Origin of the sequence: Herbaspirillum lusitanum, assembly GCF_026127345.1 — a bacterium.
GTDB classification, from domain to species: Bacteria; Pseudomonadota; Gammaproteobacteria; order Burkholderiales; family Burkholderiaceae_D; genus Herbaspirillum; species Herbaspirillum lusitanum.
The window spans coordinates 173015-213917 of sequence record NZ_QXFG01000002.1 but is presented as its reverse complement, the minus strand read 5'-3'; the positions used below and the strand labels follow the sequence as shown (position 1 = coordinate 213917).

The window sequence follows — 40903 nt, the reverse complement described above, 5'->3', positions numbered from 1 at the left end:
CGCGTCAAATCCGACGGTAGCGGTGTGGACATCGCCAACGTCAAGATGTCGATGAACCCCTTCGACGAGATTGCAGTGGAAGAAGCCACGCGTCTGAAGGAGGCCGGCAAGGTCACCGAAGTCATCGCCGTCTCCTGCGGCGTGACGCAATGCCAGGAAACCCTGCGCACTGCGATGGCCATCGGCGCCGACCGCGGCATCCTGGTGGAAACACCGGCCGACCTCGACCTGCAACCGCTGGCCGTGGCCAAGCTGCTCAAGGCGCTGGCAGACAAGGAGCAACCGCAACTGATCATCCTCGGCAAGCAAGCCATCGACGACGATTCCAACCAGACCGGCCAGATGCTGGCGGCGCTGCTGGGCTGGCCGCAGGCGACCTTTGCTTCCAAGGTTGTGGTCGAAGACGGCAAAGTTTCCGTGACGCGCGAAGTCGACGGCGGCCTCGAAACCCTGTCGCTGACCTTGCCCGCCATCGTCACCACCGACCTGCGCCTGAACGAACCGCGCTACGTCACGTTGCCCAATATCATGAAGGCCAAGAAGAAGACCCTGGACATCGTCAAGCCGGAAGACCTGGGCGTGGACGTCGCCCCGCGCGTCAAGACGCTCAAGGTCGCCGAGCCGGCCAAGCGCAGCGCAGGCGTGAAGGTGCCTGACGTCGCCACCTTGGTGGCCAAGCTCAGAAACGAAGCCAAAGTCATTTAAGGAAGAGACAACATGACCGCACTTGTCATTGCAGAACACGATAATGCCAGCCTGAAAGGCAGCACACTGAACACCATCACCGCCGCCGTACAAACGCAAAAAGCGGCCGGCGGCGACGTCCACGTCCTCGTGGCAGGTCATAACGCGAAAGCAGCTGCTGATGCCGCAGCCCAGATTACTGGCGTAACAAAGGTCCTGCTGGCCGACGCGCCGCAATTCGCCGACGGCCTCGCCGAGAACGTTGCCGAGCAAGCGCTGGCCATCGCCAGGGACTACACTCACATCCTGGCCCCGGCCACCGCCTACGGTAAGAACATCCTGCCGCGCGTGGCCGCCAAGCTGGACGTGGCGCAGATTTCCGAAATCACCAGGGTCGACAGCCCTGATACGTTCGAGCGTCCGATCTACGCCGGCAATGCGATCGCCACCGTGCAATCGACCGACGCCATCAAGGTCATCACGGTACGCACGACCGGCTTCGATGCAGCAGCAACAGGTGGCAGCGCCGCAGTCGAATCGCTGACGGCCGTCGCCGACTTCGGCAAGTCCAGCTTCGTCTCGCGCGAAGTGGCGAAGTCGGATCGCCCTGAACTGACCGCCGCCAAGATCATCGTCTCCGGCGGTCGCGGCATGGGTTCGTCGGAAAGCTTCAAGATCCTGGAACCGCTGGCCGACAAGCTCAATGCCGCCATGGGCGCATCGCGCGCCGCGGTCGACGCGGGCTATGTGCCGAACGACTGGCAAGTGGGTCAGACCGGCAAGATCGTGGCGCCGCAGCTGTATATCGCGGTCGGCATCTCCGGCGCGATCCAGCATCTGGCGGGCATGAAGGATTCCAAGGTGATCGTGGCGATCAACAAGGATGAAGAAGCGCCGATCTTCTCGGTGGCCGATTACGGCATCGTCGGCGACTTGTTCGAGGTCGTGCCTGAGCTGGTCCGGCAACTCGGTTGAATCCCCCCGTCTACTTCTCTTCCTTAGCCATGAATCACTCCACCACCCTGTCGCTGTTGTCGTCGGTCGCGATGGCGCCGCGCGATCCCATCCTCGGCGTCACCGAGGCCTATAACCAGAGCACGCATCCGGACAAGATCAATCTCGGCGTCGGCGTGTACTACGACGACCGCGGCAAGGTGCCGCTGCTGGATTGCGTGCGTGCGGCCGAAGCGGCTTTGCAGCTGGATCCAAAGCCGCACACCTACCTGCCCATCGACGGCCTGGCGGCGTACAACAAGGCGGTCGGGGCGTTGCTGTTCGACGGCTGCACTGCGCTGGCGGAACAACGCGTGGTCACGCTGCAGACCGCCGGCGGTACCGGCGCGCTGAAAGTCGGCGCGGATTTTTTCAGGCGATTCTTCCCTGAGGCCCAGGTCTGGATCAGCAATCCCAGCTGGGAAAACCACGCCGCGCTGTTCGAATCCGCCGGCTTTGTCGTCAATCACTATCCCTACTACGATGCGGCCGGCAACGGCATCGACTTTGCCGCCATGCTGGAGGCGCTGGAACATGTTCCGACCGGTAATATCGTGTTGCTGCACGCCTGCTGCCACAACCCGACCGGGCTCGACCTCGACGAAGGCCGATGGGAACAGGTGCTGGGCGTCATCGCCCGGCGCGGATTGATTCCCTTCCTCGACATGGCATACCAGGGCTTCGGCGCCGGTCTCGCCGCAGACGGCAAGGTAGTGCGCCGCTTTGCCGACGGCGGACTGACGGTTTTCGTGTCGAGTACCTTTTCCAAATCATTTTCGCTGTATGGCGAACGCATCGGCGCGCTGAGCGTGGTCGCGGCCGACGCCGACGCAGCGGCGCGGCTGCAGTCGCAACTGAAACGCACCATCCGCACCAACTACTCCAGCCCGCCGGAACACGGCGCCCGCCTGGTTGCGACGGTGCTTGGCTCGGCGCCGCTACGCGCCATGTGGGAGCAAGAGCTGGCGGCCATGCGGGAGCGCATCCGCACCACCCGGCGCGACTTGCGATTGCGACTGGAGGCGCTGGCGCCGGGTCGGGATTTCTCGTTCCTGACGCGCCAGTCTGGGCTGTTTTCCTATACCGGCCTGGACAAGGAGCAGGTGCGCAGGCTGCGCGAGGAGTACGCCATCTACACCCTCGACACCGGTCGCATCTGCGTGGCGGCGGTCAATTCGGGCAATATCGAACGGGTCGCCCAGGCTATCGCGACCGTCTCTGCATAAGAACAACCCGGGTCCCGGACGATCTTCGCCTCGGGTTCCGCCCTGCCCAATTGATGTTAGAATCCAGCTTCGTTTGCGTCACGGAACCGGGCTCGTACCCGTTGCCGGAGCAGGCGACTACATCAACTTCCCTTACGGTGACCCTTTGGATACCGTGCCCATATGGGTGCAAATTCTTGCACTGGCACTTCTGATTCTTTGCTCGGCATTCTTTTCCATGACCGAGACCGCCCTGATGGCTGCCAACCGGCATCGCCTCAGGCATCTAGCCAAGCATGGCAACAAGCGCGCCATCACGCTGCTGTGGCTGCTTGAACGCACCGACCGGCTGCTGTCGCTGATCCTGATCGCCAATACGCTGATCAATGCGCTGGCGACGGCGCTGGTCACGGCGCTGGCGATCACCGCATTCGGCAACCACGAAAAAGTCATCACCATCGCCACCGCCTGCGTGGCCGGCCTGCTGATCGTCTTTGCCGAAATCGTGCCGAAGATCATCGGCGCCACCTATCCGGAACGCATCTCGCTGTTTACCGGCTTCTTCCTCAAGCCGCTGATGGCGCTGGCCAAGCCGCTGCTGTGGGTGGTCAACATCATCGTGTCGACGATCCTGCGCATCATCCACATCAAGGCCAGCGGCCGCTCCCATGAGCAGCGCCTGTCGCCTGAAGAGCTGCGCTCGATCGTGCTCGAAGGCGGCAACTTCATTCCGCAGAAGCACAAGAGCATCCTGCTCAACCTGTTCGACCTCGAGAAGATTTCGGTGGAAGACGTCATGACGCCGCGCGCCCAGGTCGAGGCGCTCAACCTGTCGGTCTCCATCGATGAAATCCGCAACCAGCTGGCGACCTGCTATCACAACAAGCTGCCGGTCTACGAAGGCGAGATCAACCAGATCGTCGGCATCCTGCACGTGCGCAAGGCGATCATGCTGTTCAGCCAGGATGAGGAAATCACCAGTGAAGAAATTCGCGCGCTGCTGAGCGCGCCGTATTTCATCCCGCAGGACACCGACGTCTTCACGCAGCTGCAGTACTTCCAGGAAAACCACGAACGCCTCGGCATCATCGTCGACGAGTACGGCGAAGTGCAGGGCCTGGTGACGCTGGAAGACATCATCGAGGAAATGATCGGCGAGTTCACCACCTCGGTGCCGGGCGCCGCCCGTGCCGACAGTTTCGCCTGGAACAAGGACGGCGAATGCCTGCTGGAAGGCGCCACCACCTTGCGCGACATCAACAAGCGCCTGGGGCTGAGCCTGCCGCTGGACGGGCCCAAGACGCTCAACGGCCTGCTGCTGGAATGGTTGCGCGACATCCCCGAAGCCAACGTGTCGGTGCGCATCGCCGGCTGCATCATCGAAATCGTCCAGGTCCAGAACCAGGCCATCAAAGTGGTCAAGCTGTTCGCGCCGACCACTGCAAAAACGCCGAAAGCCGAATAGCTACGATTTACAAGGCGGTACGCAAGCCGCATCATCGGTCGCTTCAGGTTCACCCCCGATGCACTCCCGATACGATACGATACGACGATGCCAGCAAGACGCCGGTGCAACGCCGGTCGCTCTCTCGATTTTTTCGACTCTTGCCGGCACCGTCACCATGCTCCAGCGCGCTTCTGCTGCTTCTTCCGGACTTGCTTCCGCCTCCCCGTCCTTACCTGATTTCGACGACGCCTCCGCCGTCAATTACCTGCAGAAGATCCTGCTCGACGCCGTCAACCTCGGCGCTTCGGACCTGCATTTCGAACCGTTCGAAAAGCATTGCCGCATCCGCTTCCGCGTCGACGGCCAGTTGCGCGACATCGTCGAACCGCCGCTATCGATGAAGGACAAGCTGGCCTCGCACATCAAGATCATCTCCGGTCTCGACATCGCCGAAAAACGCATGCCGCAGGACGGCCGCATGAAACTGTCGTTGTCGTCGACGCGCGCCATCGATTTCCGCGTGTCGACGCTGCCGACACTGTTCGGTGAAAAGATCGTCATGCGCATCCTGGATGCCAGCCACTCGCAGCTGGGCATCGATGCGCTCGGCTACAACGACGCGCAAAAGGAATTGCTGCTGCAGGCGATCCGCCGCCCTTACGGGATGGTGCTGATGACGGGGCCGACCGGCTCGGGCAAGACGGTGTCGCTGTACAGTTGCCTCAGCCTCCTGAACCAGCCCGGCACCAATATTTCCACGGTCGAGGATCCGGCTGAAATCAGCCTGCCCGGCATCAACCAGGTCAACGTCAACCAGCGCGCCGGACTGACCTTCCCGATCGCGCTGCGCGCCTTCCTGCGCCAGGATCCGGACGTGATCATGGTGGGCGAGATCCGCGATCCCGAGACCGCCGACATCGCCGTCAAGGCGGCGCAGACCGGGCATCTGGTGTTTTCCACGCTGCACACCAACGATGCGCCGTCGACCCTGACGCGCCTGATGAACATGGGCGTGCCGGCGTTCAACGTGGCGTCATCGGTGATCATGATCACCGCGCAACGGCTGGCGCGCCGGCTGTGCGGCTGCAAACAGCCGACGGACATCCCCCTGGCGGCGCTGCGCGAAGCCGGCTTCTGCGCAGCAGACCTGAACGGCGGCTGGACTCCGTATCGCGCCGCAGGTTGCCGGCGCTGCGGCGACACGGGCTACAAGGGACGCGTCGGGATTTACCAGGTCATGCCGATCAGCGAAGCCATCGAAGGCCTGATCCTGGCCCATGCCACTGCGCCCGACATCGAAGCGCAGGCGGTGCGCGAAGGGGTGCTCACGCTGCGCCAGGCGGGCCTGCAAAAAGTGCGCGAGGGATTGACCAGCCTGGAGGAAATCCTCGCATGCACCAATCTGTGACAGTGTTGACGGACGCACCGGCATGACCGCCGTGCGCGACGATCTGTATGCGTGGGAAGGCCGCGACCGCCAGGGCAAGTCCGCACGCGGCGAAATGCGCGCCGGCGGCCCGGCGCTGGTCGGCGCGATGTTGCGGCGCCAGGGCATCCAGCCGACGTCGATCCGCAAGAAAAACGTTCAGCGCGACAAGCGCATCGGTGAAAAGGACATCGCGCTGTTCACACGCCAGCTCGCCACCATGCTCAAGGCCGGCGTGCCGCTGCTGCAGTCGTTCGATATCGTCGCACGCAGCCAGGCCAATCCGGCGCTGGCGCGGCTGGTCGCCGGACTGCGCGCCGACGTCGAAGGCGGCAGCAGCCTGCACCAGGCTTTCGGCCGCCACCCGCGCCAGTTCGACGCGCTGTATTGCAGCCTGGTCACGGCCGGCGAACAAGCCGGCCTGCTCGACGAGCTGCTGGCGCGACTGGCCCATTACAAGGAAAAGACGCTGGCCACGCGCAGCAAAGTGCGCGCCGCACTGGTCTATCCGGTCGCCATCGTGGCGTTCGCCGTGCTGGTGACGTCCATCATCATGATCTGGGTGGTGCCGTCGTTCAAGGAAGTATTCGGCAGCTTCGGCGCCGCGTTGCCGCTACCGACGCTGATCGTCATCGCGATTTCGGATTTCCTGACGAAGTACTGGTGGATGATGGCCGCTACGGTTGGCGGCGCCGGCGCCTGGCTGCTGCAGGCATGGCGCAGGTCGCCGGCCTTGCAAGCCCGGACCGACCGCTGGCTGCTGCGACTGCCGGTGTTGGGCAACGTCGTGCGCAAGGCGGCGCTGGCACGCTGGAGCCGCACGCTGGCGACCTTGTTTGCCGCCGGCGTGCCGCTGGTCGACGCCCTGCTGTCGGTACGCGGCGCTGCCGCCAACGCGGTCTATGCCGAAGCCACCGCCGCCATCGGCCGCGAGGTCGGAGACGGCGCCAGCCTGGCGGCGGCGATCGAAGGCACCCGGCTGTTTCCGGAGCTGGTCGGCCAGATGGTCGCCATCGGCGAGGAATCCGGCGCGCTCGACCAGATGCTGGCCAAAGTGGCCGATTTCTATGAAATCGAGGTCGACGAAGCGGTCGCTACCATCTCCACACTGATGGAACCCTTTATCATGCTGGTATTGGGCGTCGTCATCGGCGGCCTGGTGATTGCGATGTACCTGCCTATTTTCAAACTGGGATCCGTTATCTGATGTTCGAACTGCTGACCCTTGCCGACACGCACGGCGGCGGCAATGCCGTTGCCGCGGCGCTGGCCGCCTGCGCAGGACTGCTGATCGGCAGCTTCCTCAACGTCGTCATCCACCGGCTGCCGCAGATGATGCAACGCGAAGCCGAGAACTACCTGGCCCACGAAGCTGGGCACAGCCTGCCGCACGGCGAGCGCTACAATTTGTGGACGCCGCGTTCGGCCTGCCCGCATTGCGCAGCGCCGGTCGCTCCCCGGCACAATATTCCGCTGCTCGGTTATCTGCTGCTGCGTGGCCGCTGCGCCGCGTGCGGCACGGCCATTTCGCGTCGCTATCCGGCGGTGGAAATCCTCACGGCGCTGCTGTCGGCATTGACGGCGTGGCATTTCGGCCTCGGCCTGGAAGGCGTCGCCGCGCTGGCCTTCCTCTATTTCCTGATCGCGCTGGGCTTCATCGACGCCCATACCCAGTTGCTGCCCGACAGCCTGACGCTGCCGCTGCTGTGGCTGGGGCTACTGGTCAACCTGGGCGGCGTCTTCGTACCGCTGGCCGACGCCGTCATCGGCGCGGCCGCCGGTTATCTTGTACTCTGGAGCATTTACTGGATCTTCAGGCTAGCCACCGGCAAGGAAGGCATGGGCTACGGCGACTTCAAGCTGCTGGCGGCGCTCGGCGCCTGGCTGGGTTGGCAAGCGCTGCCGCTGATCCTGGTGTTGGCATCCTGCACCGGCGCCGTGGTGGGCATCGGCATGGTCATTCTGCGCAAGCACAGCAAAGACCAGAGCATTCCGTTCGGTCCCTATCTGGCGCTGGGCGGCGTACTGATGCTGCTGTACGGCAAATCCCTGCTTTCATTCGGATCGTATTGATGAACGACATTTCCTCCAGCGCCGGCGCAACGCCCTTTTCCATCGGCCTGACCGGCGGCATCGGCAGCGGCAAGACCACCGTCGCCGACCTGTTCGGCGAGCGCGGCGCCGCGCTGATCGATACCGACGCCATCGCCCATCAGCTGACCGCGCCGGGAGGGGCAGCGATTGACGCCATCCGCACAACATTCGGCGACCACTTCATCGGCGCCGACGGCGCCATGGACCGCACCCGCATGCGCGCCCATGTATTCGCCGACGCCGGCGCGCGCAAACGGCTGGAGGCCGTGCTGCATCCGCTGATCCGCAGCGAGACCGCGCGCGCGGCGCAAGAGGCGCGCGGCGATTACCTGATCTTCGTGGTGCCGCTGCTGGTCGAGTCCGGGCAATGGCGCACGCGCACCTCGCGCATCCTGGTTGTCGATTGCAGCGAAGACATCCAGATCGCCCGCGTCATGCAACGCAACGGCATGACGCGAGCGCAGGTCGAAGCCATCATGGCGGCCCAGGCGACGCGCGCCGAACGACTCGCCGCCGCCGACGACGTCATCGAAAACAATGGCGATACCGCTGCGTTGCTGCCGCAAATCGAGCGCCTGCACGCGCGCTATCTGGCCATGGCGAAAACAAATCGCGATGGACATTTGTAATTTTCCTCTGCATGGGTCAGAATCACGTAAATTGAACGCGCGCTTTATCAATATCCGCAATCTCTTCAATATTTTGCAATCATTGAGGACATATTCATAAAGCGCGTTGTCGAATCCGATTCAACTTTAAAGGGACGCAGCTTTGATCGTTTACGAATACCCTTTCAACGAGCGTATTCGCACGCTGTTGCGGTTGGAGGATTTGCACGAAAAGTTCGTGTTCTTCCTGCATCAGGAAAGCCCGCTGCAACATCATGTCGCCCTCTCCACCATTTTCGAGATGCTCGAAGTGGCTGGACGCGCCGACCTCAAATCCGATCTGCTGCAAGAACTGGAACGCCAGAAGCAAATCCTGCTGGCCTACCAATCCAATCCGAACGTCGAAGCCGAGATGCTCAACGCCATCCTGAGCGAAGTCGATCGCGCCAGCGCCGCCTTGGCGGCCTCGCAAGGCCGGACTGGCCAGAACATCCGCGAAAACGAATGGTTGATGAGCATCCGCGGCCGCACCATCATCCCCGGCGGCGCCTGCGAATTCGACTTGCCGTCTTACTACGCCTGGCAAAAGCGCACGGCGGAGCAGCGTTTCATCGACATTTCCAACTGGTTTGCACCGCTGGTGCCATTGTTCGACGCTGTCGGCATCGTCATGCGACTGCTGCGCGAATCGGGACAACCGGTCAAAATCAATGCAGAAGGCGGAAGTTACCAGCAGATGCTGCAAGGAAAGATCTACCAGATGCTGCGCCTGGTGATCGATGAAGAGATGGGCGCGATCCCCGAGATTTCGGCCAACAAGTACATGCTGTGGGTGAGATTCACCTCGCAGGACGGCGACATGAAACCCAAGCCTTTCGAAGGCGAAGTACCGTTCGAACTGGCGTTGTGCGGGTTTTAAGTAACAGATTCAGATAGAACTCAGGTAGACGTCATGGCAACAATCGTAGACTGCCCCACTTGCGGCGCCAAGGTGGAATGGACCGAAAAGAATAAATACCGGCCGTTTTGCTCGGAACGCTGCAAACAAATCGATCTCGGCGCATGGGCCGAAGAAAAATACGCGATCCCCGCCGTCAACCTGCCGCAGGAGCCGGACGAGGACAATTCCTCCGTCCAGTAGTCAGACTCTGATATCCAGACTCCGGTATTCAGGCCCCAGCCAAACCCGCGCCCGTCAGACCGGCAGCCGCAGTTTATCGATCCATTCGATCAAGGGAATCGTGGCCGGCAGCAAAGGTGCGACGTCCACGCTGCCCTGCCACGCGAACGCCTGCCCCTCAAGGCTTTGCGGCTCGCCGCGCCAGTCCCGGCTGATGTAAAAATGCAAACGCACGTGGGCGTGGGGATAGATGTGCTGCACGCCGCACCAGGCTTCGGCCGAGACTACTTCAATTCCGAGTTCTTCCAGAAACTCGCGTTTGAGCGCATCCAGCACCGACTCGCCGGCTTCCACCTTCCCGCCGGGAAACTCCCAGTAACCGGCGTACGGCTTGCCCTCGGGACGCTGCCCCAGCAGGACATCGCCGTTCGGCTTCATCAGGATGCCGACGGCAACGTCGATCGGCGGGGTCGCCTCCGTAGCAAGCGTCATCAGGCTTTCAGCTTTCCGGCGTAATCTCTGGAGAACTGCCACGCCACGCGACCCGAGCGCGAGCTGCGCTGCAAGGCCCAGCGCAAGGCGTCGCCGCGCGCGGACTCGATCTGGGCGGCGTCGCAGCCGAAATGACGCAGCCAGTGCGCCACGATCTCGAGATAATCGTCTTGCTTGAACGGATAGAAGGTCACCCACAGGCCGAAACGCTCGGACAGGGAGATCTTCTCTTCCACCGTTTCGCCCGGATGCAGGTCGCCGTCGTCGGTGTGGGTGTAGGTCGAGTTGTCCGACATGCGCTCGGGCATCAGGTGACGGCGATTGGAGGTCGCGTAGATCAGCACGTTGTCCGATTGCGCGGCGATGCTGCCGTCGAGCGCCACCTTGAGCGCCTTGTAGCCGCTCTCGCCTTCTTCGAAGGACAAATCGTCGCAGAAGATGATGAAGCGTTCCGGACGCGCCGACACCAGGTCGACGATGTCGGGCAAATCGTGCAGGTCGTCCTTGTCCACCTCGATCAGGCGCAGGCCGCGATCGGCATACTGGTTCAGGCAAGCCTTGATCAGCGATGACTTGCCGGTGCCGCGCGCGCCGGTCAGCAGCACGTTGTTGGCCGGACGCCCATCGACGAACTGTTTGGTGTTCTGGTCGATCTGTTCCTTCTGCGGCCCGATGTTATGCAGATCGGACAAGGCGATGTGGGAAATATGGCCCACCGGCTGCAGATAGCCGCCGCTGTTGGCGCCATTGCGACGGCGCCAGCGAAACGCCACGCCCTTGTCCCACTCCACCGACGTCGCCGACTGCGGCAGGATGGATTCGATACGGGCCAGCAAGGCCTCGGCGCGCTGAAGAAACTGATCTAATTGAGTCATGACAAGTGGGCAAGGTGGACCAATGAATTTCACATTGTGACGGAAACCCGGTCCGCCGCGCGTGAATAAAATTCGTGAAAACCGAAAGCCGTTCAACTAAAGCCTGGCCGCGCAGTAGCTTATGAACGAATTCAGGAGCGGTAGTCGGCGTTGATGGTGACGTACTCATGGGACAGGTCGCAGGTCCAGATCGACGCCCTGGCCGTGCCGCGCGCCAGTTTCACGCGCACCACGATCTCGCTCTTCTTCATGACGCGCTGACCGTCCTCTTCCTTGTAATCCGGATTGCGGCCGCCGTTCTTGGCGACCCAGACGTCGTCCAGATACAGATTCAGCTTCGACACGTCCAGATCGTCAACGCCGGCATAGCCGATCGCCGCCAGAATACGGCCCAGATTCGGATCGGAAGCGAAGAACGCCGTCTTGACCAGCGGCGAATGGCCGATCGAGTAGGCGATCTTGCGGCACTCTTCGACGCTGCTGCCGTCTTCCACGGTGACTTCGATGAACTTGGTGGCGCCTTCGCCGTCGCGCACGATCTGGTGCGCGAGGTTCTGCGACAACGCGCTGACGGCGGCGGCCAGTTCCTTGTATTCGGCGCTGTCGGCACTGGTGATTTCCAGTTCGCCGGCACCGGTGGCGATGAGCATGAAGGAGTCGTTGGTCGAGGTGTCGCCATCAATGGTGATGCAATTGAACGACTGATCAGCAGCATCCTTGACCAGTTGGTTAAGCAGCGTCTGCGGCACTTTCGCATCGAACGCCAAGTAGCCGAGCATGGTCGCCATATTCGGCTTGATCATGCCGGCGCCCTTGCTGATGCCGGTCATGACGACTTTCTTGCCGGCGATGGTCAGCGTACGCGAAGCCGCTTTCGGCTGGGTGTCGGTGGTCATGATGGATTCGGCGGCGGCGAACCAGTTGTCGGTCTTCAGGTTGGCGATTGCTGCTGGCAGACCGGCCTTGATGCGATCGACCGGCAAGGGTTCGAGGATGACGCCGGTGGAGAATGGCAGCACTTGTTCCGGCTTCACGCCGAGCAGGTTGGCCAGTTCGGCACAGGTGGCGTTGGCGCGCGCCAGGCCTTCTTCGCCGGTGCCGGCGTTGGCGTTGCCGGTGTTGATTACCAGCGCGCGGATGGGCGCTGCGTCGCTGGCTTGCGCCAGGTGCGTCTTGCACACTTGCACTGGCGCGGCGCAGAAGCGGTTGAGCGTGAATACACCGGCGATGGTGGCGCCGGGCGCCAGTTTCATGACCAGCACATCCTTGCGGTTGGCCTTGCGTACGCCGGCTTCGGCGTAGCCCAGCTCGATGCCGGCAACGGGTTTCAGATCGGCGGAAACGGGAAGAGGAGAATTGACGGCCATGGTTGTCTAGTCAGCGTTAAAGGTGAAAGGGAATGCGGGAGAGCGTTATTGTAATCGGATAGTGTTATGGCATCAGATTCTTGGCGACCACAAACCAGGGCCGGCGCGCCAGCGGCAGCAGCCGTGCATTGGCGTCGATGGGGATCAGCGACTCCGACACCGAATTGAAAACGTTGCCGCCGATCACGCCGGCCCAGCCGCGCCCGGGATGGATTTCGTAGACAAGATCGCAATGTCCCGGCAAGCCGGGCCGGATGTCGTCCAGCGTGGCAGCCTGGTTGCTGTCGCGCGGTGCGCAGATCAGGTCGCCGGGTGCAATCGGCTCGGTGGCCGCCGGGCGCAGCACGAACAGCGGCGCCGGCAGACTCTGGCGCGCCTTCAGATAAGTCAGGTAATTGAAGTGCACGTCGCTGGCCAGGAAGTCATCGGAAGAAATGCCCGCCGCCTGCATCAGGTAGGAAATGAAGGCGGCCGACCAAGCCTGTTGGGTATCGGCGCCGGTGAAGGACTTGCCCACCGATTGCCAGTACATGCCGATGCGCTGCACCGCTTCGCCTTCGTCTTCCAGCAAACCCAGGCGTGGCGCGCTGAGGACTTCGCCGCGCATGTCGATCTGCTGGCGATCAAAAAACGTCCACTCGGTTTCAGCCGCCGCCAGCAAGGCTGCGCGTGGCGGTGCATCCTGACGCAACGCCAACGCGGAAGCTGCCGGTGTCGACACCGGTGCGCTGCCGCACGCGGCCAGCGCCAGCAGCACGGCCGTGGCGGCGAGCAAGCGGAGCGAAGTCGTCGGAAAGCGCATTGCTGCTTTCTTTGTCATGTTGTCATTCCGGTGAGACCACTTTCAGACCGATGATGCCGACGATGATCAGCGCCAGACAGGCCAGCCGCGCCGGCGACGCCGATTCGTGGAACAGCACGATACCCAGGATGACCGCGCCGACCGCGCCGATGCCGGTCCAGATTGCATAAGCGGTGCTGAGCGGCAAAGTCTTCACCGCCAGCGCCAGCAGACCGACGCTGACGGCCATCGCAGCCAGCGTCGCCACGCTCGGCAACAAACGCGTGAAACCGTCGGTGTACTTCAGCCCGACCGCCCACGCCACTTCAAACAAACCCGCCAATACCAGAATGATCCAGGCCATCGCCAATCCTTTACGCTGCGGGGCCGTCCCCATCGATTGAATTCGCAGCGAGGTCGTCCACGCGCGGGACCGGCCGTTGTTGTGCTAACGGCGCGGCGAACAAAAGAAAAGCCGCTCCGAAATCGGGAGCGGCTCGGCGGCGGCTACAGCGAAATTATCCTGCTTAAGCCAGCTTGCCGTGGCACTGCTTGTACTTCTTGCCGCTGCCGCATGGGCATGGATCGTTGCGACCGACCTTCGGCAAACCGTTGACCAGGGGTTGCTGGCTCTGGTCGTCGGAGGCGGCATTTGCGGTCGGCGCCAACAGCTCTTCCGGCGCCGCATTGGCGTCGAAATCGGCGTGCTGGTAGTGCACGTTTTCGACGTGCGATTGCGCCAGATTTTCTTCCGCTTCTTCGATGGCCTCACGGCTTTCGATGCGCACCGTCATGACGATCTTGATCACTTCGTTCTTGATCAGGTCGAGCATCTGGGCGAACAGTTCGAACGCCTCGCGCTTGTATTCCTGTTTCGGATTCTTTTGCGCATAGCCGCGCAGATGGATACCCTGGCGCAGATGATCCAGCGCCGCCAGATGCTCGCGCCAGTGGCTGTCGATGCTCTGCAGCATGACGCTGCGTTCGAAACCGCTGAACGCTTCGGCGCCGACCACGTCGACCTTGGCCTTGTACGTCGTTGCCGCGGCGGACAGGACGCGCTCGAGCAACTCTTCGTCGGTCAGGTTCGGCTCGGCTTCCAGGATGGCCGTGAGCGGCACGGCCAGTTGCCATTCGTTGCTCAGGGCAGCTTCCAGCGCCGGGATGTCCCATTGCTCTTCGACCGACTCTTCCGGCACGTGGGTGCGGAACGCTTCGGTGAACACGCCTTCGCGCAGCGAAGTGATCATTTCTTCCATTTCGGCGGCTTCCAGCAACTCGTTACGCTGTTGGTAGATCACCTTGCGCTGGTCGTTGGCGACGTCATCGTATTCCAGCAATTGCTTGCGGATGTCGAAGTTGCGCGCTTCCACCTTGCGTTGCGCCGATTCGATCGAGCGCGAAACGATACCGGCTTCGATCGGTTCGCCTTCCGGCATCTTGAGGCGGTCCATGATCGCGCGCACGCGATCGCCGGCGAAGATGCGCAGCAGCGCGTCGTCCAGCGACAGATAGAAACGCGAAGAACCCGGATCGCCCTGACGACCGGAACGGCCGCGCAACTGATTGTCGACGCGACGCGATTCGTGACGTTCGGTGCCGATGATGTGCAAACCGCCCGCACTGACCACGTGGTCGTGCAGCGACTGCCATTCGTCGCGCAGTTTTTGCGCTTGCGCCGCCTTGTCGGCATCCGACAGGGATGCATCGGCGTCAATGATCTTGATCTGATTTTCGACGTTGCCGCCCAGCACGATGTCGGTACCGCGACCGGCCATGTTGGTAGCGATGGTGATCATCTTGGGACGTCCGGCCTGCGCAATGATTTCCGCTTCGCGCGCGTGTTGCTTGGCGTTGAGGACGTTATGCGGCAGCTTGGACTGGTTCAGGATGCCCGACAGCAGCTCGGAGTTTTCGATCGAGGTGGTGCCGACCAATACCGGCTGGCCGCGCTCGTAGCAATCCTGGATATCCTTGACCATCGCCATGTACTTCTCTTGCGATGTCTTGTAGACCTGATCCTGGCGATCCTTGCGGGCACTTGGACGGTTGGGCGGAATCACCACGGTTTCCAGATTGTAGATTTCCTGGAATTCGTAGGCTTCGGTGTCGGCGGTGCCGGTCATGCCGGACAGCTTGCCGTACATGCGGAAATAGTTCTGGAAGGTGATCGAGGCCAGCGTCTGGTTCTCGTTCTGGATCTTGACGCCTTCCTTGGCTTCAACAGCCTGATGCAAGCCGTCGGACCAGCGGCGCCCCGTCATCAGGCGGCCGGTGAATTCATCGACGATCACGACTTCGCCGTTCTGCACCACGTATTGCTGATCCTTGTGATACAGCGTGTGGGCGCGCAAGGCGGCGTACAGGTGATGCACCAGCGAGATGTTGGAGGCGTCGTACAGCGAAGCGCCTTCCGGCAGCAGGCCCATGCTGGTCAGGATTTGTTCGGCGCGCTCGTGGCCGGCTTCGGTCAGCAGGACCTGATGGCCCTTTTCGTCCTTGGTGTAATCGCCCGGGACTTCAACCTTGCCCTTGCCGTCCGGAGTTTCTTCGCCGATCTGCAGCGTCAGCAGCGGCGGCACGCCATTGATCTTGTGGTACAGATCGGTATGGTTTTCAGCCTGGCCGGAAATGATCAGCGGAGTGCGCGCTTCGTCGATCAGGATCGAGTCGACTTCATCGACGATGGCGAAATTCAGGCCACGCTGTACACGATCGGTCGCATCGAACACCATGTTGTCGCGCAGGTAGTCGAAACCGAATTCGTTATTGGTGCCGTAGGTGATGTCGGAAGCGTACGCGCCCTGCTTGAGGTCGTGTTCCATCTGCGACAAATTGACGCCGGTCGACAAACCGAGCCAGCCGTACAGCTTGCCCATCCATTCGGCATCGCGTTGCGCCAGGTAATCGTTGACGGTCACCACGTGCACGCCCTTGCCCGACAAGGCGTTCAGGTACGCCGGCAGCGTCGCCATCAGGGTCTTGCCTTCACCAGTGCGCATTTCGGCGATCTTGCCGAAGTGCAGCACCATGCCGCCGACCAGTTGAACGTCGAAGTGACGCATCTTGAGCACGCGCTTGCTGGCCTCGCGGCAGACCGCGAAAGCTTCCGGCAGGATATCGTCGAGCTTGGTTCCATCGGCCACACGCTGCTTGAACTCCGGCGTCTTGGCTTGCAGCTCGGCATCCGACAGTTTCTCGATGTCCGCTTCGAGCGCATTGATTTGACGGACAATTTTTTGATATTGTTTGAGCAACCGCTGATTGCGGCTACCGAAAATCTGGGTCAGTAATGACATGCTTGGATTCTAAAAAAGCGCCGAAAAATGACTCTGCGCGGCAGTTTTGCCCGCACGGAACCGGAATGAGGCCAATAAACCTTGGATTTTAGCATGCAAGCGCCCAGGGACAGTGTTCCCGCCGGGTACAGACACGCCTGTGAAGCTTCGCCGCCAATGGCGATCAACTAATTTCCCATGTTGCAATATTTGTAGCGCACCGGACGCATGCGCGCTTGAATACTGTCAATAGATTGGGCTGGGGCGCAAAGATTCAATATGCCTGACGGAGCAAGGCCCGGTCAGCGCCCGGCCACGAACACCGGCGCCGCTTTGGGTCCGCCGCCGGGACTGCCGAGGGCGAGGAACTTGCGCGGATCCTGCGCCACGCCGCGGATGCGCACTTCAAAATGCAGGTGCGGTCCGGTGGAGCGGCCGGTGGTGCCGATGTCGGCCACGTGCTGGCCGCGCTTGACGATGTCGCCCACCTTCGCGAACAGCTGCGAGGCGTGCGCGTAACGCGTGATGATGTCGTTGCCGTGGTCGATTTCCAGCATGTTGCCGAACTGGTAATGGTATTCCGCCGCGATCACCACGCCGGCCGCGGCGGCGACGATGGGCGTGCCGGTCGAGGCCGGGAAATCCAGACCTTCGTGAAACGCGTTATGCCCGGTAAATGGATCAAGGCGCCAGCCGAAGCTGGACGAATTGTAGGCGACGTTGACCGGCGGATTGGTCGGCAGCAGGCGCGACTTGATCTTGTCGCCCATCAGCGTGGACTCCACCGCATTCATGTAATCGCCACGATGGCCGACATCGACCGACAAGGCGTCCAGCATTTTTTGCAGCTCGCTCATGCTGAGCTCGCGTCCGGGGCCGCCGATGGACGACGTCTCGACGCCGCCGCGACCCGGCTTGTCCTTGAAGTTGAATTCTTCCGGACGCACGCCGGCCAGGCCTTGCACGCGCTCGCCGAGCGCGTCGAGACGCATCAGCTGGGCTTGCATTTCACCGAGCTTGACCGCCATCACGGCGAGATTTTCCTTGAGGTATTTGTCCTTGCGGTCTTCTTCCTGCTGCGTCATCGAGACCATCAGCTTGTGCAGCATCGGCGAACTGTCGCCGTCGGAGGCGTGGCGCAGCACCAGATACGACAGGCCCGCAGCCGAGGCCGCAATGCTCACCATCAGGAACAACAGCACCGCCACCACATGCCTGGAAGTCAGCGTGACCGACCGGGCACGCGTGAGGCGCGGGTGCAGCAGAATAATTTGCATCTTTACTCCCTTGTCCCTCCTCCGCGCGCGGGGAGATGTGATAAGGTTTAAAGATGAAGTATCCCTCCACATTTACCCCTTATCGCCGTGGTCCGTCGGCTGCGCAATTGCGGCGCAGACCGCGGGACGCGACAGATTTCTTGCGGGCCGATAATGCAATGGCGACCCTGATGCCAGCCATTACCCGCATGGCGTCGCTGCAAAAAAGTTGTGCAGCGATTCTGCCGGCTATTTTCAAATCGTGCGACGTCATGAATTTCGAAGGCGGCCAGTTGGTGCTGAGCATGCCCAATGCCGCGCTTGCGACCAAGCTCAAGCAACAGTTGCCGAAGTTGCAAGAACGCCTGGTCCAGGATGGATGGCAGGTTAATGCAATCCGCATCAAAGTACAAGTTGGCAAGAATTACGTGGTGCCGCCGACGCCGCGCCGGCAGTTGATTCTGCCGAGCCTGGCGGTGTCGTCATTCGCCGAGCTCAATGACGCGCTCGAAGACTCGCCGCAGAATCAGACATTGAAGGCGGCACTGGCGAACATGGTACGCCGCAACACCGGCGTCAAATAGGAAGAAAACCGAAAGAAACCCGGCCTTGTTCTTGCTCTGGCGAAAGAACGGCGGCGGGGTGGTGGGATACCGGGATGGCCCAGGGCTGAACGCTTACTTAGTTACTTAGTTAAGCGCCCACTCCTGCTTGGCCTGCATGACATAGGTCTGCGGCGCAGATTCCAGCGTGTCGAACGTCACGATGTCATACGCATCCGGCTGATCCAGCAAGGCGCGCAACAACTGGTTGTTCATGCCGTGGCCGGACTTGTGGGCGTTGTAGCTGGCCAGCAGCGGATGACCGATCAGGTACAGGTCGCCGATGGCGTCGAGTATCTTGTGACGCACGAATTCATTCTCGTAACGCAAGCCGTCGGCATTGAGGATGCGGTATTCGTCCATCACGATCGCGTTCTCGAACGAGCCGCCGCGCGCCAGTCCCATGCCGCGCAAGGTCTCCACATCCTGCATGAAACCGAAAGTGCGTGCACGGGCGATTTCCTTGACGTAGGACTCGATGGCGAAATCGACTTCGGCAGTCTGACCGGTGCCGTCCACTGCGGGATGGTTGAACTCGATGAAGAACTTGAGCTTGAAGCCGTTATACGGCTCCAGGCGCGCCCACTTCTCCTTGGCGCCTTCGCCCTCGCGCACTTCCACGGGCTTCTTCACGCGGATGAATTTCTTGGCGGCGTTCTGCTCCTGCAAGCCCGCTTGCTGCAGCAGAAAAACGAACGACGACGCCGAACCGTCCATGATCGGGATTTCTTCGGCGGTCAGGTCGATGTACAGATTGTCGATGCCGAGGCCGGCGCAGGCCGACAACAGATGTTCAACCGTCGAAACGCGCGCACCGTCCTTCGACAGCACCGACGCCATGCGCGTATCGCCCACGCCAGTGGCCGACGCGGGAAACTCCACGACAGGATCGAGATCGACCCGACGGAAGATGATGCCGGTGTCGACCGCCGCCGGTCGCAGGGTCAGTTCGACCTTGGTGCCGGAATGCAAACCGACGCCGACGGTCTGGACGAGATTCTTGATGGTGCGCTGTTTTAACATCCCGACATTATAGCCAAGATGCCATCCGGCCTGCTGCCGGCTTGCGCACTGTTGCAAAAAAGTTCCGCAGTGCAAAAAAACGTAAAAAAGGCGCGGAAACAGCCTTTTACAGACCGCCTTCCGCGCCTTTTCCACTCAAATTGCTGCGAGCTGCAGGTCAGCCCAGCTGGCCCAGCAGCGTCTCGGCATTCGACACTTCGAACTTGCCTGGCGCTTCCAGGTTCAATTGCTTGACCACGCCGTCTTCCACCAGCATCGAGTAGCGCTGCGAGCGTACGCCCATGCCCTTTTCGGTCAGGTCGAATTCCAGACCCAGCGCCTTGGTCAGGGTGGCGCTGCCGTCAGCCAGCATGCGCACGGCGCCGGCGGCTTTCTGTTCACGCCCCCAGGCGCCCATCACGAACGCATCGTTGACCGAAATGCACCAGATTTCATCAACGCCCTTGGCCTTGAACTCTGCCGCGTGCTGGATGTAGCCCGGCACATGCTTGGCCGAACAGGTCGGCGTGAAGGCGCCGGGCAGCGCGAACAGCGCGATTTTCTTGCCCTTGACCAGGTCGGACACCTTGAACGTGTTCGGGCCGAGCGAGCAGCCTTCGGTTTCGGTCTCGATGAATTCAGCCAGGGCGCCTTCCGGCAGGCGATCGCCAACTTTGATGGTCATGATGATTTCCTTCTTGTGAGTAATTCGGGAATAGGGGAATGCCATGGAACACAGGCAAAAAAACGCCGCGCTCGAAGGCGCGGCGCGCAGGCGATAGTATGCCTGTTTACAACGTCGGTTGCTGCCCGCCGAAACGTGCCGCAACCGACGCCGGATGCTGCTTAGTCCGCTTGCTTGCGCAGGAAAGCCGGAATGTCATAGGTTTCCATGCCATTCTTTTCCAATGCGCGCACAGTGTCGGAAGCCGACTCGCGACGCCATACCGCCGGCGCCTTCATGCCGCCGAAAGCTGCGCCGGTTTGCGCGCCGCCGTTGGCATTGTTCATCGTGCCGGTGCCGGCCATCATCGGTTCATTGTGCGTACCGGTGCGCAGCATCGGCGTCTGCACCAGTTGCACCGACTTGCGGTTGCGGCCCAGACCGGTTGCCACGACAGTCACGCGGATGTCGTCGCCCATGCCGTCGTCGTACGCGATACCTTGCGCGATCGATGCATCGGGAGCGGCGAAGGCACGCACGGTCGCCATGACTTCCTTGATTTCCTTGCCCTTCAGGTTGCGGCTGGCGGTCACGTTGACCAGCACGCCGCGCGCGCCGGACAGGTCGATACCGTCGAGCAGCGGCGATGCCACTGCCTGCTCCGCCGCCACGCGGGCGCGGTCGACGCCGGAAGCGGTGGCCGTACCCATCATGGCCTTGCCCTGCTCACCCATGATGGTCTTGACATCGTTGAAGTCGACGTTGATGTGACCAGGCACGTTGATGATTTCGGCAATACCGGCGACGGCGTTGTTCAGCACGTCGTCAGCATGGCCCAGCCATTCGATCATGCTGTCGTCTTCGTAGATCTCTTCGAGCTTTTCGTTGAGGATGATGATCAGTGAATCGACATGCTGCCCCAGCTCTTCCAGACCCTGGTCGGCGATGTCCATGCACTTCTGTCCTTCGTACGAGAACGGCTTGGAGACCACGGCAACCGTCAGCGCACCCAGCGACTTGGCGACTTCGGCCACCACCGGCGCAGCGCCGGTGCCGGTACCGCCGCCCATGCCTGCGGCGATGAATACCATGTGCGCGCCGCGCAGCGCATCTTCGATGCGCGAACGGGTTTCTTCCGCCAGGCGGCGGCCGACTTGCGGCTGCATGCCTGCGCCCAGGCCGGTTTCACCGATCTGGATGACATTGTCGGCCTTCGACATTTTCAATGCTTGCGCATCTGTGTTTGCCGCAATGAACTCAACGCCGGACACGCCCTTGTTGATCATGTGCTGCACCGCGTTGCCACCTGCACCACCCACGCCCACGACCTTGATGATCGTGCCGAGAGTAGCGTTGTCGAGCATATCTATTTCCATGATGACTCCTTAAATATATGTATGTGCAGCTTGCAGTTGATAGGCATCACGCGGTGTGACGACTAGCAACTGAGAACTGCGTGTTGCTGATCCGAAGACTGAATAACTAAAAACCAAATTGAAAATTGAATCGTGCGACTGCTTAAAAATTGCCTAAAAACCATTCCTTCATACGCTGCCAGATTGCCTTTACCGAACCTTCCTGGCGGGTCACGATGTACCCGCGCAGATACTGCTTTTTCGCTTCCAACAACAACCCCAATACGGTGGAATATCGTGGACTGCGCACCACGTCGGCCAACTGGCCGCTGTATTCCGGCGTCCCCAGGCGGGCCGGCTTGAGGAAGATATCCTCCGCCAGCTCAATCATTCCCGGCATCATCGCGGAGCCGCCAGTGAGGACGATGCCCGACGACAGCACCTCTTCGTAACCCGACTCGCGCACCACCTGATGCACCAATGCAAACAACTCTTCCACACGCGGCTCGATCACCGCCGCCAGCGCCTGGCGCGACAAGGTGCGCGGATTGCGATCGCCCAGTCCCGGCACTTCCAGCGTTTCGCTCGGATCCGCCAGGATCTGCTTGGCCACGCCGTAGCGCAGCTTGATTTCTTCCGCTTCCAGCGTCGGCGTGCGCAAGGCCATCGCGATGTCGTTGGTGATCTGGTCGCCGGCGATCGGAATCACTGCGGTGTGGCGGATCGCACCTTCGGTAAACACCGCCACGTCGGTGGTGCCGCCGCCGATGTCGACCAGCACCACGCCCAGTTCGCGTTCATCCGGCGTCAGCACGGAATCGGCAGAAGCCATCGGCTGCAAAATCAGATCCGATACTTCCAGGCCGCAACGGCGCACGCACTTGACAATGTTCTGCACCGCCGACACCGCACCGGTCACGATGTGCACTTTCACTTCGAGTCGGATGCCGCTCATGCCGATTGGTTCACGCACATCCTCTTGATTGTCGACGATGAATTCCTGCGGTACGGTATGCAACAACTGCTGGTCGGTCGGGATGTTGACGGCCTTGGCGGTTTCGATCACGCGCGACACGTCCGCGGCGCTGACTTCCTTGTCCTTGATCGCCACCATGCCGCTCGAATTGAAGCTGCGGATGTGGCTGCCCGCGATGCCGGTGTAGACATTGCGGATCTTGCAGTCGGCCATCAGCTCGGCTTCTTCCAGTGCGCGCTGGATCGATTCGACCGTGGCTTCGATGTTGACCACCACGCCCTTCTTCAATCCCTTGGATTCGGACTGGCCCAGGCCGATCACTTCGTGGCGTCCGTCCTGCAATACTTCCGCCACCACGGCCACCACCTTGGAGGTGCCGATGTCGAGACCGACGATCAGGTTTTTTGCGTCTTTTGTCATATCGTTCCGCTTATTTTTTCTTTCCGTTCAATGCAGCCAGTACCAGTCCATCCGCCTTCAGCGCCAGACCGTTCGGGTAACGCATGTCGACATTTTCAATCTTCTTCCCCTGCAGGCGATCCACCAGTTGCGGATAGACCGAGACCAGCCTGGCAATTCTTTCCTTCAGCGTTGCGTCGCTTTCGGCGCGCCCCAGTTCCACCGTGAGACCGTTGTCCAGCTTGACGGTCCACGCATAGCGGTTGGACAGGGCCACCGATTCCGGCTCCAGCTTGATCGGCGCGAACCAGCCGCGGAACTGATCGAAGCGCGCCACCACTTCCTTCTCGCTGCCGACCGGTCCGTCAAACTCCAGCAAATCGCCGTCGTCTTCCGCCTCCGCCAGATTGGCGGTAAATACATCGCCCTTGACCGACAGCAAACGGCCGTCGTCGCCCCAGGTGCCGAGCGCGCGATGCTCTTCCAGCGTCACGATCAGCTTGTTCGGCCATTCGCGCCGCACCATCGCCTTGCGCACCCACGGCACCGACTCGAACGCGGCACGCACCGCATCGAGGTCGGCGGTAAAAAAATTACCCTTGATGCGCGGCACCGCGCTGGCGCGTATCGTCAGCGGGTTCACGCGACGCAACTGCTCTTCGGCCACGCCTTCGACGCGTATCGTCCTGAGCGTAAACATCGGCCGCTGCGCCAGCCACCACAGTCCGGACGCCAGCAATGCCAACGCCACCAGCGCCAGCAAGGCATTGGTGGTTGCGTTGAGCATCTTGACGTCTTGCCACATGGTTACGCCTTATCCCTTATCAGAAACGTCAGCGTCTTTTGACGCGTGTGATTTCCACGCGTCGGACGGCTTCAGGTCCAACGCCGCGAATTTCAGAATCTCGTAGCACAAATCTTCATATGTCATCCCAGCCTGGCGGGCCGACATCGGCACCAGCGAGTGCCCGGTCATTCCCGGCGACGTGTTGATCTCCAGCAGGAACGGTTCGTTGTCCGAAGCGCGCAGCATGAAGTCGACGCGCGACCAGCCGCGGCAACCGAGCGCGTTGTAGGCCTTCACCGCGAGCTCCTGCACGCGCTGCGTCAGCGCTTCGTCGATCGGCGCCGGACACAGGTACTTGGTGTCGTCGGTGAAATACTTGTGCTGATAATCGTAGTTGCCTTCGGGCGCACGGATCTCGATCACCGGGAAGGCCTTGGCCTTGTTGTCCCCACTCGTGCCCTTGCCCATCACCGGCACGGTCAGTTCACGGCCGGCGACGAATTCTTCTGCCAGCACCACTGCGTCGTATTGCGCGCACAGGTTGAAACCGTCCTGCATGTCCGAATAGCCGGCCACCTTGGCGATGCCGATGGTCGAACCTTCATGCGGCGCCTTCAGCATCAGCGGCAAGCCGAGCACGTCCGGGACCTGGCGCAATTCTTCGCGCGGCGTGGAGGCGCTGTCGAGCACGATGAAGCGCGGCGTCGGCAAGTCGTGGCCGATCCAGATGCGCTTGGTCATGACCTTGTCCATCGCAATCGAGGACGCCATCACGCCGGGACCGGTGTAAGGAATCCCGAGTTGCTCCAGCGCGCCTTGCAGCGTGCCGTCTTCGCCGTAACGGCCGTGCAGCGCGATGAACACACGGTCGAATTTCTCCGCCGCCAATTCCGCCAGGCTGCGCTCGGCCGGATCGAAAGGATGCGCGTCGACGCCCTTGCTGCGCAGCGCCTTGAGTACGCCGGCGCCGGACATCAGCGACACTTCGCGCTCGGCGGAACGACCGCCGAACAGCACGCCCACCTTGCCGAATCCGGCAGCTTGATCGATCTGCATCGTCTGTGTCATCACGCCTCCTGTCCTTGCGCGGCCAGCCTGGCCGGCACGCCGCTGATGGAACCCGCACCCATGGTCATGACGACATCGCCGTCGCGCACCACGTTGAGGATCGTCGCCGGCATGTCGGCGATGTCTTCGACGAAGATCGGCTCGACCTTGCCCGCCACGCGCAATGCATGCGCCAGCGAACGACCGTCGGCGGCGACAATCGGCTGCTCGCCGGCCGCATACACTTCCGCCAGCACCAGCACGTCGGTCGACGACAGCACCTTGACGAAATCTTCAAACAGGTCGCGCGTACGGGTGTAGCGATGCGGCTGGAACGCCAGCACCAGGCGACGGCCCGGATAAGCGCCGCGCGCTGCGGAAATGGTGGCCGCGGTCTCGACCGGATGGTGGCCGTAATCGTCCACCAGCGTGAAGGAGCCGGCCGGCTTGCCGGCGGCGTCCAGCAGCTGGACGTCGCCGTAGCGCGTGAAGCGGCGGCCGACGCCGTTGAATTCGGTCAGCGCCTTTTGCGTATCGGCGTCGGCGACGTCGAGTTCGCGCGCAATCGCCACGGCGGCGCAGGCGTTCTGCACGTTGTGCATGCCGGGCTGATTCAGGCTCACTTGCATTGGCGCATAGCCGTCCTGGATCACGGTGAATTCCATCTTGCCGTCGACAGCCTTGGCGTCGATGGCACGGATGTCGGCATCTTCATGGAAGCCGTAGGTCAGGATGGGCTTGGAAATCATCGGCATGATTTCACGCACATGCGGATCGTCCAGGCACAGCACCGCGACGCCGTAGAACGGCAGGCGCTGGGTGAACTCGACGAAGGCCTGCTTGAGCTTGGCGAAATCATGGTTATAGGTTTCCATGTGATCGGCATCGATGTTCGTGATGACTTCGATCACCGGCGTCAGGTTCAGGAACGAGGCATCCGACTCGTCGGCCTCGGCCACGATGAAGTCGCCCGAGCCGAGTTTGGCGTTGGCGCCGGCGCTGGTCAGGCGACCGCCGATCACGAAGGTCGGATCGAGCCCGCCTTGCGCCAGCACGCTCGCCACCAGGCTGGTGGTGGTGGTCTTGCCGTGCGTGCCGGCAATCGCGATGCCCGCCTTCAGGCGCATCAGTTCACCCAGCATCACCGCACGCGGGACGATGGGAATATGTTTCTTGCGCGCCGCCACCACTTCCGGATTGTCGCCCTTGACCGCAGTCGAGGTGACGATGGCGTCGGCGTTTTCAATGTTCTCGGCCGCATGGCCGTAGAGGATGCGCGCGCCCAGCTGCGCCAGGCGCTGCGTGGCGGCGTTGCTGCCCAGGTCCGAGCCGGACACGCCGTAGCCCAGATTCAGCAAGACCTCGGCAATGCCGCTCATGCCGGATCCGCCAATGCCTACGAAATGGATATTTTTGACTCTATGTTTCATGTTCTTTACTCACCGGCGGACCGGCTGTGCCCCAGGTTAAGAAACGCCGCGCGACCGCGCGGCTCGGCGCCAATGCCGACGAAGTGAATATTTTTAACCCGATGTTTCATTGCTTTACCAGTCTTTCCAGCACCTGCGCAATCGCCTCGTTGGCGTTGCGCCTGCCTTGTTCATATGCCGCCAGCGCCATTTGCAGGCAGGCCGGCCGATTCATTTCTTGCAGCAATGCCGCCAGGCTGTCCGGCGTCATCTCTGTCTGCGGCAAATGCACTGCCGCCTTGTTCTGCGCCATCCATGTGGCGTTGTCGCGCTGATGCGAAGTGGTCGACGCCACCAGGGGCACCAGCACGCTGGCCACACCGGCCGCGGTCAGCTCCGACACCGTGATCGCACCGGCGCGGCAGATCACCAGGTCGGCGTCGGCATAGCGGCGCGGCATGTCGTCGATGAAATCCACCACTTCCGCCTCCACGCCCGCTTGCGCATAGGCCGCACGCAAGGCTTCGATATGCTGCTTGCCGGACTGATGCGTCACCAGCGGACGCTGATCCGGCGGCAGTTTCGCCAGCGCGGCCGGCACGCATTCATTCAATACTTTCGCGCCCAGGCTGCCGCCCACCACCAGGATGCGCAGCGGACCGTCGTGACCGGCATAACGCGTCGCCGGCAGCGGCAGCGCCAGGATTTCCTTGCGCACCGGATTGCCGGTGACTTCCGCCTTGGCGGCCGCCTTGCCGAAATCGGCAGGGAAGCCGAACAACACCTTGTCGGCCAGCGGCGTCAGCATCTTGTTCGACAGCAGCAAGGCCGCGTCGGCGTTGACCAACGCCAGCGGCACGCCGCGCAGACGCGCCATCGCGCCGCCCGGCACCGTCACGTAACCGCCCATGCCCAGCACCACGTCGGGCCGGCGCTTGCCGATGATCCCGTAGCAGGCGCCGAAGCTTGCAATCATTCGCCACACGCCCTTGACGGTATGCGCGAGACCTTTGCCGCGCAGACCCGCGAAGACGATGGAATCCATCTCGACGCCATGTTTCGGCACCAGATCGCGCTCCATGCCATGCGTCGTACCCAGCCAGGAAACCTGCCAGCCGCGCGCGCGCATGGTGTCCGCGATCGCCAGGCCCGGGAAGATATGCCCGCCGGTGCCGGCTGCCATGATCAGCAGGCGCTTGCTTGTGGAGGTCATAAGCGTCCTCCCCGCATCAACATGCGGTTTTCATAATCGATGCGCAGCAGGATCGCCAGGCCGACGCAATTGATCAGCACGCCCGAGCCGCCGTAACTCATCAGCGGCAAGGTCAGTCCCTTGGTCGGCAGCAAGCCGAGGTTCACGCCCATGTTGATGAAGGTCTGCACGCCGATCCAGATGCCGATGCCCTTGGCGACCAGGCCGGCGAACGTCAGGTCCAGCGCGATCGCCTGGCGGCCGATTTCGAAGGCATGCTTGATCAGCCAGTAGAACAGCAACACCACCACCAGCACGCCGGCAAACCCGAGTTCTTCGCCAATCACGGCCAGCAGGAAGTCGGTATGCGCTTCCGGCAGATAGTGCAATTTTTCCACGCTGCCGCCGAGGCCGACGCCGAACAGCTCGCCGCGACCAAAGGCGATCAGCGAGTGCGACAACTGATAGGCCTTGCCGAGCGCGTTCTCTTCCACCCATGGATTCATGTACGCAAAAATCCGCTCGCGCCGCCATGGCGACAACACAATCACCAGCGAAAAAATCCCGACCAGCGTGGCGCCGATGCCGCCAAACCAGACGCCGTTGATGCCGCCCAAAAACAGGATGCCCATGGCGATGCAGACGATCACGCCGAATGCGCCAAGGTCTGGCTCCAGCAGCAACAGCAAACCGACCACGCCCACCGCCAAGGTCATTGGCATGAAGCCCTTGGTCAGCTTGTGCATCACTTCCTGCTTGCGCACCGTGTAGTCGGCGGCATACAGCACGATGAACAGCTTCATCAATTCCGACGGCTGCAAATTGAATACCTTGAACGACAGCCAGCGCTTGGCGCCGTTGACGCCCTTGCCGATGCCGGGGATCAACACCATCGCCAGCAGGATCAGCGTGCCGACAAACAGATACGGCGCCAGCTTTTGCCAGGTCTCGATCTTGATGCGGAACACCAGCAGGCCGGCCAGCAGCGAGACGCCGATGAACATGGCCTGACGGATCAGGAAATGCGCCGTCTTGTAGTTCGCGTACTTGGGCGAGTCAGGCAAGGCGATCGACGCCGAATACACCATGACCATACCGAACAGCATGAGCAGCAACACCACCCATACCAGGGGCTGGTCGTACTCCATCATGCGTGAACGCTGCTCGATGCCGCTGATGCCTTTCAGGCTGCCGCTGTTGCTGCCCGAGCGCGCATTGCCGCGCACGCCCGGTTCATCCTTGGCGCCGAACCAGCCTGTGATCGAGGGCAGCGTCAGTTTCATCACATCACCTCGCCGCGCGACAGGGCCAACTCACGCACGGCGTCGACGAAGACTTCGGCGCGATGCGCATAATTGCGGAACATGTCCAGGCTGGCGCAGGCCGGCGACAGCAACACGGCGTCGCCGCCCTGCGCCATGGCGCCGGCTTTTTCGACGGCTTCTTCCAGCGTCGCGCAGTCGATCAGTTCGACTCCGCTGTCGGTGACGGCGCTGCGGATGGCGCCCGCATCGCGACCGATCAGGAACACCGCGCGAGCGTACTTCGACAGCGGTTCGGCCAAGGGCGTGAAATCCTGCCCCTTGCCATCGCCGCCGGCGATCAGCAACAGGCGATTCGGTTTGCCGCCGTGGCCGAGGCCATTGAGCGCGGCCACGGTGGCGCCGACATTGGTGCCCTTGCTGTCGTCGTAATATTCCACGTCCTGAATGGTCGTGACCAGCTCGACGCGGTGCGGCTCGCCGGTGTATTCGCGCAGGCCGTGCAGCAGCGGCGCCAGCGGCAGGTCGACGGCGCGGCACAGCGCGAGCGCGGCCAGGCCGTTGAGCGCATTGTGCAGGCCGCGAATGCGCAAGGCATCGGCCGGCATCAGGCGCTTGAGCAGAAACGGTTGCTCGACCACTTCCTTGGGATCCTTCTTGCGGCGGCGGCCTTCGGGTTTTTCCTCGTCTTCGATGGCCATGGCGTTGGCCAGCCACAGCATGCCGTTTTCATCGACCAGGCCGAAGTCGCCGGCCCTGGTCGGTTCGCCCATGCCGAAACTGGAAACGGTCGCGCCCGGCTTGGTCATCTGCATGACCAGCGGATCGTCGCGGTTGAGCACGCGAACGGTGTTGTCGCCGAAAATTTTCGCCTTGTCGGCGGCATAGGCGTCCATGCTGCCGTGCCAGTCGAGATGGTCCTGGGTCAAGTTGAGCACAGTGGCAGCGCTGGGCTGCAGGCTGTGCGTCGAATGCAACTGGAAGCTCGACAACTCCAGCACCCAGGCTTGCGGCAGGATGCCTGTGTAGACTTTTTCGGGTTCGGGCGGCGGCAATTCCAATTGCAGCGGAGCGGTGTCTTCGTCGTCGACAGGTCCGACTTCCGGCATGGCCGATTCTTGCTCGAATTCGTCCTGCGCCGCTTGAACCTCTGCATCGGCGATGGCCTCTTGCTGTGCGTCGCCTTCGACCATGGCCGATGCCGCGTCAGGATCGGCAGATGCCTCGACGCTCAGCACGGCGTCGCCCCCGATCAGCGCTGCCTGTGTCGCCGACGCGTCCGCTTCTTTCAATTCATTTGCGGCTTCGTCGATCGCAGCTTGCAATTCGGCGGCTTCTTCCTGTTCGCGCAATTCCAGCTGCGCCGAAGCGGCGGCGAGTTCGGCTTCTTCCGCTGCCTTTCGTGCAGCTTCGGCGGCGGCTTGTTGCGCCGCTTCTGCGGCCAGCTTCTCAGCCTCCACCGCATCGGCTTCGGCCTGCAAGGCGGCAGCTTCTTGCTCGATCCTCAATTGTTCGGCAACCACCTTGGCGTGCGCTTCATCGTCGATCAGCGCCTGGCGCAGGACGTCCAGCACGGCCGGGCTGATGTTGCCGGCGACCTTGGTCGTCAACCCTGCGCGACGGCACAGCATGCCGGTCAGACTGGTGACGGTGGTCTTGCCGTTGGTGCCGGTGATGGCCAATACTTTCGGCGCGTAGGCGCGCTCTTCGCGCAATGCCGCCAGGGCTTGCGCGAACAATTCCATTTCACCCCACAACGGGATGTTGCGTTCGCTCGCGGCGGCGGACACGGCCGCCAGTTCGCGTTCGGGCGCCAGGCCGGGGCTGACGGCGACGAAGTCGACACCCTCCAGCAAGGAGGCCGACAGCGCCTGGCCGCCGACGAATTCGACATCGCCGGACGCCGCGCGCAATGCCGCCAGGCGCTCGGCCACGGCTTGCTCGTCGCGGGTATCGGCCACACGCACGCGCGCGCCGCAATGGACCAGCCATTGCGCCATCGCCAGACCGGATTCACCGAGTCCGAGCACCAGAGCGTGTTTATCGACGTAATTCATTCTTTAATACCCGAGTCTTTCCAATGAGATCTGTTCAACGCAACTTCAGCGTCGACAGACCGAACAGCACCAGCATCATCGTGATGATCCAGAAGCGCACCACGACTTGTGTTTCTTTCCAGCCTTTTTGTTCATAGTGATGATGCAGCGGCGCCATCAGCAGTACGCGCTTGCCGACGCCGTAGCGTTTCTTGGTGAACTTGAAGTAAGCCACCTGAATCATCACCGACAGGGTTTCCACCACGAAGATGCCGCCCATGATGAACAACACGATTTCCTGGCGCACGATCACGGCGATGGTGCCGAGCGCGCCCCCCAGCGCGAGTGCGCCGACGTCGCCCATGAACACTTGCGCGGGGTACGCGTTGTACCAGAGGAAAGCCAGTCCGGCGCCGGCCATCGCGCCGCAGAAAATCAGCAATTCACCGGCGCCCGGAATGTGCGGGATGAACAAGTATTTGGCGTAGCTGGCGCTGCCGGTCAGGTAAGCAAAGATGCCCAATGCGCCGCCGACCAGCACGGTCGGCATGATCGCCAGGCCATCGAGGCCGTCGGTCAGGTTGACCGCGTTGCTGGTGCCGACGATGACGAAATAGGTCAGCGCGATGAAGCCCCACACGCCCAGCGGATAGCTGACGGTCTTGAAGAACGGCACGATCAGGTCGGCCTTGGGCGGCAGGTCGAGGTTGAAGCCCGATTGCACCCAGGCGAAGAACAGATCCAGCACCTTCATGTTGCTGACTTCGGACACCGAAAACGCCAGGTAAAACGCCGCCACCAGGCCGATCAGCGATTGCCAGAAATACTTTTCACGCGAACGCATGCCGTTCGGATCCTTGTAGACCACCTTGCGGTAATCGTCCACCCAGCCGACGGTGCCGAAGCCCAGCGTCACGATCAGCACGATCCAGACGAAACGGTTGCTGAGATCCGCCCACAGCAGAGTCGAAATGCCGATGCCGATCAGGATCAGCACGCCGCCCATGGTGGGCGTGCCGGATTTGATCAGGTGCGTTTGCGGACCGTCGGTGCGCACTGCCTGGCCGACCTTGAGCAAGGTCAGCATGCGGATGACCGCCGGACCGGCGACGAGGCCGATCAACAGCGCCGTCAGCGTCGCGAACACGGCGCGGAAGGTGATGAAGTTGAAGACGCGCAGGAAACTGAAATCCTGCTGAAAATTCTGAGCCAGCCAAAGCAGCATGTTAATGAGTCTCCTGGTGAAGTGGCGCCCCGGTCTGCAGCTGCGCCCCGACCAAATGCTGCACAACGCGTTCCATCTTCATGAAACGCGAACCTTTTACCAACACCGTCGCGGCGGCGACGGCAACCTCCCGGGTTGCGGCGCCGATGGCGTCGACGGTGTCGAAATGGCGTGCCGGAAATGCTGCTCCCGGCGCGCTGTTGTATGCCTCGATGGCGTCGCGCATGGCGTCGCCGAAACCGAAGAAATGCTCGATGCCGCGTTCGCGCGCATAGGCGCCGATTTCGCGGTGGAATTTGGGACCTTCGTTGCCGACCTCGCCCATGTCGCCCAGCGCCAGGACACGCGGTGCGACGGTTTGCGCCAGCACGTCGATGGCCGCGCGCACCGAATCCGGATTGGCGTTGTAGGTGTCGTCGATCACCAGCGCGCCGCTAGCGGCGGCCTTGCGTTGCAGGCGACCGTTGACCGGCGCGAATGCTTCCAGCCCGCGCACGATGGCGGCGACGGCGATGCCCGCGCCCAGGGCACATGCGGTTGCGGCCAGCGCATTGCGCACGTTGTGCTCGCCGACGGCGGCGAGCTTGATGCCGAATTGTTGCGAGCGACCGTCAATGTCGGCGTTGACGGCGATGGCGCTGCCGAACTCGCGGACCTGATACGTTGCGCTGACGTTGGCATCCGGATTCAGGCCGAAGCTGATGACCGGACGTGCGCCGGCGATCTCGCGCCAGACCCAGGCGTAGTCGTCTTCCGCCGGGAACACGGCGATGCCGTCGGCCGGCAAGGCGGCAAACACGGCGCCATTCTCGCGCGCGACAGCCTCGACGGTCGCCATGAATTCCTGATGCTCGCGCTGCGCGTTGTTGACCAGCGCCAGCGTCGGCCGCGCAATTTCAGCCAACACGGCGATCTCGCCGGGATGGTTCATGCCGAGCTCGACCACGGCTGCCTGGTGTTGCGGCTGCAGACGGAACAGCGTCAGCGGTACGCCGATTTCATTGTTGAAGTTGCCGCGCGTGGCCATGCTGCGGTCCTCGCCGAAATCAGCCGCGAGAATCGAGGCGATCATTTCCTTGACCGTGGTCTTGCCGTTGCTGCCGGTCACGGCGATCAGCGGCAACTTGAATTGCTGGCGCCAGTGACGTGCAATCCGGCCCAGCGCGACGCGGGTGTCGGACACGACGATGGCGGGTATTTTCAAGCCGGCCGGAACACGCTCGACCACCACCGCGGCAGCGCCTTGGGCAGCCACCGCGTCGAGGAAATCATGGGCGTCGAAACGTTCGCCGCGCAAGGCGATGAACAGGTTGCCGGGCACAACTGCGCGGCTGTCGGTGGTGGCGCCGTTGATGGACACGTCAGCCAATGCACCAGCGTCGTTGTGCACGGTCGCGCCGTCCAGCCACTGCTTCAATTGTTCAAGCGTCGTCTGCATCACGCGCCTCCCATCATCGTGGCGCGCGCAGCCAATGCCAGCGCGACGTGGTCGGCGTCGAGGAAGGGATATTTCTTGCCGGCGATTTCCTGGAAGGTCTCATGCCCCTTGCCGGCCAGCAGCACGACATCCTGCTTCACCGCGTGACGTGCGGCCCACAGGATCGCGCCGGCGCGGTCCGACAGCACGTGCGGCGTCAGTCGCGTCATGCCGCTCTTGATATGCGAAATGATGACGGCAGGATCTTCACTGCGCGGATTGTCGCTGGTCAGGATGACGTGGTCGGCGAGCTCGGAAACCGCGCCCATTTGTGGACGTTTTCCCGGATCGCGATCGCCGCCGCAACCGAACACGCACCACAGTTCTCCGCCGCGCTGATTGGCAACCTGGCGCAAAGCCAGCAAGGTCTTTTCGAGCGCATCCGGCGTGTGGGCGTAGTCGATCACGATCAGCGGCACTTCCTGGCCGCCGAACTGCTGCATGCGTCCAGGCACCGCCGTCAACGTACCGATCACTGCCAGCGCAGCATCCCAGGCGGTGCCCTTGGCCAGCATCACGCCGAGGATGCCGAGCACGTTGCTGACATTGAATTGTCCCACCAGTTGCGTCTTGACCTGACCGGCGCCGAATGGCGACTCGATGTGGAAACTGGTGCCGACGCTGGTGCTGCGGATCGCCGAAGCGCGCAGCACGGGCACGCTTTCCAGCGAGGCATCCACGCTGGCGTCGCCCAGCGAATAACCGATGATCGGGATGTTCTTGGCTTGCACGTAAGGGATCAGCCGCTGCCCCATCTGGTCATCCAGATTGATGACGGCATGCTGCAGGCCGGGCGAATCGAACAGCTGAATCTTGGCTGCTTCGTAGGCGATCATGTCGCCGTGGTAATCGAGATGGTCGCGCGTGAAATTGGTGAACAGCGCAACGTCCACATGCAGGCCGTTCATGCGGCCCTGGTCGAGGCCGATCGAGGATGCTTCGATCGCCAGCACCGACGCCCGCGCCGTGCGCAGATCGGACAATTTGCGTTGCAACAGCACCGCATCCGGCGTGGTGTAGCCGGTCACGTCAAAGGCATGCGGCTTGCCGTCCTGGAACATGCCCACGCCGAGCGTGCCGACCACGGCAGCCGGCGCAGCAGATGCAGAGGCGCCTTGCAGGCGCGACAGCGCCATGCCGAGCCAGTACGAGCACGAGGTCTTGCCGTTGGTGCCGGTGACGGCGACGGTAAACATTTCCCGGTCCGGCTGCTTGTAATAGGCATTGGCGGCGAAGCCGGCCAGATGCTTGAGTCCGCGCACGCCCAGATGCGGCACGTCGTCCGGCTTGTCGTCCCAATCGTGTCCGGCCTCTTCATATACCACCCCAGCGGCGCCGCGCTCAACGGCATTGGCAATGTAGCGGCGACCGTCGGCGCTGTCGCCGGGATAAGCGAAGAAGATGTCGCCGGCCTGCACGCGACGTGAATCCGCGGTCAGGTTGGCGCCGGCAACGGCGACGCCCTCCAGCCAGGTCACGATTTTTTGCGCGGAAAGCATGGTCGCAGGCATTACATGCTCTCCTCTAAGGCGTCTTTTGGAATGATGATGTTGGTCACGCTGGAATCCGGTGCGACATTGAGCGCACGCAAGGCATTGGCCGTCACGTTGGCGAAGACGGGACCGGCGACGGTGCCGCCAAAGTGACTGCCGGCGCTGGGCTCATCCAGCATCACGGCGATGATCAGGCGCGGATCGGACATCGGCGCGATGCCGACAAACGAAGACACGTATTTCTTCACGTACTTGCCGCCCTCGATCTTGTACGCGGTACCGGTCTTGCCGCCGACGCGATAGCCGGGCACTTGCGCCTGCGGTGCGGTGCCGCCCGGCGCCACCACGGTTTCCAGCATGCGGCGCATTTGCAGCGCGGTGTTTTCAGAGATCACGCGCTGGCCGATCGGCGAATCGTTGACCTTGGTGAACGACAAGGGGATCAGGTCGCCGTTGCGGGCAAAAATCGTATAGGCATGCGCCAGCTGGATCAGCGAGACCGAGATGCCGTGACCGTAGCTCATCGTCGCCTGTTCGATCGGACGCCATGCTTTATAAGGACGCACACGGCCGGCAACCGCACCCGGGAAGCCGAATTTCGGTTGCTGGCCGAGGCCGACGTTGGTGAACATTTCCCACATTTCCTGCGCCGGCATTTCGAGCGCGATCTTGGCGGTGCCGATGTTGGAGGATTTTTCGATGATCTGCGCGACCGTCAGCGGCCCGTGCGCGTGCGAGTCGCCGATGGTGGCGGTGCCGATGGTCATTTTTCCTGGCGACGTCTGGAACACCGTCGATGGAGTGACGCGATGCGTATCCAACGCCAGCGCCACGGTAAACGGCTTGAGCGTCGAACCCGGCTCGAATGTGTCGGTCAGCACGCGATTGCGCAGCTGTGCGCCGGTCAGCACCGAGCGATCATTGGGGTTATAGGTCGGCAGGTTGGCCAGCGCCAGCACTTCGCCGGTGCGCGCGTCGACGACGATGATGCCGCCGGCCTTGGCCTTGTTCTTTTCGACCGCGTCTTTCAGTTGCGTGAAGGCGATGTACTGGATTTTGCTGTCGATGGACAGCGTCAAATCCTTGCCGTCATGCGGCTCGCGCACGGCTTCGATGTCTTCGACGATGCGGCCGAGGCGGTCCTTGATGACGCGCCGGCTGCCGGTCACGCCGGCCAGGGTCTTCTGCGAGCCGAGTTCCATGCCGTCCTGCCCGGCGTCTTCCACATTGGTAAAGCCCACGACGTGGGCCATGACTTCACCTTCGGGATAAAAGCGCTTGTATTCCTTGCGCGTCTCGATGCCGGCGATGCCGAGCTTGACGATCTTGTCGGCGGTGTCCTGCTCGACCTGGCGCTTCAGATAGACGAAGTTGCGATCGGAATCGAGTTTCTTGCGCAGTTCGGCGTCGCTCATGCCGAGCAATTTGGCCAATTCGCGCAGCTTGTCCCTGGGCGCTTCCTGGACGTCGTCGGGAATCGCCCAGATCGCCTTGACCGGCACCGACGAGGCCAGCACCTGGCCGTTGCGGTCCGTGATCTTGCCGCGCGTGGCCGGCAACTCAAGCGTACGCGCGTAGCGCGACGCGCCCTGCTTCTGCAGGAAATCAGTGGACATGCCCTGCAGCCACAAAGCGCGCCCGGCCAGCGTCAGGAAAGCCATGAACAGCACGAACAGCACCACGCGCGAACGCCAGGCCGGCATCTTGACCTGCAAGACCGGACTGGCAGAAAAGGCAACGCCGCGCGAGGCGGCGACGCGCCCTCCGGCGACGTTGGTGCGGGGCGGCATACGGGTCATTTGCCCCTCACCGTCAGATACTGCGTTCGCTCCGGCGTGAGCGCGACCATGTTGAGATCGCGCCGCGCCAGTGCTTCAATGCGGGAATTCTTGCCCAGCGTGGATTGGTCCAGCTGCAGTTGCGCCCAGTCGATATCGAGCTGGCGCGCGGCAGATTGCGCGCGTTCCAGCTCGATGAACAGACGGCGCGCCTGATATTGGGCGTTCACCAGCGACAGCGCGCACAGCACCAGCAACACGGTGACGGCGAAGCTCAGGCGGCCGGTCATGATCCGGCCTCGACGGTGCGTTCGAGGGAGCGCATCACGGCGGAGCGTGCGCGTGGATTGGCGGCGACTTCAGCGTCGCTCGGCTTGATGCGCGGATGGAGTTTTCCGAGCGGCTGCGGCAGGTCGACCGCACGAATCGGCAGGCGGCGGTCAGGCTGCGGCACATGGGCTTTGGATGCCATGAACTGCTTGACGATGCGATCTTCCAACGAGTGAAAGCTGATCACAACCAATCTCCCATACTGCGCCATCTGCCGAAATGCTTTTTCCAGCCCTATCTCGAGTTCTTCAAGCTCTTGATTGACGAAAATCCGTACAGCCTGAAAGGTACGAGTGGCCGGGTCTTTGCCTTTCTCGCGGGTTTTGACCGCTTGTGCCACGAGCGCGGCAAGCTGTCGTGTGGTTGAAATTGGCTCGACTGCCCGGCGAGCAACAATCGTCTTTGCAATCTGAAGAGCAAACCGTTCTTCCCCATATTCTCGTATCACCTTTGCTATCGTCTGTTCGTCCGCCGTTGCCAGCCACTCCGCTGCCGACACGCCGCGCGTGGTATCCATGCGCATGTCCAGCGGGCCATCGAACCTGAAACTGAAACCCCGCGCCGCGTCGTCCACCTGCGGCGAAGAAATACCCAAATCCATCAACACGCCGTCGACCTGCGTCACGCCGTGCTGCGCCAACGCTTCATCGAGCGTGGCAAAACTGTCATGCACGATCGCAAAACGCGGATCGGCAATGGTCTGCGCCGTGGCGATCGCCATCGGATCCTTGTCGAATGCAATCAGGCGTCCGCGCGCGCTCAGGCGCTCAAGGATCTTGCGGCTGTGGCCGCCGCGGCCGAAGGTGCCGTCCAGATAGACGCCGTCGGCGCGCCCGCCTTCGATCGCCAGGGCATCTACCGCTTCATCCAACAGCACCGTGCGGTGCTGCAAATCGGGCACCGATTGCAAAGTCATCGCGTCGCGCCGTCAGAAGGAAAAGTTGCTCAACACGTCCGGCATGCCTGCGGCAACAGCTTCCGATTCGTTCTCGGCCAGCTTGGCGGCATCCCAGATTTCAAAATGACTGCCCATGCCCAGCAGCATGACGTCGCGTTCGAGGCCCACTGCCGCGCGCAATTCCGGCGCGATCAGGATGCGGCCGGCCGAATCGATCTCGACGTCGGAGGCGTTGCCGAGGAAAACCCGCTGCCAGGCGCGTGCCGACATTGGCCAGGCGGCGATCTGTTCACGATGGCTTTCCCAGGTCGGGCGCGGGAAAAACAGCAGGCAGCCGTGCGGATGACGCGTCAGGGTGACCCGCCCTTCGCACTGAACCGCGAGGGCGTCACGGTGCCTGGCCGGAATGGACATCCGTCCTTTGGCATCGAGATTGATTGATGACGCGCCCTGAAACACTGTGTTTGACCCTTTTTGCTGTCGCTGTTGGCATGCTTGAAACCAGCGTTCCGATGCAAGGAATCCGAAAATGCCCCACAAAAAAACACTTTTTCACACTGCCGCCCACTTTAGAGGATGCACTAATACAGGTCAAGCGATATTCAGGGGTGAAAACAGGGATTTGTTTAATAAAGTCAAAGACTTAGCGCACTTACTTAAAATGCATCCGAAAGCGCTTTTTCGTCCAGAATTAAGGACTTAGGAAATTAATTGAATGTACCACTTGAGATATACACATGTGTTTATCTCGAATTCCGCACGGGTTCTGGAGGGGAGGCCGGTCTGTAAACAACTAAGCGGCCAGGGAAGGGATTTTGCAGGCAATCAAAAAACATCAACGCAGGCGAACACGAAAAAAAACGGACCGGAACATCGCCGGAATTTTTCGGCTGCCGCAGTATGCCTCAAAAAAACAGCGCCTGGAAAAGTTCGCGGCGACGAAAAACGGAAATGCAAACGCGAAAAAACATCCAGTGCGCATCGCGTTTCTTTCAATCCGATGAAATTCGCATGAAATAGATCGCGACAATTCAATTAAACATCAGATGGGGCTTGCGGAGTAGGCGCATTCCAATGCTAAAATCTCGGCACCTTAACAGTGAAAGGAATTTTAAAGTGAACAAATCCGAATTGGTCGATGCAATCGCTGCTGATACTGAAATCTCGAAGGCTGCTGCACAACGTGCCCTGGACTCCGTCGTTGAAAACATCATCAAGGCAGTTACCAAGGGCGACACAGTGCAACTGGTCGGTTTCGGTTCTTTCTCCACAGGCAAGCGCGCTGCTCGTACCGGCCGTAACCCACAAACTGGCGAAGAGATCAAGATCGCTGCTGCAACTACAGTGAAGTTCTCCGCTGGTAAGTCGTTCAAAGAAGCAGTGAACAAGAAGAAGAAATAATTGTTCGATTTGAATGCTGTGAACCTGGAGTTCACGGCATTCAAATACATTGTTTTTCGCCGCGATCCTGAACGCCGGATCGCCGGTCTTTCTCCTCTCCCCGCCCTACCCTCACTCACTTACTCACACGCTACGCAATCACGTTCAGCAGCCGAACCGCCGCTGCCTGCGCTCACGCCTGCGCGAAGGAAATGTCGACCTTGCCGATGTTTTGCAGCAGGGCGTTGACGCTGCTGCCCTTGTCGGCGAACAGCAGGCCCGTGCACGACCCCGTGGTCACGAACTGGCCCGCCCTGATCCCGCCGCAACGCTCGCACAGATGATTGACCAGCCAGGTCACCAGCGGCCAGATGTCGACCACCGGATTGCCGCCGACGGTCCTGGCGACCTCCAGGCCGTTGAAATACAGCTCGGCGTGCTGGATGCTCTGGTCGATCTGGCCGAGGTCGCTGCGGCCCGGACCGTAGATGAACGCGCAATTGCTGAGCGCGTCGGCCAGTCCCGCCAATGGGTTGGCGGCCGGATATTCGGTATAGCGCGACGACACCAGCTCGATCGCCGGATGCACCGTGGCCACCGCGGCCACCACTTCTTCCTGGCTGTATGCCGTGCCGCGCGGCGGCAGGTCGTGCTTCATGCGCAGCGCGATCTCGACTTCGATGCCCCGCGACCCGGCGGTCAGCAGATCGAAAAAATGATAAGGCGCGGCAAAGATGAACCGTGCCGGCATCGGTGCGCAGCTGGGCTGGGCGCCCGGCGCCTTGGCGCCGACCTTCCAACCGCCGACCGGTCCCAGCGCTTCGGATACCTGGTCCTGCACCGCGTAGGCTTCGGCGGCGTCGACCGGAACGTACTCGTCGGGAAGGCGTCCGAGCGCGACTTCATGGTTGCGGGCAGCCAGCAGCAATGCGGCCGCGGCCTTGATTTTTTGCGTATCTTTTTGCTTGTCCATAGCGTACTTGATGATGAAAGCGCGTCCGCAAGCGAACCTCGCTGGTTGAAAATCCTTGAAAATTTTTCAGGCCTGGGTCCCCGTCAAACCATCAGGAGAAACCGAAACGGCGCGGCAGCCACAAACTCAGATCCGGCCAGACGATGATCACCACCAGCGTGACCAGCAGGATCGCCAGATACTTCAGATAAGGTTTTACCACGTCCTGCAGGCGCACCTGCGCAATCGCGCACGTCGCGTACATGCCCAGCCCGAACGGCGGCGAGAACAGGCCGATGCCCATCGAAATCACCAGGATGATGGCGAAGTGCAGCGGATTGTAGCCAAGCTGCACCGCAATCGGCGTCAGCAGCGGCCCGAAGATGATCAGCGCCGGCGCGCCTTCCAGCACGGCGCCGAACAGGATCAGCGCCAGCACCGAAATCAGGATGAACATCCAGCTGCCGTAGTCGTGCGCCAGGCTCACCATCAGCTCGGCCAGCGCGTGCGGAATCTGCTCCACCGTCAGCGCGTACGCCACGCTGCTGGCGGCGGCCACGATGAACAGCACCATGCCCGACATCGAGGCCGCATCGACGAACAGCTTGACCAGCACCTTGCGGTTGAGCTCGCGGAACGCCAGCCAGCCGACCACGATGGCGTACACCACGGCGAACGACGAGATTTCGGTCGAAGTCGCAACCCCCGAGGCGACGCCCTTGCCGATCATCACGATCATGATCAGCCCGACCAGCGCGCCGCCGATCAGCTTGCCCATCGGGCGCGGCTTGATGAACACCACGCTGACGTCGACCTTGCGGCCGGTGTAGTACGCCATGATGCACAGCGCGATCGCCATCGCCAGCGCCGGCAGTATCCCCGCCAGGAACAGCCCGCCGATCGACAGGTTGGCGACGAAACCGAGGATGATCATGTTGATGCAGGGCGGGATGGTTTCCGCCATGATGGCCGAGGCCGCCAGCAAACCGGCGGCTTCGTTCGGATTCTGTCTG

Annotated in this window: 38 protein-coding genes (1 of these 38 only partly in view); 12 read left to right on the top strand and 26 right to left on the bottom strand. The window is 61.9% G+C overall.

The genetic code is table 11. From position 1 onward, the window contains the following. The 10 genes from DXT88_RS01205 to yacG form a co-directional block, all read left to right on the top strand. The coding region (locus DXT88_RS01205; RefSeq protein ID WP_265211129.1) for an electron transfer flavoprotein subunit beta/FixA family protein at positions 1–705 on the top strand (705 nt) is incomplete at its 5' end. Positions 706–717: 12 nt separating this feature from the next. After that, on the top strand, positions 718–1659 hold the full coding sequence (locus DXT88_RS01200; RefSeq protein ID WP_265211128.1) for an electron transfer flavoprotein subunit alpha/FixB family protein: 942 nt from the start codon (positions 718–720) through the stop codon (positions 1657–1659). Positions 1660–1688: 29 nt separating this feature from the next. Continuing rightward, entirely contained in the window at positions 1689–2903 is a 1215-nt protein-coding gene (locus DXT88_RS01195) for an amino acid aminotransferase (RefSeq protein WP_265211127.1), read from the top strand. A 145-nt stretch (positions 2904–3048) separates the two neighbouring features. Continuing rightward, positions 3049–4347 (top strand): HlyC/CorC family transporter, encoded by a 1299-nt coding sequence (locus DXT88_RS01190; protein ID WP_265211126.1) that lies wholly within the window; start codon positions 3049–3051, stop codon positions 4345–4347. Positions 4348–4405: 58 nt separating this feature from the next. Beyond that, a complete protein-coding gene (locus tag DXT88_RS01185) occupies positions 4406–5737 on the top strand; it encodes an ATPase, T2SS/T4P/T4SS family (RefSeq protein ID WP_265211124.1) in 1332 nt (443 codons plus the stop codon). Positions 5738–5759: 22 nt separating this feature from the next. Beyond that, positions 5760–6962, top strand: a complete 1203-nt coding sequence (locus DXT88_RS01180) for a type II secretion system F family protein (protein ID WP_265211123.1) — start codon at positions 5760–5762, stop codon at positions 6960–6962. After that, positions 6962–7828, top strand: coding sequence for a prepilin peptidase (locus tag DXT88_RS01175; protein ID WP_265211121.1), 867 nt, complete (start codon positions 6962–6964; stop codon positions 7826–7828). Before DXT88_RS01180 ends, DXT88_RS01175 begins: the two co-directional genes overlap by 1 nt. Further along, a complete protein-coding gene (gene coaE / locus DXT88_RS01170) occupies positions 7828–8478 on the top strand; it encodes a dephospho-CoA kinase (RefSeq protein ID WP_265211120.1) in 651 nt (216 codons plus the stop codon). The genes DXT88_RS01175 and coaE overlap by 1 nt, the downstream gene beginning before the upstream one ends. Before the next feature lie 142 nt (positions 8479–8620). Further along, the gene (zapD, locus tag DXT88_RS01165) at positions 8621–9376 is read left to right on the top strand and encodes a cell division protein ZapD (RefSeq protein WP_016835705.1); all 756 of its coding nucleotides are present in this window, start codon (positions 8621–8623) and stop codon (positions 9374–9376) included. Between the two features lie 33 nt (positions 9377–9409). Next, positions 9410–9598: a DNA gyrase inhibitor YacG gene (yacG, locus tag DXT88_RS01160; protein ID WP_029363816.1), complete on the top strand. Its 189-nt coding sequence runs from the start codon at positions 9410–9412 to the stop codon at positions 9596–9598. A gap of 54 nt (positions 9599–9652) precedes the next feature. On the opposite strand, the gene DXT88_RS01155 is transcribed toward yacG, so the two are convergent. The 7 genes from DXT88_RS01155 to DXT88_RS01125 form a co-directional block, all read right to left on the bottom strand. Then, complete coding sequence (locus tag DXT88_RS01155) at positions 9653–10069, bottom strand: NUDIX domain-containing protein (RefSeq protein ID WP_116436637.1); 417 nt, start codon at positions 10067–10069, stop codon at positions 9653–9655. Further along, the gene (locus DXT88_RS01150; RefSeq protein WP_029363817.1) at positions 10069–10944 is read right to left on the bottom strand and encodes an ATP-binding protein; all 876 of its coding nucleotides are present in this window, start codon (positions 10942–10944) and stop codon (positions 10069–10071) included. Before DXT88_RS01150 ends, DXT88_RS01155 begins: the two co-directional genes overlap by 1 nt. Before the next feature lie 131 nt (positions 10945–11075). Further along, positions 11076–12311, bottom strand: a complete 1236-nt coding sequence (gene argJ, locus DXT88_RS01145) for a bifunctional glutamate N-acetyltransferase/amino-acid acetyltransferase ArgJ (RefSeq protein WP_265211115.1) — start codon at positions 12309–12311, stop codon at positions 11076–11078. 64 nt (positions 12312–12375) lie between these two features. Further along, positions 12376–13131 (bottom strand): DUF2272 domain-containing protein, encoded by a 756-nt coding sequence (locus tag DXT88_RS01140; protein WP_265211114.1) that lies wholly within the window; start codon positions 13129–13131, stop codon positions 12376–12378. Between the two features lie 4 nt (positions 13132–13135). Next, positions 13136–13456 carry a quaternary ammonium compound efflux SMR transporter SugE gene (sugE, locus tag DXT88_RS01135; protein WP_029363820.1) on the bottom strand — a complete coding sequence of 107 codons (321 nt, stop codon included), beginning with the start codon at positions 13454–13456 and terminating at the stop codon, positions 13136–13138. A gap of 163 nt (positions 13457–13619) precedes the next feature. Then, positions 13620–16391 (bottom strand): preprotein translocase subunit SecA, encoded by a 2772-nt coding sequence (gene secA / locus DXT88_RS01130; RefSeq protein ID WP_265211112.1) that lies wholly within the window; start codon positions 16389–16391, stop codon positions 13620–13622. 281 nt (positions 16392–16672) lie between these two features. Continuing rightward, positions 16673–17647: a M23 family metallopeptidase gene (locus DXT88_RS01125; RefSeq protein WP_016835714.1), complete on the bottom strand. Its 975-nt coding sequence runs from the start codon at positions 17645–17647 to the stop codon at positions 16673–16675. Positions 17648–17817: 170 nt separating this feature from the next. Between DXT88_RS01125 and DXT88_RS01120 the strand changes: the two genes are divergently transcribed. Further along, the gene (locus DXT88_RS01120; protein WP_321161089.1) at positions 17818–18210 is read left to right on the top strand and encodes a DciA family protein; all 393 of its coding nucleotides are present in this window, start codon (positions 17818–17820) and stop codon (positions 18208–18210) included. Positions 18211–18315: 105 nt separating this feature from the next. Here the strand turns inward: DXT88_RS01120 and lpxC are convergent, their stop codons facing one another. The 17 genes from lpxC to mraZ form a co-directional block, all read right to left on the bottom strand. After that, positions 18316–19251: a UDP-3-O-acyl-N-acetylglucosamine deacetylase gene (gene lpxC / locus DXT88_RS01115; protein ID WP_016835715.1), complete on the bottom strand. Its 936-nt coding sequence runs from the start codon at positions 19249–19251 to the stop codon at positions 18316–18318. Positions 19252–19408: 157 nt separating this feature from the next. Further along, positions 19409–19915, bottom strand: coding sequence for a peroxiredoxin (locus tag DXT88_RS01110; protein ID WP_116435739.1), 507 nt, complete (start codon positions 19913–19915; stop codon positions 19409–19411). A 161-nt stretch (positions 19916–20076) separates the two neighbouring features. Next, positions 20077–21270: a cell division protein FtsZ gene (gene ftsZ, locus DXT88_RS01105; RefSeq protein ID WP_265211105.1), complete on the bottom strand. Its 1194-nt coding sequence runs from the start codon at positions 21268–21270 to the stop codon at positions 20077–20079. Positions 21271–21412: 142 nt separating this feature from the next. Next, complete coding sequence (gene ftsA / locus DXT88_RS01100) at positions 21413–22645, bottom strand: cell division protein FtsA (protein WP_016835717.1); 1233 nt, start codon at positions 22643–22645, stop codon at positions 21413–21415. Between the two features lie 10 nt (positions 22646–22655). Further along, on the bottom strand, positions 22656–23429 hold the full coding sequence (locus tag DXT88_RS01095; RefSeq protein ID WP_265211104.1) for a cell division protein FtsQ/DivIB: 774 nt from the start codon (positions 23427–23429) through the stop codon (positions 22656–22658). A 9-nt stretch (positions 23430–23438) separates the two neighbouring features. After that, positions 23439–24479 (bottom strand): D-alanine--D-alanine ligase, encoded by a 1041-nt coding sequence (locus DXT88_RS01090; protein WP_265211102.1) that lies wholly within the window; start codon positions 24477–24479, stop codon positions 23439–23441. Next, positions 24479–25888 (bottom strand): UDP-N-acetylmuramate--L-alanine ligase, encoded by a 1410-nt coding sequence (gene murC, locus DXT88_RS01085; protein ID WP_265211101.1) that lies wholly within the window; start codon positions 25886–25888, stop codon positions 24479–24481. The genes DXT88_RS01090 and murC overlap by 1 nt, the downstream gene beginning before the upstream one ends. A gap of 106 nt (positions 25889–25994) precedes the next feature. Further along, positions 25995–27080, bottom strand: a complete 1086-nt coding sequence (gene murG / locus DXT88_RS01080) for an undecaprenyldiphospho-muramoylpentapeptide beta-N-acetylglucosaminyltransferase (RefSeq protein WP_265211099.1) — start codon at positions 27078–27080, stop codon at positions 25995–25997. Beyond that, positions 27077–28342 carry a putative lipid II flippase FtsW gene (gene ftsW, locus DXT88_RS01075; RefSeq protein WP_016835722.1) on the bottom strand — a complete coding sequence of 422 codons (1266 nt, stop codon included), beginning with the start codon at positions 28340–28342 and terminating at the stop codon, positions 27077–27079. The genes murG and ftsW overlap by 4 nt, the downstream gene beginning before the upstream one ends. Beyond that, on the bottom strand, positions 28342–30378 hold the full coding sequence (murD, locus tag DXT88_RS01070; RefSeq protein ID WP_265211097.1) for a UDP-N-acetylmuramoyl-L-alanine--D-glutamate ligase: 2037 nt from the start codon (positions 30376–30378) through the stop codon (positions 28342–28344). Before murD ends, ftsW begins: the two co-directional genes overlap by 1 nt. A gap of 34 nt (positions 30379–30412) precedes the next feature. Beyond that, entirely contained in the window at positions 30413–31582 is a 1170-nt protein-coding gene (gene mraY, locus DXT88_RS01065; protein WP_016835724.1) for a phospho-N-acetylmuramoyl-pentapeptide-transferase, read from the bottom strand. Position 31583: 1 nt separating this feature from the next. Continuing rightward, positions 31584–33020 (bottom strand): UDP-N-acetylmuramoyl-tripeptide--D-alanyl-D-alanine ligase, encoded by a 1437-nt coding sequence (locus DXT88_RS01060; protein ID WP_265211095.1) that lies wholly within the window; start codon positions 33018–33020, stop codon positions 31584–31586. After that, positions 33020–34570, bottom strand: a complete 1551-nt coding sequence (locus tag DXT88_RS01055) for a UDP-N-acetylmuramoyl-L-alanyl-D-glutamate--2,6-diaminopimelate ligase (RefSeq protein ID WP_265211093.1) — start codon at positions 34568–34570, stop codon at positions 33020–33022. The genes DXT88_RS01060 and DXT88_RS01055 overlap by 1 nt, the downstream gene beginning before the upstream one ends. Then, positions 34570–36351, bottom strand: a complete 1782-nt coding sequence (locus DXT88_RS01050; RefSeq protein WP_265211091.1) for a peptidoglycan D,D-transpeptidase FtsI family protein — start codon at positions 36349–36351, stop codon at positions 34570–34572. Before DXT88_RS01050 ends, DXT88_RS01055 begins: the two co-directional genes overlap by 1 nt. Then, the gene (gene ftsL / locus DXT88_RS01045; protein ID WP_016835728.1) at positions 36348–36620 is read right to left on the bottom strand and encodes a cell division protein FtsL; all 273 of its coding nucleotides are present in this window, start codon (positions 36618–36620) and stop codon (positions 36348–36350) included. The genes DXT88_RS01050 and ftsL overlap by 4 nt, the downstream gene beginning before the upstream one ends. Beyond that, complete coding sequence (gene rsmH, locus DXT88_RS01040; RefSeq protein ID WP_016835729.1) at positions 36617–37576, bottom strand: 16S rRNA (cytosine(1402)-N(4))-methyltransferase RsmH; 960 nt, start codon at positions 37574–37576, stop codon at positions 36617–36619. The genes ftsL and rsmH overlap by 4 nt, the downstream gene beginning before the upstream one ends. A gap of 12 nt (positions 37577–37588) precedes the next feature. Continuing rightward, positions 37589–38017, bottom strand: coding sequence for a division/cell wall cluster transcriptional repressor MraZ (gene mraZ, locus DXT88_RS01035; protein ID WP_029363824.1), 429 nt, complete (start codon positions 38015–38017; stop codon positions 37589–37591). Positions 38018–38674: 657 nt separating this feature from the next. On the opposite strand from mraZ, the gene DXT88_RS01030 reads away from it, so the two are divergent. Next, entirely contained in the window at positions 38675–38959 is a 285-nt protein-coding gene (locus DXT88_RS01030; protein ID WP_007880659.1) for an HU family DNA-binding protein, read from the top strand. 172 nt (positions 38960–39131) lie between these two features. Here the strand turns inward: DXT88_RS01030 and DXT88_RS01025 are convergent, their stop codons facing one another. After that, the gene (locus DXT88_RS01025) at positions 39132–39911 is read right to left on the bottom strand and encodes a 2-keto-4-pentenoate hydratase (RefSeq protein WP_265211085.1); all 780 of its coding nucleotides are present in this window, start codon (positions 39909–39911) and stop codon (positions 39132–39134) included. Positions 39912–40002: 91 nt separating this feature from the next. Beyond that, a protein-coding gene (locus DXT88_RS01020; protein WP_265211083.1) for a TRAP transporter large permease crosses the window boundary here: on the bottom strand, positions 40003–40903 show its final stretch. It continues 1010 nt past the right edge of the window; the window shows 901 of its 1911 coding nt (coding positions 1011–1911); its start codon lies off the right edge, out of view — the gene reads right to left on this strand; the stop codon is at positions 40003–40005.

What these genes read in the sequence shown, in the direction of transcription:
- DXT88_RS01200 (WP_265211128.1), top strand. Translation starts at nt 718, where the DNA reads ATGACCGCACTTGTCATTGCAGAACACGATAATGCCAGCCTGAAAGGC.
- DXT88_RS01195 (WP_265211127.1), top strand. Translation starts at nt 1,689, where the DNA reads ATGAATCACTCCACCACCCTGTCGCTGTTGTCGTCGGTCGCGATGGCG.
- DXT88_RS01185 (WP_265211124.1), top strand. Translation starts at nt 4,406, where the DNA reads ATGCACTCCCGATACGATACGATACGACGATGCCAGCAAGACGCCGGT.
- DXT88_RS01180 (WP_265211123.1), top strand. Translation starts at nt 5,760, where the DNA reads ATGACCGCCGTGCGCGACGATCTGTATGCGTGGGAAGGCCGCGACCGC.
- DXT88_RS01175 (WP_265211121.1), top strand. Translation starts at nt 6,962, where the DNA reads ATGTTCGAACTGCTGACCCTTGCCGACACGCACGGCGGCGGCAATGCC.
- coaE (WP_265211120.1), top strand. Translation starts at nt 7,828, where the DNA reads ATGAACGACATTTCCTCCAGCGCCGGCGCAACGCCCTTTTCCATCGGC.
- yacG (WP_029363816.1), top strand. Translation starts at nt 9,410, where the DNA reads ATGGCAACAATCGTAGACTGCCCCACTTGCGGCGCCAAGGTGGAATGG.
- DXT88_RS01155 (WP_116436637.1), bottom strand. Translation starts at nt 10,069, where the DNA reads ATGACGCTTGCTACGGAGGCGACCCCGCCGATCGACGTTGCCGTCGGC.
- DXT88_RS01150 (WP_029363817.1), bottom strand. Translation starts at nt 10,944, where the DNA reads ATGACTCAATTAGATCAGTTTCTTCAGCGCGCCGAGGCCTTGCTGGCC.
- argJ (WP_265211115.1), bottom strand. Translation starts at nt 12,311, where the DNA reads ATGGCCGTCAATTCTCCTCTTCCCGTTTCCGCCGATCTGAAACCCGTT.
- DXT88_RS01140 (WP_265211114.1), bottom strand. Translation starts at nt 13,131, where the DNA reads ATGACAAAGAAAGCAGCAATGCGCTTTCCGACGACTTCGCTCCGCTTG.
- sugE (WP_029363820.1), bottom strand. Translation starts at nt 13,456, where the DNA reads ATGGCCTGGATCATTCTGGTATTGGCGGGTTTGTTTGAAGTGGCGTGG.
- secA (WP_265211112.1), bottom strand. Translation starts at nt 16,391, where the DNA reads ATGTCATTACTGACCCAGATTTTCGGTAGCCGCAATCAGCGGTTGCTC.
- DXT88_RS01125 (WP_016835714.1), bottom strand. Translation starts at nt 17,647, where the DNA reads ATGCAAATTATTCTGCTGCACCCGCGCCTCACGCGTGCCCGGTCGGTC.
- DXT88_RS01120 (WP_321161089.1), top strand. Translation starts at nt 17,818, where the DNA reads ATGCCAGCCATTACCCGCATGGCGTCGCTGCAAAAAAGTTGTGCAGCG.
- lpxC (WP_016835715.1), bottom strand. Translation starts at nt 19,251, where the DNA reads ATGTTAAAACAGCGCACCATCAAGAATCTCGTCCAGACCGTCGGCGTC.
- DXT88_RS01110 (WP_116435739.1), bottom strand. Translation starts at nt 19,915, where the DNA reads ATGACCATCAAAGTTGGCGATCGCCTGCCGGAAGGCGCCCTGGCTGAA.
- ftsZ (WP_265211105.1), bottom strand. Translation starts at nt 21,270, where the DNA reads ATGGAAATAGATATGCTCGACAACGCTACTCTCGGCACGATCATCAAG.
- ftsA (WP_016835717.1), bottom strand. Translation starts at nt 22,645, where the DNA reads ATGACAAAAGACGCAAAAAACCTGATCGTCGGTCTCGACATCGGCACC.
- DXT88_RS01095 (WP_265211104.1), bottom strand. Translation starts at nt 23,429, where the DNA reads ATGTGGCAAGACGTCAAGATGCTCAACGCAACCACCAATGCCTTGCTG.
- DXT88_RS01090 (WP_265211102.1), bottom strand. Translation starts at nt 24,479, where the DNA reads ATGACACAGACGATGCAGATCGATCAAGCTGCCGGATTCGGCAAGGTG.
- murC (WP_265211101.1), bottom strand. Translation starts at nt 25,888, where the DNA reads ATGAAACATAGAGTCAAAAATATCCATTTCGTAGGCATTGGCGGATCC.
- murG (WP_265211099.1), bottom strand. Translation starts at nt 27,080, where the DNA reads ATGACCTCCACAAGCAAGCGCCTGCTGATCATGGCAGCCGGCACCGGC.
- ftsW (WP_016835722.1), bottom strand. Translation starts at nt 28,342, where the DNA reads ATGAAACTGACGCTGCCCTCGATCACAGGCTGGTTCGGCGCCAAGGAT.
- murD (WP_265211097.1), bottom strand. Translation starts at nt 30,378, where the DNA reads ATGAATTACGTCGATAAACACGCTCTGGTGCTCGGACTCGGTGAATCC.
- mraY (WP_016835724.1), bottom strand. Translation starts at nt 31,582, where the DNA reads ATGCTGCTTTGGCTGGCTCAGAATTTTCAGCAGGATTTCAGTTTCCTG.
- DXT88_RS01060 (WP_265211095.1), bottom strand. Translation starts at nt 33,020, where the DNA reads ATGCAGACGACGCTTGAACAATTGAAGCAGTGGCTGGACGGCGCGACC.
- DXT88_RS01055 (WP_265211093.1), bottom strand. Translation starts at nt 34,570, where the DNA reads ATGCCTGCGACCATGCTTTCCGCGCAAAAAATCGTGACCTGGCTGGAG.
- DXT88_RS01050 (WP_265211091.1), bottom strand. Translation starts at nt 36,351, where the DNA reads ATGACCCGTATGCCGCCCCGCACCAACGTCGCCGGAGGGCGCGTCGCC.
- ftsL (WP_016835728.1), bottom strand. Translation starts at nt 36,620, where the DNA reads ATGACCGGCCGCCTGAGCTTCGCCGTCACCGTGTTGCTGGTGCTGTGC.
- rsmH (WP_016835729.1), bottom strand. Translation starts at nt 37,576, where the DNA reads ATGACTTTGCAATCGGTGCCCGATTTGCAGCACCGCACGGTGCTGTTG.
- DXT88_RS01025 (WP_265211085.1), bottom strand. Translation starts at nt 39,911, where the DNA reads ATGGACAAGCAAAAAGATACGCAAAAAATCAAGGCCGCGGCCGCATTG.